Below are 55,879 nucleotides of genomic sequence, written 5' to 3'. Positions count from 1 at the left end.
TGGTCGTCGACGGCGCCAGCCTGCGGCGCAAGCTCGACCCCAACTCGCCGCTGCCGCCGAGCACCGCGCTGGGCGTGTACGGCATGCCCGGCTTCACCGCCTACGCCGGCCTGCACGAGATCGGCAAGCCGCAGCCGGGCGAGACCGTGGCGGTCGCCGCAGCCACCGGCCCGGTCGGCGCCACCGTGGCGCAGATCGCCAAACTGCGCGGGGCCAAGGTCATCGCCATCGCCGGCGGCGCGGAAAAATGCCGCTACCTGCGCGAGGAACTGGGCGTGGACGTGGCCCTGGACCACCGCGCCAAGGACTTTGCGGAGCAGTTGCGCGCTGCCGCGACCGACGGCATCGACGTGTACTTCGAGAACGTCGGCGGCCACGTGTTCGATGCGGTGCTGCCGCTGCTCAACGATTTCGCGCGGGTGCCGGTCTGCGGCACCATCGCCACCTACAACGCCAACGGCGCCTTGCCGCCGGGGCCGGACCGGATGCCGGCACTGATGGGCCAGGTGCTGCGCCAGCGCCTGACCCTGCGCGGCTTCATCGTCGGCGACTTCGTCAAGCTGTACCCGGAGTTCCTGCGCGAGATGGGCGCCTGGCTGGCCGACGGCCGCGTACGCTACCGCGAGCACGTGGTGGACGGCCTGGAGAGCGCGCCGCAGGCCTTCATCGACATGCTGAGCGGCGGCAACTTCGGCAAGCTGGTGGTGCGGCTGGGCGACTGAGGCGAAAAGGTCCGAGGCTGGCGGGACTGATCCCACAAAAATGCACGAGAGTCCTTCCCACATCGTGCCCGGACACTGATCACCGCGAGTCGCTGTAGCAGTCGCGATCGCTTGGCTTTGGATGTTGCTGTTGCTCTTGTTTTTGACTTACTGGGTTCCCTTCCGAAGCGGCGGCCATCGCGGGGAAACACCCGAAGGGCGGCGTACATGGATGTACGCCGTCCGCGGCAGGGGCAGGATGCCCCTTCCGCGGATCCCCGGGATGGACGCGGACCCGGAGCGCGCAGCGCGGAGGGCGCGAGGCAGGGCGCGCTTTCTTTTGGTTACTTTTCTTTGCGCGAGCAAAGAAAAGTAACTCGCCCGTAAGGGCGAAAGCCTTTGCTTTCGCTTGAGATTTGCGTGTCGGACGAAGAAGAACCGTAGGAGCGGCTGCCGCAGCGCCCATCTGCTTCATGACGCGGGACGATTGCCTGGCGCCTGGCGCCCTCGACCACACCCCAGCATCGACGCCCGCGAGTACAGCCACTACCATCGGACGCATCGCCGCCGCCGCCGCTTCCATGTCCGAGTCCCCGCGCCCCCCTCGCGCACGCCGCACCGCGCGCGCCGCCACCGCCCCCACCCCGCCCGAGCGCGGCCTGGCCGCGGAACTGATGCGGCGCATCGGCGAATGCGAAGGCGACCCGAACTTCATGACCTCGCTGGCACGCGGCCTGGCCGTGCTCAGCGCCTTCGGCCAGCACAGCCGCGACGTCAGCATGGCCCAGCTCAGCGCCGACACCGGCATTCCGCGCGCGGCGGTGCGGCGCGTGCTGTACACGCTGGAGAAGCTCGGCTACGCCGGCACCCACGGCCGCGGCTACGTGCTGCTGCCGCGCGCGCTGGGCATCGGCAGCGGCTACCTGTCCACCGCCGCGCTGTCGGTGGCGGCGCAGCCGGTGCTGGACGCGCTGCGCGACACCCTGCACGAGTCCTGCTCGCTGGGCGTGCTCGACGGCGACGACCTGCTGTACGTGGCGCGTGCGGAAACCGTGCGGATCATGTCGATCGGCCTGCGCGCCGGCAGCCGCCTGCCGGCGTACTGCACCTCGATGGGCCGGGTGTTGCTGGCAGCGCAGCCAGGCGACACCTTGAACAGCTATCTGGAGCGCAATCCGCTGCGCCCGCGCACCGAACGCACCGTCACCGACCGCGCGCAGTTCCAGGCCCTGCTCGAGCGCGTGCAGCGCGACGGCTACGCGGTGGTGGACCAGGAACTGGAGATCGGCCTGCGCTCGGTGGCGGTGCCGGTGCGCAACCGCCAGGACCGCGTGGTCGCCGCGCTCAACGTCGGCAGCTCGGTGGCGCGGATGACCCTGGGCAGCCTGCAGAGCACGGTGCTGCCGGCGCTGCGGCATGCGGCGCAGCAGTTGAGTCGGGTGCTGGACTGACCCGCATCCGCCCCTGCGGGGCACTTTCCTCCGGTGGAAGAAGGAAGAGCCAAAGCCCCTCTCCCCCCGGGAGAGGGATTGGGGTGAGGGTACGGCGCGCGAAGCGCCGCGCGGATCCGGCTTGCGTGAGGCACCGTCGCAGGAACTACAGCAGGCACACTTCGTCCCGTGCACGACGCGGTCGGCGCTCAACCGTGGGCCGCCACCATCGTCTGCCGCAACAGCAGCGCCGCGCTCAGTCCGCAGCGTTCGCGCCGCCCTCGGCCGCCTGCTCGGCCAGGATCGGCGCAGCCAGGGCGAAGGCGTGGTTGGCCGCGGGCACGCCGCAATAGATCGCCGCCTGCAGCAGCACTTCCTTGATTTCGTCGGCGCTGACGCCGTTGTTGCGCGCGGCGCGCACATGCAGCTTGAACTCTTCGTCGTGGCCGCGCGCCACCATCATCGCCAGGGTCAGCAGCGAGCGCGTGTGCCGCGGCAGGCCATCGCGGGTCCACACCGTGCCCCAGGCGGTGCGGGTGATGAACTCCTGGAATTCCTCGGTGAACGGCGTGCGTGCGGCCAGCGAGCGGTCGACGTGGGCATTGCCGAGCACCGCGCGGCGCACCTGCAGGCCGGCGGCGTAGCGTTCGTTCTCGTGCATCGGGGCGACTCCTGAAACGTGGGGAAAAGCGGGCGCTGACTACTGCAGCAGGAAGCGCAGCAACGCATCGTTGAAGGCGTGCGGCGACTCGACATTGCACAGGTGGCGGCCGTGCACCTCGGCATCCTTGCCCTGCGCCACCTGCGCGGCGATGGCCTGCAGATCGGCCGGCGGACACACCGGATCGTCGTGCCCGGCCACGGCCAGCACCGGCACGCCGATCTCGCCCAGGCGCGCGCGGAAGTCGGCCTCGGCCAGCGCCTGGCAGCAGCCGATGTAGGCCTGCGCATCGGTGGCGCGGAAGCTGTCCAGGATCGCCTCGACGGTCGCCGGCTGCGCTTCGGCGAAGGCCGCGGTGAACCAGCGCGTGCGGGTGCCTTCGCACAGCGGCGCCAGGCCCTCGGCGCACACTTGCTCGATGCGCGCCTGCCAGCTCTCGGCGCTGCCGATTTTGGCCGCGGTGGCGCACAGGGCGAGGCTGAGCAGGCGCTCGCCCGCGTGCAGGCCCAGCCACTGCCCGGTCAACCCGCCGATCGACAGGCCGCAGAAATGGCTGCGCTCGATCGACAGCGCATCCCAGAGCGCCACCACGTCGCCGCCGAGGTCGGCGATGGCATAGGGCGCCGGCGGGGTGGTGGACGCGCCATGGCCGCGGCGGTCGTAGCGCAGCACGCGGAAGTGCGGCGACAGCGCGGCGATCTGCGCGTCCCACATGTGCAGGTCGGTGCCGAGCGAGTTGCACAGGGTCAGCCACGGACGGCCTTCGCTGCCGTCGATGCGGTAATGCAGACGATGCGTGGGCAGGTCGAGGATGGGCATGGGCGGCGCTCGCAGGGAAAGTGGAAGGGGCCACGGCGGCACGGAACCGCGCGGCACCGACAAGTCTAGAACGTGTCGCCGACACTGCGGCAGACGGGCACGGCGCGGCGCCTCACCCGCGCGCCTGCGCGGCGAGCACGCGCTCGATCCACACCGCGGCCATGCCGCGCCAGCTGTCGCTGGCGAACAGCGCATCCAGATCCGCCGGCGCCAGCACCGCGGTCACCTGCGGCTGCTCGGCCAGCACCGCGCGCAGGTGTTGCTGCGTGGCCAGCGCGCGGCGCACCGCGGTTTCCACCAGCGCGTGCGCGGCGGCCTTGCCCAGATGCGCGGCCAGGGTCACCGCCACCGCCTCGGCGTAGAGCAGGCCGCCATGGCTGTCCAGATGCGCGGCCATGCGCGCGCGGTCCAGCTCCAGGCCCTCGATCAGCACGCGCACCTGGGCCAGGCTGCCGGCGCTCAGGCGCACCAGTTCCGGCAAGGTCTCCCATTCGGCATGCCAGCCGCCGACGGCGCGCTCGTGTTCCTGCGGCAGCGCCGCGAACAAGGTCGCCAGCAAGCCCGGCGCGCGCGTGGCCGCGGCGATCGCGACCACGCAGCCGACCGGATTGCGCTTGTGCGGCATCGCCGAGGAGCCGCCCTTGCCCGCCGCGGCCGGCTCGAACGCCTCGGCCACTTCCGACTGCATCAGCAACGCGACGTCGCGGCCGATCTTGCCGAGGCTGCCGGCGAGCAGCGCGAACGCCGCGCCGATCTCGCCGATGCGGTCGCGCGCCGCATGCCAGGGCAGCGCCGGCAACGGCAGGCGCAACTCCGCCGCCAGCACCTCGGCCACGGCCAGGCCCTGCGACTGCAGCGCGGCCAGGGTGCCGGCGGCGCCGCCGAACTGCAGCACCAGCGCATCTTCGCGCAGCGCCTGCAGGCGTCGGCGGCTGCGCTGCAGCGCGTCCAGCCAGCCTGCGGCCTTCAGCCCGAAGGTCACCGGCACCGCCTGCTGCAACAGGGTGCGCCCGGGCAGCCCGGTGTCGCGCTCGCGCTGCGCCAACGCCGCCAGCGCCGCGCACAGCGCGTCGAGTTGCGCTTCCACATGGTCGAGCGCGGCGCGCAGCTGCAGCACCGCGCCGCTGTCGATGATGTCCTGACTGGTCGCGCCCCAGTGCACCCAGCGCGCGGCGTCTTCATCGGTGGCGGCGACCTGCGCGGTGAGCGCCTTGACCAAGGGAATGGCTGGATTGCCGGCCAACGCGGTGGCGGCGGCCAGCGCCGGCAGGTCGTAGCGCGCGGCATCGCAGGCGGCGGCGATCGGCGCCACCGCGTCGGCCGGGATCACGCCGCAGCGTGCCTGCGCGCGCGCCAGCGCCGCTTCCACGTCGAGCATGGCCTGCAGGCGCGCGCGGTCGTCGAACAGCGCATCGACGGCCGGATCGCCGAACAGCGGACGCAACAGGGACTCGGAGACGCTCATCGGTTCGTAGGCGGTGGAGAGATCATGCAGCGTAACCGCTGCGGCCTGTGCGGGATGTCGCTGCGCTCAGTAGCGGAAGAACACGGTCTCGTGCTCGCCCTGCATGCGCACGTCCCACTGGTAGCGGTTGGGCGCCTGTGGTTGCGCGATCAGGGTGGCGCGGCGCTCGGCCGGCACCTGCGCCAGGATCGCGTCGCCGTCTAGGTCGTCGTCGCCGAAGTACAGCCGGGTCGGCGCGGCGCGCAGCAGGCCGCGCATGAACACCAGCACCACCAGGTGCGGCGCCTGCAGGCCCTTGGGCCCGGCGACGCGGCCGGGTTTGATCGTGCGGAAGGCGAAGCGGCCCTGCGCGTCGGTCGGTACCCGGCCCCAGCCGTGGAAGGCCGGATCGTGGTCGCCGCGGCGCGGATCGGCGGCATGGTCGTAGATGCCGGCGGCATCGGCCTGCCAGATCTCCAGCAGCGCATCGCCGACCGGCACGCCGTGGCCGTCGAACACGCTGCCGACGATCTCCACGTGGGTGCCCTGCGCCTGCGCCGGCGCGATCTCGGTGCGGTACAGCGGCTCCAGCCCGATCCGGTAGTAGGGGCCGACCGTCTGCGAAGGGGTTGCCTGGAAACTCATCGCCTCACTCCCAAGGGGTCTGCTTGCGTCCGCGCAGGACGATGTCGAAACGGTAGCCCAGCGCGAACTCGTTGGCGGTGGTCTCCCAGTCGAACGCGGAGACCATGCGCTCGCGCGCCTTCGGGTCCTCCACGCAGTTGAAGATCGGGTCGAACGCCAGCAACGGATCGCCGGGGAAGTACATCTGCGTGACCAGGCGCTGGCCGATGCCGTCGCCGTGCAGCGAGAAGTGGATGTGCGCCGGGCGCCATGCGTTGTAGTGGTTGCGCCACGGATAGGCGCCGGGCTTGATGGTGGTGAAGCGGTAGCGGCCGTGGTCGTCGGTCAGCACCTGGCCGGTGCCGGTGAAGTTGGGATCCAGCGGCGCGTCGTGCTGGTCGCCGGCGTGCAGGTAGCGGCCGGCGGCGTTGCACTGCCAGACCTCGACCACGCTGTTGCGCACCGGCTTGCCGTTCTCGTCGAGCAGGCGTCCGCTGACGATGATGCGCTCGCCCAGCGGCGCACCGGGGAAGCCGGCGGTGAGATCGGCGGCGTGTTCGCCCAGGGTGGTGCGGTCCAGGGTCGGGCCGGTCGCTTCGGACAGGGTCAGCGGGATCGCGATCGGATCGCGGGTCGGGCCGCGCGCGCCGGTGGAGGCGTAGGGCGGGTGCAGGTAGGCCGGCTGCGTCCCGGGGTACGGGCGCCGATAGCCGAGCAGGGGATCGATGGGGGTATCGTCGCGCATCGTGCGGTCTCGCTGGCTCCACGCGGAGCCGGTTGGCTGGAAGAATGATGCAGGCGTATGCGGCGCAGCGTCGATGGCGCGAGCGGCTACAGCCGCTCGATCGCCAGCGCCACGCCCTGGCCGACGCCGATGCACATGGTCGCCAGGCCGCGGCGACCACCGCTGGCCTCGAGCTGGCGCAGCAGGGTCAGGGCGAGGCGCGCACCGCTCATGCCCAGCGGATGACCGAGTGCGATCGCGCCGCCGTTGGCGTTGACGTGCGCGGCATCGTCGGCGACGCCGAGTTCGCGCAGGCAGGCCAGGCCCTGCGCGGCAAACGCCTCGTTGAGTTCGATCGCATCGAAATCGCCGATGGACAGCCCCAGCCGCGCCAGCAGCTTGCGCGTGGCCGGCACCGGGCCAATGCCCATGTAGGCCGGCTCCACGCCGGCGCTGGCGAAGCCCAGCACGCGCGCGCGCGGGGTCAGGCCCAGCGCCTGCACCTGCGCGGCGCTGGCCAGCAGCAGCGCGGCGGCACCATCGTTGATGCCCGAGGCATTGCCGGCGGTGACGGTGCCGGGCTGGCGGAAGATCGGCTTGAGCCTGGCCAGCGCCTCAAGGGTGGTGTCGGCGCGCGGATGCTCGTCGGCACTGACTTCGACGGTCTCGCCACGCTTCCTGCCCGGCGCGGTCACCGGCACGATCTCGCCGTCGAAGAAGCCGGCGGCCTGCGCGGCGGCGGTGCGCTGCTGGCTGCGCAGGGCGAAGGCATCCTGGTCCTCGCGCGAGATGCCGTAGCGTGCGGCCACGTTCTCGGCGGTCTCGCCCATCAGCTCCACGCCATACAGTTGCTGCAGCTTCGGATTGACGAAGCGCCAGCCCATGGTGGTGTCTTCGAGCTGCTGGTTGCGGGCGAAGGCGCTGTCGGCCTTGCCCATCACCCACGGCGCGCGCGACATCGACTCGACGCCGCCGGCGATGGCCAGGCCCAGCTCGCCGGCGCGGATGCCGCGCGCGACGGTGCCGATGGCATCCAGGCCGGAACCGCACAGGCGGTTGACCGTGCTGCCCGGCACGCCGAACGGCAGGCCCGCCAGCAGCAGGCTCATGCGCGCGACATTGCGGTTGTCCTCGCCGGCCTGGTTGGCGCAGCCCAGGTAGACGTCGTCGAGTTGCGCCGGATCCAGTTGCGGCTGCCGCGCCAGCAGCGCCTGCAGCGGCACTGCGCCGAGGTCGTCCGCACGCACCCCGGCCAGGGCGCCGCCGTAGCGGCCGATCGGCGTGCGAATACCGTCGATGATGTAGGCCTCGTTCATGCCGCCTCCGTGGAATCGGCCAGGGTCAGCGCCAGCCCGGTGGCCTGGCGCAGATCGTCCAGGCTCACGCCCTCGACCAGTTCGAGCACGCGCGCGCCGTCCGGCCCGAGCGCGAACACGCCCAGGTCGGTGTACACCCGCGACACGCAGCGCAGCCCGGTCAACGGATAGCTGCAGGCGCTGACCAGCTTGGGTTCGCCACGCTTGGTCAGCAGTTCCATCATCACGTAGACCTGCTTGGCGCCGATCGCCAGATCCATCGCGCCGCCGACCGCGGGGATCGCATCGGCCGCGCCGGTGCTCCAGTTGGCCAGGTCGCCGTGCACCGACACCTGGAACGCGCCGAGCACGCACACGTCCAGGCGCCCGCTGCGCATCATCGCGAACGAGTCGGCGTGGTGGAAATAGCAGCCCCCGGTCAGCAGCGTCACCGGCTGCTTGCCGGCGTTGATCAGGTCCAGGTCCTCCTGCCCCGGCGGCGGCGCCGGCCCCATGCCGAGCAGGCCGTTCTCGCTGTGCAGGAAGATCTCCTTGTCCGCCGGCAGGAAGTTGGCCACCGCGGTCGGCAGGCCGATGCCCAGGTTGACGTAGGCGCCCTCGGGGATGTCGCGCGCCACCCGTGCGGCCAGCGCGTTGCGGTCGATGCCGCGCCCGTTCAGTGCGTGCATGCGCCCTCCTGTGCGGTGGCCACCGCCACCACCCGTTGCACGAAGATGCCCGGGGTCACCACCGCTTCCGGATCCAACGCGCCCAGCTCCACCACCTGTTCCACCTGCACGATCGCGCAGGTCGCGGCCATCGCCATCAGCGGGCCGAAGTTGCGCGCGGTCTTGCGGTACACCAGGTTGCCCCAGCGGTCGCCGTGGTGCGCCTTGATCAGCGCGAAATCGGCGCGGATCGGATACTCCAGCACGTAGTGGCGGCCGTCGATCTCGCGGGTCTCCTTGCCGGCGGCCAGCTCGGTGCCGTAGCCGGTCGGGGTGAAGATCGCACCCAGGCCGTTGCCGGCCGCGTGGATGCGCGCGGCCAGGTTGCCCTGCGGCACCAGCTCCAGTTCCAGCTCGCCGGCGCGGTAGGCCGCGTCGAAGTGCTGCGAGTCGCTCTGCCGCGGGAACGAGCACACGATCTTGCGCACGCGCTTGTGCTTGATCAGCGCGGCCAGCCCGGTCTCGCCGTTGCCGGCGTTGTTGTTGACGATGGTGAGTTCACGCGCACCTTGCGCGATCAACGCATCGATCAGCGCATCGGGCATGCCCGCAGTACCGAAGCCGCCGATCATCACCGTGGCGCCATCGTGGATGTCGGCCACTGCGTCGGCGCACGAAGCCAGGGTCTTGTCGATCATCGGCGCCGCTCCACCGTCGCCGGCTGGGGGCGCAGCGCACAGGGGCGCAGGCGCATTACGGGGTCTGCCACGACATCCTCCTCCAGATCGCTTCGGGAGGCCACGTTAGGCCCGCTCCGGCGGGCGGTCAATCCGATTATCGGATGCATAGTTCGATAAACGAACAATTTAACGCCATGACAACGTCGTGCCGGTCCCGCCCTGTTGTATACATTCCATCGTCGCCCCGCGTCGGACGACGGCGCGATGGCAGCGCTCATTCGCCATCGGCCCGCAACACGCAAGGATCTTTCCCCAGCCTGTTGTATACACAATCGAGGTCGCCGCCATGCAGTCGTCCACTCCGGCATTTCCGCTCAATGCCTGGTACGCCATCGCCTGGGATCACGAGGTCAAGCACGCGCTGCTCCCGCGCAAGGTGTGCAACTTGGACATCGTGCTGTACCGCACCAGCAGCGGCCGCGTCGCCGCGCTCGAGGACGCCTGCTGGCATCGGCTGGTGCCGCTGTCGATGGGCCGGCTGCGCGGCGACGACGTGGTCTGCGGCTACCACGGCCTGGTCTACGACGCGAACGGGCGCTGCGTGCACATGCCCTCGCAGGACACGATCAATCCGTCCGCCTGCGTGCGCCGCTTCCCCACCGTGGAGCGGCACCGCTACGTCTGGGTGTGGCCGGGCGACGCGGCGCTGGCCGATCCCGCACTGGTGCCGGACCTGCACTGGAACGACGACCCGGCCTGGGCCGGCGACGGCCGCACCATCCACGTCAAGTGCGACTACCGGCTGGTGCTGGACAACCTGATGGACCTGACCCACGAGACCTTCGTGCATGGCTCCAGCATCGGCCAGGACGAGGTCGCCGAGGCGCCGTTCGACGTGGTCCACGGCGAACGCAGCACGGTGGTCTCGCGCTGGATGCTGGACATCGACCCGCCGCCGTTCTGGGCCTGGCAGATCGAACATGCGCACGGCTACCGCGGCAAGGTCGACCGCTGGCAGATCATCCGCTTCGAGGCGCCCTGCACCATCGCCATCGATGTGGGCGTGGCGGTAGCCGGCAGCGGCGCGCCGCAGGGCGACCGCTCGCGCGGGGTCAACGGCTACGTGCTCAACACCATCACCCCGGAAACCGATCGCACCTGCCACTACTTCTGGGCATTCGCGCGCAACCATTCGCTGCACGAGCAATCGATCACCACGCGCCTGCGCGATGGCGTCAGCGGCGTGTTCGGCGAGGACGAGCTGATCCTGGAAGCGCAGCAGCGCGCCATCGACGCGCATCCGGACCACGTGTTCTACAACCTCAACGTCGATGCCGGCGGCATGTGGGCGCGGCGGCTGATCGAGCGCATGGTCGCCGCCGAGCAGCGCAACCAGGACCTGCAGCTGCGCATGGTCGGATGAACCGCCGCCAGGATCCCGGAGCCACCGCCATGTCCGCCGCGCATCCGTTCCGCTCCAGTGCCGCGCAGACCACCCGCGCCCTGCTGGAAGTGCGCGAGCTGATCCTGGCCGGCGAACTGGGCGCCGGCGAACGCCTGTCCGAGGTCGCTCTGGTGGAGCGCCTGGGCGTCTCGCGCACGCCGGTGCGCGCCGCCCTGCAGCGGCTGGCCGAGGAAGGCCTGGTGCAGCCGCTGCGTGGCGGCGGCTATGCGGTGCAGGCGTTCGACGAGGCCGACGTGGACGACGCCATCGAACTGCGCGGCACGCTGGAAGGGCTGGCCGCGCGTCGCGCGGCCGAGCGCGGTGCCGAGCCAGCCTTGCTGGCGCGGGCGCAGACGTTGCTGGCGCAGATCGACGCCGTCCTGGCGGCGCGGCCGCTGAGCGAGGAGGCTTTCGCCCGCTATGTGGACTGCAACGCGCAATGGCACGCCTTGCTGTTCGAGATGGCCGGCAGTGCGCTGCTCTCGCGCGAGTTCGCGCGCGTCGCGCAGTTGCCGTTCGCCTCGCCGAGCAGCCTCGTACTCGAACGCGGCCAGGCCGCCACTGTGCTGTCGATCGCGCAGGACCAGCACCGTCAGGTGCTGGACGCGATCGTGCGCCGCGAAGGCGCGCGCGCCGAAGCGCTGATGCGCGAACACGCGCGGCTGGCGCAGCGCAACGCCCACCACGCCCTGCACGACCAGAACGCGCTGGGCCAGATCCCCGGCAGCCGTCTGCTGCGGCGCCGCCCACCCGCCTGATCGCGGCGCACAGACGCCCGTCTCCCCTTCCCGCCTGCCGGACCCCGCCATGCGCAAAGACACCCAGTGGACCACCGCCCGCGTCGTCGCCGTCGCCACGCCGTGCCAGGACGTACGCGAGATCGTCCTCGATCCCGGTCGCGCCAGCCGCTCCTTTAGCGTGGGCAGCCACCTCGACGTGCGCGTGCGCATCGGCGAGGCCTGGCACGAGCGCTCCTACTCGCTGGTCGGCGAGCCCGCCGCAGACGGCCACTACCGCATCGCGGTGCGCGCGGTGCCCGGCAGCCGCGGCGGGTCGCGCGCGATGTGGACGCTGGCGCCAGGCGACCAACTGGAGATTTCCTCGCCCAACAACCACTTCGCGCTGGACGAGACCGCCGAGCACATCGTGCTGGTCGCCGGCGGCATCGGCATCACCCCGATCCTGGGTATGGCGCAACGGCTGGCGCGCGGGCGCATCCCGTTCCAGGTGCTCTACGCCGGCCGCAGCCGCGCCAGCATGGCCTACCTGGAGCATCTGCAGGAGCTGCTGGGCGAGCGCTTGCAGTTGTTCTGCCCGGAGCATCTGGGTCAGCTCGAGCTGGCCGCGCAGATCGCGCAGTGGCCGCGCAATGCCGACGTCTACGCCTGCGGCCCGCTGCCGCTGCTGGACGAACTGCGGCAGCGCTGGCGCGACGACGGCCGCGCGCGTGCGCGCCTGCATTTCGAGACCTTCGGCAACAGCGGCAACGCACCGGCGCAGCCGTTCGTGGTGCAGGTGCCGGCGCTGGGCAAGACCGTGCAGGTCGCCGAGAACGAGTCGCTGCTGGATGCGCTGAGCGCGGCCGGCGTGGAAGTCATGGCCGACTGCCGCCGCGGCGAATGCGGCCTGTGCGTGGTCGAGGTGCTGGACGCGGCCGCCCCGCTGGACCACCGCGACGTGTTCCTCAGCGACGAACAGCGCCACAGCAACCGCAAGCTGTGCGCCTGCGTCTCGCGCGCGCTCGGCGGCAGCGTCAGCATCGACACCGGCTACCGCGCCGACGCGTTCTGACGCCTGCGCGCTTTCCCCTCGCAGCGCGCAGGCGCCGTCCACGCGGGTGGACGGCGCCTGCCAGCGATCAACGCGCGCGACGCGACCTCACTTGGTCGCCGCGTCCCAGTGCTCCTGGATCTTGCCGTTCTGGATGCGGAACATGTCGAACCAGGTGGTCGTGTAGGTCTTGCTGGCGTCCTTGGGATCGGGCAGCGTGCGCACCGACACCAGGGTCACGTAGTCGCCCTCGGCCAGGATCGCCACCAGCGGCAACTGCACCCGCGGCTGGATCGGCGTCGGCTTGACGAAGGAGGTCAGGAACGCCAGGAACGCATCGCGGCCATTGGCCACGTTCGGGTTGTGCTGAATGTAGTCCTTGGCCATGTACATCGGCGCATATTCGGTGTGCCCGGCTTCGAACACGATGCGCCAGAAGTCGTAGACCAGGCGCTTGTTGGCGGTGGTGCGCCAGTTCTCGCCGTGCAGCAGCTGCGCGTGGTTGGGATTGGCGGTGACCGCGGTCTGCGCGAACGCGGACGCGGCCGGGAGCGCAAGCAGCAGCGCAAGCAGACAGGCCTGAAAACGGATCTTCATGGAAGACGCTCCGATGGGGGAACAGGGGGAATGCGCAGTGCCGCTGCGCTACCGCGATGCGCGGCAACGTCGGCACCGACGCGGCTGCAGCGTAGCAACGCGACGTGCCTGCGCGAGGCAGGAAATCGCGAAAAGCACGCGGATTTACCGGCTTTTTTCCTGGTCTGGGAGAATCGCCACAGTTACCTCGACCTCAGAAATGGCGCGACCGCCACGCACCTAAATGTTCGTATGTAGGGCATGGCGCAGCGACGCGCTGACGGTCAACACCGTCATCGATAGGCTCATTTGATCGCCGTCATCGATCGCAACGATCGACGGCTCTTCTGTCGAGAATGGGGCGAGTAATTCTGGATTGGAAGAACGCGGAGACGCGCACGATCGACTAGCGCAGAGAGATTGGGACGCGCCTTAGCGAATCCCCAGTCCCGATTCCCAGGCTTTCCAGCAGCCGAATGGCTGACCATCCCAGCCCTAAACCGCCAACGGCAATCCCGCGTAGTTCTCGGCAATGGTCGCGCGTCCGGCGGCACTGCCGAGCAGGTAGTCCAGTTCCGCATCGTGCAGGCGCCTGCTGAACGCGTCCTCGTCCGGGAAGCGATGCAGCATCGTGGTCATCCACCAGGAAAAGCGCTCGGCCTTCCACACGCGCTGCAGGGCCAGTTCCGAATAGCGCTGCAGCGGCGCGTCGCTGCGCTCCTGCTGCGCCTGCGCGAACAGGTGCGCGAGCAGGCCGACATCGCCGGCCGCCAGGTTCAACCCCTTGGCGCCGGTCGGCGGCACGATGTGCGCGGCATCCCCTGCCAGGAACAGGCGGCCGTACTGCATCGGTTCGGCGACGTAACTGCGCAGCGGCGCGATGCTTTTCTCCAGCGACGGACCGGTGACCAGCGCCTGCGCCACGTCGTCCGGCAGACGCCGACGCAGCTCGTCCCAGAAGCGATCGTCCGACCAGTCCTCCACCCGCTCATCCGCCGGCACCTGCACGTAGTAACGGGTGCGGGTAGGCGAGCGCATGCTGCACAGGGCGAAGCCGCGTGCGTTGCGCGCATAGATCAGTTCGTCGGCCACCGGTGGGGTGTCGGCCAGCACGCCCAGCCAGCCGAACGGATAGACCCGTTCGTACACACGCAGCACCTCGGCCGGAATCGCGCGGCGGCTGACCCCATGGAAGCCGTCGCAGCCGACCACGTAGTCGCAATCCAGGCGCTGCGTGACGCCATCCTGCACGAAGCTCAGCCACGGCTGCAGCCCGGCGATATCGTGCAACTGCACATCCTCGACGGAATAGAGGGTGGCGGCGCCGGCGGCGCGGCGTGCGTCCATCAGGTCGCGGGTCACTTCGGTCTGGCCGTAGACGGTGACCGCACGGCCACCGGTCGCCGCACTCAGTTCGATGCGTTCGCGGCGCTGCTCCAGCGCCAGTTCGAAGCCGTGGTGGACGATGCCTTCGCGCTGCATGCGCGCGCCGGCACCGGCGGCGCACAGCAGGTCGGCGGTGCCCTGCTCCAGCACGCCGGCGCGGATGCGCGACAGCACGTGTTCCGGCGTCTGCCGCTCGACGATGACGGTGTCGATGCCGTGGCCGTGCAGCAACTGCCCGAGCAGCAGCCCGGCCGGGCCGGCGCCGACGATGGCGACCTGGGTACGCATACGTCCTCCGAAGGATGGGACAGACCCACAGTGTTCCGGTTGCGGCGTGCCGAGGACATGGATCATCGCGACCGATTCCGGTACTTTTCGCCGATGCACCGCACTGCCTCCGCCGCTGTCGCATCGCCCGCCATGGTCCCGGCGTTTCGCCTGTACGGCGAGACCGGCGACAGAGGGACATCGGACCTGTTGCACTGGGAATCCATTGCCGCGCGCAGCCGCCTGCACGACTGGCATATCCGCCCGCACCGCCACGGCGATCTGCTGCAGCTGCTGTATCTGCAACGCGGCAGCGCCGGCCTGCACTTGGACGGAACGCAGCAGCGCCTGCGCGGGCCATGCCTGCTGCTGTTGCCGCCGCTGTGCGTGCACGGCTTCCGTTTCCAGCGCAACGTGCGCGGCCATGTCGTGACGGTGTCGGCGCCGCTGCGGCAGCGCCTGGCGGCGCAATGGCCGAATCTGGACGAAGCGCTGACGCGGCCGCTGTGCCTGCCCGCCGGCGATCAGCAAGCGATGCTGGACGCCTGCTTCGCCGCCATCGCCGCCGAACACACACAGCACCGCCCCGGCCGCGAGCCGATGCTGCAGGCGCTGGTCACGCAGGCCTTGCTGTGGGCGGCGCGCGGCGCGCTGGCGGATGCCCATCGCGATCCGCACGATGCCGACCGCGGCGCGCGCCACGTGCGCGCCTATACCGCGCTGATCGACGCGCATTACCGGGAACATTGGCCGCTGGCCCGCTATGCCGACCGGCTCGGGCTGAGCCGCAGCCATCTCAACGCGCTGTGCCGGCGCCTGGCCGGCGCCTCGGCGCTGGAACTGTTGCAACGCCGGATCATGCTCGAGGCGCGGCGCAGCCTGGTCTACACCACCTTGACCGTGCAGCAGCTGGCCGAAGTCCTGGGTTATGCCGATGCGGCGTACTTCAGTCGCTGCTTCCGCCGGCATGCGGGGTGTTCGCCGATCCAGTTCCGGCAGCGCGCGCAGGGGTGACACGACCCGCAGCCAGTACGGAGATCGCGGTGCGGTCGCTTTACTGTGGGAGGGACTTCAGTCCCGACGCGTGATAGATGATCGACCAGTCCCGCTTCGTTCGTCGCGGCTGAAATGGCGAGTCACCGCAGAAGCGTCGGGACTGAAGTCCCTCCCACAATGCAGTGTCGGCGCCGGTGCCGGTGCCAGGGCCCTATTGGCCGCGCGTAGCTCAACACGCACGCAACGGAACAATCATCTCTCCCGCAATCAATGCATCCACGAGCACAACCGGGCGCCACATCGACGCCCGGCGACTTGTCCTCAGAACGGATACTGTGGCGCGCTGTCCTGGATCGTCACCCACTGCCAGTGCGTGTACTGGCCCCAGTCGGCCGGGCCGCCCATGCTGGTGCCGTTGCCGGAGGCACCGGTGCCGCCGAACGGGTTGGTGACTTCGTCGGCCACGGTCTGGTCGTTGATGTGCAGCAGGCCGGTGTGCAGGCGCTCGCCCAACGCCATCGCGCGACCGACCGACGCCGACAGGATGCCGGCGGACAGGCCGTACTCGGTCTGGTTGGCCAGCGCCACCGCCTCGTCGTCGCTGTCGAACGCAATCACGTTGGCGACCGGGCCGAACACTTCCTCCTCGAACGCCGGCATGCCCGGCTGCACGTTCGACAGCACCGTGGCCGCATAGAACAGGCCCTCGTGGGTGCCGCCGGCCTCGACCACGGCGCCGGCCGCCACCGAGGCATCGACCACGTCCTTGACGTGCTGCAACTGGCGCTGGTCGATGATGGGGCCAAGCGCGACGTGTGCGGTCGCCGGGTCGCCGACCGGCAGATGCCGCGCCTTCTCGGCCAGGCGCCGGGTCAGTTCGGCGGCGATGCTGCGCTGGACCAGCACGCGGCCGGTGGCCATGCAGATCTGGCCCTGGTGGAAGTACGCCCCGAAGGCGATCGCCGATACCGCCTTGTCCAGGTCGGCATCGTCGAGCACGATCAACGAGTTCTTGCCGCCCAGTTCCAGCGCGGTCTTCTTCAGGTGCTTGCCGGCCAGTTCGCCGATGCGGCGGCCGGCGGCGGTGGAACCGGTGAACGCGATCATCGGCACGCCCGGCGCTTCGACCAGCGCCTGGCCGGCGTCCGCACCGCCCGGCAACACGTGCAGCAGGCCCTTCGGCAGGCCGGCCTGCTGCAGCACCTCGGCGATGACGAAGCCGCCGGCGTACGGCGTACGCGGATCCGGCTTGAGCACCACCGCGTTGCCGACCGCCAGCGCCGGCGCCACCGAACGCAACGACAGCACCAGCGGGAAATTGAACGGCGAGATCACCCCGACCACGCCCAGCGGCAGGCGCCTTGCCAGGCTGAGCCGGCCCGGCGCGGTCGGCAGCACCTGGCCCTGCGCCTGCAGCGGCATCGCCGCGGCCTGCTGCAGCAGCACGATCGCCTCGCGCACCTCGTGCTCGCCCTTGGGCAGGATGCCGCCGGTCTCGCGGGCGATCAGCGCCGCAGCCGCGGCCGCATGCTGCTGCAATACCTGCGCGGCGCGATGGAACACGGCCGCACGCTCGCGCGGCGGCGTGGCCGCCCAGGCGCGTTGCGCGTCGCGGGCCTGCGCCACCGCCGCGGCCACGTCGGCGGCATTGGCCTGGCCGACGCGGTGCAGCGGCGTGCCGCTGCCCGGTTCGATCACCTCGAGGACGCCGCCCTGGGCGGCGACCCACTCGCCGTTGAAGATGCGCTCGCTCCAGGTGGATGCGGCGGCCAGGGGTTCGGTGCTGTGCATGCTGTGTGCTCTCGTGGAAAGAGGAAGAAAGAGTGGTTCAGAGGGCGGTGGCGGCCAGGCCGCCATCCACCGGCAGGTTGACGCCGTTGATCCAGCGCGCCGCATCGGAGGCGAGGAACACCACCGCTTCGGCGACCTCGTCGGCATAGGCCGGGCGCTTCATCTTGCCGGCATCGGCCTGGACCCGCTCGGGCCCGAGCATGGTGACGAAATCGCCCAGGATCGGCGTGAACACCGGACCGGGCGCGACGCTGTTGACCCGCACCGAATGCGCGGCGAACCAGTCGCGCGAGCGCAGCAGCGTCCACACGATCAGCGCTTCCTTGAAGTACTGGTAGCAGGTCGCCTGCGGCACCGGATGCGCCGCCAGCCAGTCGCTGCCGGCGGCGTAGCTGTCGGCGGCGGCCAGCTGCTTGTGCAGGTCCAGCCGCTGCGGCCACTCGGCGCCGAGGATGGAGGCGATGTTGATGATGCTGCCGCCGGGCGCGATGCGCGGCAGCAACGCCTGGCTGAGGTGACGCAGGCCCAGGTAGTTGACCTTCGCCACCACGTCCACCGGCGCGGTGCCGGGCACGCCGGCGATGTTGGCCAGCGCATCGATGCGCTCGGGCAGCTGCGCCACCAGCGCGTCGATCGAGGCCGGGTCGCCCAGATCGGCCTGGTGGAAGCCGTGCAGGGTCATGTTGACCGGCTGGCGGTCGATGCCGATCACGGTGGCGCCGTGGAAGCGCGCCAGGCGCGCGACCTCGGCGCCGATGCCGGAGGCCACGCCGGTGACGAGGATTGTCTTGTTGTGCAGGTTCATGGCAGCGCGTGTCCGTTGCGAAGTTGGTCAGAAGACGTGGATGTACTGGACGTTGACGTTGTGGCCGGAGGGCGCGTTCTTGACCTCCACCGGCATGTAGAAGTTGGCGTTGAAGATGTTCTTCTGGTCGATCCGCCAGGACAGGCCGGGGCCCAGGTAGAACTGGGTCTGCTTGCTGTCGGCGACGCGTTCGCCATTGGTGCGGTTGTCGCGCAACTGCTTGAGGTAGTAGCCGTTGATGCCCAGGTGCAGGTCCTTGACCACTTCCAGCGAACTGGCGAAGTTGAGCCAGGCGGCGTCGCCGGCCTGGCCGTTGCGGAACACGAAGCCGTCGCCCTGCGGCACGTTGGAGGCCTTGTCGGCGCGGAAGTTGTAAATGTAGTTAAGCCGTCCGCTGATTTCCCAGCGCGGCGTCGGCAGGATGCTGAAGGCCCAGCTCGGCAGCACCGACCAGTAGCCCGCGCCCTGGTTGACGTCGCGGTTGCGGTCGAACTTGCCGATCGGCGCCAGCACATCCAGTTCGAAGCGTTGCGAGAACACCGGGCGGCCATTGCGGATCACCGGTGCCATCTGCAGGTAGGGGCCGATGGTCAGGTCGCCCAGGCCGGCGCCGTTGTCGCGCAGCGCCACCGGGCTGTCGTACGCGAACGACGTATCCAGATCGACCAGCGCCGCCAGTGCGGTGATGCCGAGGGAGCCGCCGAACAGCTTGTAGTCGCTGAGGTAGGCCACCTGGGTCACCCACACCGAGGAGCCGATGTGCGGATCGCGGAACACCGGCACGTCGTCGCCGTGCGCGTCCTTGATCGCGTCGAAGTCGTAGCGGCGCAGGTACTGGATCGCGGTCCAGCCCGGGTTGGGCTTGCTGAAACCGTCGAAGAAGCTGGTGCCGCCGGTATTGATGCCGGTCGGCAGGGTGGCGCTCTGCGGCACCGATTGCGCGGCCGCCGGGGCGACCCAGGCGATGGCCAGCACGGCGAGCAGAGACAGGCGCGCACGGGCACGCGGCGACGAGGGGACACGGTAGCGGACACGCTTCACGGGCAGGCACTCCAAGCGAAAGGGGAACGGCGGGGTGCGGGGGGACAGGAACGCGAACACGCAGCGCGCGCAGGGCGCGACCACGCGGCGACGCACGCCGTCAGCGGGACGCTGGCGGCGGGTCGGGAATCAGCGAGAAAGAAGGGCGGGCGGCAGGAACCAGCCGCGCCGCAGGGGGCCGCTACAGGCGGTCGAGCGCGTCCAGCCGGTCCAGCGCCTGCAGCAGCGCGCGTGCCGAGGTCGCGCCGAGCGCGGTGCCGAGCTGCTGCTCCATGCGCACCACTTCGGCTTCGGCCTGCGCCAGCAGCGCCGTGCCGGCGGTGGTCAGATGCAGATGCTGCATGCGCCGGTCCTGGCGCCCGCGCACCTGCCGCAGCAGTTTGCGCTTGACCAGGCGCGCGACCACGATCGCCAGGTTCGGCGGCGACACGCTCAACACTTCGCCCAACTGGCGCTGGTTGATGCCCGGATTGGCGTCCACCAGCACCAGCAGCGAATACTCCACCGGCTTCAGCTCGAAGGCGCGCACGCAGTCCTGGAACAGCCGCCGCACCTGCAGTTCGGTGCGGGTGATGCGGTAGCCGATCAGGCTGGTCAGGCGTCGCTGGTCCACGCTGTCCGCCGTGTGCGGATCGGCGGGCAACGCGCTGTTGGACATCTCGGGACTCGGTTTCGAACTCACTGCGCTTCCTGCATGGGGCGTCCTGCGGCCAGGTCACGGCGGCTGCGCACGCATCCGTCGGCGCCGGCTGGCGGTGCCGTCGCCATTGCATTGTAGGGGCATGGCCGCGCATGGTCACAACGCCGCGTCCACGCGCCGCAGCAGCGCCCGGTACGGCGCGGCGGCGGTCCATAGGCACAGCGCGCCGAGCAGCGCCGCACCCATGCACACCACGCCCAGCGACAGCCCGACCTGGCGCTCGTCGGCGAGTACGTGGTCTGTGCCCAGCGCCACCAAGTATGGCCCCAGGCCCAGCCCGATCAGGTTGACCAGCAGCAGGTAGATCGAGGTGACCTGGCCGCGCAGCCGGTTCGGCGTGACCGCCTGCAGGATCGCCGGCGCCAGCGCCACCGGCATGCCCAGCACGAACGTGGTCAGCGCGATCGCCGCCAGCGCCGGCCACGGCCCTGGTGCCACCGCGAACAGCGCACTGCTGATCACCAGCAGCACGGCGCCGACCAGCGAGATCTTCAGTGCCGCGTCGCGACTGCCGCGCGCAGCCAGGCGGTCGGCCAGAAAGCCGCTGAACAGCATGCCGGCGATGCCGAAGGTGAGGATGATGATGCCGTAGGCCGGGCCGATCTCGCCCGGGGTCCACTGCCAGCGGCGGATGAAGGTGGCCGGCAGCCACGCGGTGATGCCGAAGGTGATCATCGCGATCACGCCGTTGGCCAGGAACAGCGCCACGTACACCCGCGCGTTGTCGCGCAGGTGGCTCAGGTCCGGGCGCACGCTGGGCACCGCGGCGGCCTGCTCGCGCCGCGCCGGCTCGCGCACCGTGGCCATCAGCGCGATCACCGCCAGCCCGGGCAGCGCGACCAGGATGAAGGCCGCCTGCCACGGCCGGAAGCTGCCCAGCAGCGGCAGCAGCACCGTGCTCTCCTTGCTGGTGGCCGCGATCACCAGGCCACCGACGATGAACGCCGCCGCCGAGCCGATGTAGACGCCGGAGGTGTACACGCTCATCGCCCGCGCGCGCTTTTCCGGCGGGAAGTAGTCGGCCAGCATCGAGTACGCCGCCGGCGACAGCGAGGCCTCGCCGACGCCGACGAACACCCGCGCCAGGAACAGGGTGAAGAAGCTGGTGACGTAGGCGCCGGCCGCGGTCGCCGCGATCCATACCACCACGCCGAGCACGATCAGGTTGCGACGGTTGCGGCGGTCGGCGACGCGGCCGAGCATCACCCCGATCAGCGTGTAGAACACCGCGAAGGCGAAGCCGTGGACCAGGCTGAAGGCCGAGTCGGACAGCTGCAGGTCGCGCTTGATCGGCTGCACCAGCAATCCGAGGATCTGCCGGTCGACGAAGGACAGCGTGTAGGCCAGCAACAGCACGATGGTGACGTACCACGCATACAGCGGGCGGTACGGCGCAGACGATGGCAGCGGATCGCGCATGGAAAGGCTCCGGCTCAGAAGCGCAGGGTCAGGAAGGGGGCGATGTAGAAGTAGTCGCGGCCGCGCACCGGTCCCTCGCGCAGGAACGGCCCGGCCTGGGTGTAGTGGGCGTACACGTCCAGGCTGGCGAAGGCGTTGAAGCGGTACTTCACCCACAGCACCGAGCGCGTGCCGATGTCGCGCGCATCGTTGGCGTCGCCCAGCTGCAGCACCCGCCAGCCGGCCGCGTACACGCCGTCGTGCAGGCTCTGCCGCTGCAGCTTGAGCACGTACATGTCGATCCACAGCCGCTCGCTGGGACGCAGCACCAGTTCCGGGCCGATGGCGCGCACGTTGCTGCTGATCATGCTGCCGTCGAACACCGAGGCGCGCGCGTACAGGCCGTTGAAGGTGTTCAGTTCGCCATCGCGCGGATCGCGGTCGCCGGAAGACACCTCCATGCGCCAGCCCAGGCGCGGCGACCACGTCGTCGTGGCGAAGGTGTAGCCGCCGAACAGCGTGCCCTGCCAGGCGCGCACGCGCTGGCCGGCGAAATGGCCGCGCTGGCCGATCAGTTCCAGGTCGTAGTCCCAGCCCTGCACCGCGCCGCTCAGGCGCGTGGACAGCGTGTGCCGATGCTCCTCGCCGACCACGCCGCCATAGCGGCGCCCGTCCTGCACGGTGTCCAGGTACAGCGTCTCCAGCAGCGCCGCCTTCGGCTGGCTGGGCGACAGCGGCACTTCGGCGTGCGCGCCCCACAGGCGCTGGTCGCGGTTGCTGCGGTCGTCGAAGCTGCCGGTGCGGGTCAGCACCGGGCGTCCCCACAGCAGGCCGCCGCTCCAGCGCGGCTGCCGGGTCAGCAGCCGCACCGCATCGAACGGCATGCGCGAGTTGGCCGGATCGCGCGGGTCGAGCAGGCGCTGCCAGGCGTAGGCGATCTGCTGGCGGCCGGCGCGCAGGCGCCAGGCCGGCGCCTTCTGCCCGTCGGACAGTTCGACGAACCCCTGCGCCAGGTCCAGCGGATTGCGGTCGGTGGCCTGCACCGGCCGCGTCTGCAGGCCAGCGACGCGGCTGTCGGCGAGTTCGCCGAACAGGCGCACATACGCCGACGGCCGGTAGTCGGCCCACAAGCGCAGGCGCTGCTGCGCATAGCCGTGCGGATCGGTGGCGAAACGGCCGAAGCCGGCGTGCTCGCGGTAGTCGTACAGCGTGCGGCTCTCGCCGCCGAGGCTGAGCCAGCCATCGCCGACGGGGATGTATTTCCATTTCTCCCAGCCCTGGCGCGGACGCGCCGCCAGCGCCGAATAGTCTTCCTGATCGGCCAGCAGCTTGCCCTGCGGGCCGTTGTTTTCGGCATCGGCCTGGGCGCAGCCGACGCTGCACAACATTGCCAGGCACACGGTACGGGGCGCACAGCGTGCGCGCGCAAGAGGCACAGTCATCGATTCCCTCCCAAGTCTCGAAGCCAGTGGTGCGGAGAAACGCGATCCGGCTATCCGGTGGCGCGGTCGGGCGGTCCGGTCATGACGGCGGCGCAGCGACCGCGCCCGGCGCGATACCGGCATACAACTGCTCGACCAACGCCGCGCGCGCGCGCAGCACGTTGCGCTGGTTGATCGACCCCTTGTCGGTGATTTCGCCCGCCTCCAGGTTCGGCGGCTGCTCCAGCCACGCCGCGCGCGCGACATGGCTGGCGCTGCCGGTGGCGCTGCGGTTGAGCGTGTCGAGCAAGCGCTGCAGCCAGGCGCGCACCGGCGGCGCCTGCAGCACCTGCGCCGTCTCGGCCTGCGCCGGCAGCCCGGACAGCGCCTGCAGCGCGTCCAGCCGCGGGAACAGCAGCAGGCCGATGGCGTCGCGGTCGGCACCGGTGACCACCACGTCCTGCAAGTAGGCGGCGCCTTCCATCAGCACCCGCGTGCGCAGCGGGCCGACGCTGACGAACACGCCGGAAGACAGCTTGAAGTCCTCGGCCAGGCGGCCGTCGAACAGCAGGCCGCGCTCGGGATGCTGCGGATCGATCGGCTTGAGCGCGTCGCCGGAGCGGTAGAAGCCTTCCTCGTCGAAGGCCTCGGCGGTCTGCTGCGGCGCGTTCCAGTAACCCGGCATCACGTGCGGCCCGCGGAAGCGCGCTTCCAGCTTGTCGCCGACCGGCACCAGCTTGACCTCGCAGCCCGGCGCCGGCACGCCGACATCGCCTGGGGTATTGCTGGTGCCGTGGGTGAAGGTGCACGACGGCGCGCATTCGGTCATGCCCAGGCCGGCGAGCATGCGGATGCGCTCGCCGCAATGCGCCTCGGCGATGCGCTCCAGGCGGTCCCACACTTCCTGCGACAGCGCCGCGGCGGCGAAGAAGAACATGCGCATGCGCGACAGGAACGTCTCGCGTAGCGCCGCATCCTGTTCCAGCGCCTGCGCCAGTTGTTCCCAGCCGCGCGGCACGCTCAGGTACACGGTGGGCGCGATCTCGCGCAGGTTGCGCAAGGTCTGCTCGAACAGCGCCGGGGTCGGCTTGCCGTCGTCGAGGTAGAAGCTGCCGCCGTTGTACAGGGCGATGCCGATGTTGTGGCTGCCGCCGAAGGTGTGGTTCCACGGCAGCCAGTCGACCAGCACCGGCGTCTGCCCCAGCACCGGGAAGGTCTGCAGCAGCATCTGCTGGTTCGCGCACAGCATGCGCTGGGTGGTAATCACTGCCTTGGGCAGCAGGGTGGAGCCGGAGGTGAACAGGAACTTGGCGATGCTGTCCGGGCCGCAGGCGGCGAAGGCGGCATCGGCCGCGTCCAGCGCACGCGGCGCCAGCAGATCCTCGAAACGCAGGCAGGCACGATCGCCCACGGTACCGCGCACGCACACCGCCGGGACATCGGTGGGGAACACCGCCGCGATCGCCGGGGCGAACGCGGCGCCGTCGCTGGCGAACAGCAGGCCTGGGCGCAGCACCTCCGCCACATGCCGCAGCTTGGCGAAATCGCGCGACAGCAACGCATAGCCCGGCGACACCGGGCAGTACGGGATGCCGGCGTACATCGCCGCGAACGCCAGTTGCAGGTGTTCCAGGTCGTTGCCGGACAGGATCGCCAGCGGCCGTTGCGCCGACAGGCCCATGTCCAGCAGATGCGCGGCGATGCGGCGGGTGCGCTCGAGCATCTGCGCGTAGCTCAGGCGCCGCCACTGCCCGGCGTCGTCGCGCTGCGCCACGAAGGTGGCATCGGGGGTGTGCAGCGCCCAGTGCTGCAAGCGCTGCAGCAGGTGCCTGGGCAGCGGCGCCAGCGGTTCGCGCGCGCGCAGGCGCAGCACGCCGTCGGCATCGCGGTGGACCTCGGTATCCGCGTGGCTCAGTCCGACAGGACGGTAGCGCGCGGCGGTGGCAACGGACTCAGCGGCATTCATCGGAACCATCCGGGGGAGAGAGACGGCACGGCGTGCGGCAACGCCGCCGCGGCCCCGCGGGGCCGCAGGCGACGCGACGGGTCAGCGCTTGTAGGTCTGCAGACCGGGCTTGATGGTTTTGTCGTCCAGGAATTGCTTCAGGCCCTGTTGCCGGCCCTTCTCGGGATCGCGGTGATTGGACTGGTCGACCTTGGCGTACAGGTAGTCCTCGTTCTGCTCCCAGGTCAGCTCGCGGCAGCGCTTGAAGCCGTGCTTGGCGAAGCGCAGCACCACCGGGTTCTTCTGCTGCAGTTCCTGCGCCAGCTTGGTCACTTCCTCACGCAGCTGCGCGCGCGGCACGCTGGCGTTGACCAGGCCCATCTGCGCCGCCTCGGTGCCGGTGAAGGTGCGCCCGGTCATGATGTAGAGCATGGCGTTGCGGTGGCCCATGGTGTCGGCGACGGCCTTGCTGACCAGGTTGCCCGGGGGGATGCCCCAGTTGATCTCCGACAGCCCGAACACCGCCTCGTCCGCGGCGATGGCCAGGTCGCAGGCGACCAGCGGCGAGAACGCGCCACCGAAACACCAGCCGTTGACCGCGGCGATGGTCGGCTTGCTGTAGAAGCGCAGCAGGCGCCACTGCCACTGCGAGCAGTCGCGGCGCATGCGCTCCTGCACGATCTCTTCCTTGCCGTCGGTCTCGCGGAAGTATTCCTTCAGGTCCATGCCGGCCGACCAGGATTCGCCGGCGCCGGTCAGCACCAGCACCTCGGCGCTGCTGTCCAGCTCCAGCGACTCCAGCACGTCGATCATTTCGCGATTGAGGGTGGGACTCATCGCGTTGCGCTTGTCCGGCCGGTTCAGGGTGACCCAGGCGATGCCTGCGTCGATCTCGACCTGGACGGTCTGCCAGCGGTCTTGGTAGCTGCTCATGGATAGGCCTGCATGGAGAGGGGGGGAGAAAGCGGATCACTTAGGACTGATAATAGTTATAGATCATCATTATTTCGGCGCAAGCTGCAGTGCAGCATGGCGGACGGCGCTGTGGCGGGAGCATGGCGGCCCGCCCACGGGCGGGGTGACGCAACCGCGATACGGATTGCTTGGACTCGCGAAGGGAGCAAGCCATCCCAGGACCTTGGATCCGCCGCCACGTCGCCGCGAGTCTTCACGCCCAGCGAACGCAATGCTCACAGGGGACGTTCAGTCCCGGGTTAGCATCCAGCCCACAGGGGTTCCGTCGACACCGGGGTGATGTGATGCACACCGTCTCCGCGCTTGACCAACCGACCTACGCTCGCGTCAGCATCGATCTGGACGCCGAGATGGCGTACTGGCAGCAGGCCCATGCCGAGGGCCGTCTCGGCCGCCAGGGCTTCGCCGACTACGCGCAGCTGCTGAAGCTCGGCTATGACGTGTACCTGGCCTACCCGCGCGCCAACGAGGCGCAGCTGTACCGCGTGCTGCAGGACGCTTATCACCAGTGCGCACCGATGCTGTCGGTGCCGTGGGACGAGGCGCGCTGGCTGGTGCGGCATGCCTGGCAGCACCTGGCGCATTCGGGGCGTTGTCACTGAGGAGCGCCTCGCGCAGCGGGGCATCTCGTCGTTGTCCGCGTAGGAGCGGCTTCAGCCGCGACGGGCGTTACCGAGAATGCCTGTCGCGGCGCACGCCGCTGCTACGCTGCGTCTTCGGTCGCGATGGAAGGCGCCCCCGAGGCGCCGTCTCCCGGCGCAGCGGCGACAACCGGATAGCAGACCATCGCGCGCACGGCACACCGCGGCGTGCGCCGCGTATTGCTGTTGCACGCATCCGGCACCGCATGCGGCTCAACGCGACGAAGCGGGTGGCGAGGCGCTGTGCTCCTTCGCTTCCAGGCGCCCATGGAACGCGTTCGATCCCTTGCCGGGCGCCGTCGCCGCCTCGCCCTCGCTGCGCTTGAGGCGCTGCTTGCGCTGTTCGACCACGCGGCTGGCCAGGGCCACACGGCGCCCGATCACCATGTCGGTCAGCCAGTCGATCAGGTGGCGCGTATAGGCGGCCTGGTGTGCCTTCTCGGTCAGCGCGTGATCGGCGCCGGCGATCATGCGGGTGGTCAGCGAGCGCGCGTTGGAGAACGCTGCCGCGTAGTTGTGCAGTACCTGGCTCGGCACGATGGTGTCGCGTTCGGCCTCCACCAGCAGCACATCGCCGCGATAGCGCTGGCAGGCCGCCAGGGCGCGGTTGTCCGCCGGCGTCACCACGCGGTTGCGGTAGGGCATCAGATCGGGATCGCGGTTCAGCGCGACCTTCGGCCCGTCCCAGTGCGCGTCCTTGTACAGCGCCGGCGAGCGCAGGGCCAGCCACTCCACCGGCCGCTCCAGCGTCAGCAACGCGGCCAGGTAACCGCCGTAGCTCAGCCCAACGACCGCGATCGCGTCCGGATCCACGTGCGGCGACGCCGCCAGGCGATCGTAGGCGGCCTTGATGTCGTCCAGGTTCTGCGCGCGCGTCACCGTCTCGCGCATCGTGGCCAGGCCTTCGTGGCCACGCAGGTCGAAGGTCAGGCACACGCAACCCAGGCCGGCCGCTTCGCGCGCACGCACCAGGTTGTGATGCTGATTGCCACCCCAGCCGTGCACGAACAGCACGCCGGGCAGGCGGCTGGTCGGGGTCAGCAAGGTGCCGCTGAGCGCCGCGCCGTCGACCGGGATGTCGATGCTGGACAGTTCGGCTTCCATGGTCAGGTCACGCTGCGCATGTAGCGGTACTTGGTCAGCAGGCCGGTGCGCGGCTCTTCGCCCACGTAGTACACCTGCGCCCCGGCCGGCGGCGGCGGATGCGCGCCATAGCGCTCGACGGTGGCGGCGACCACGCGTTGCAGCGCCGGCGACTGCTGGAACGCAGCGACCGCGGCCAGTTCCGCCGGCGTGGCGCCGCCGACGCGCCAGGACTGCTCGAGGACGCCGCAGGCGATGCTGCCATCGGCAAGCAGCCCCTCGATCACGTCGTAGTTGCGGCGCGACGCATAGAAGCCCGGATAGGCCGCAGCCACCAGCCGGTCGTAGTCGCGTGCCTTCAGCACCGCGGTGCGCTGGCGCGGCGGCAACGGCTGTTCCAGCAGTGTGTCGAGGGTGCCGCGGATCACATGAAGTTCCGAGCCGCCGTACGCCTCGCGGCCGCTGCCATCGCGAGTGACCGACTGCGTGCCGCAGTAGGCGATGGTCACGCCGGCGCAATGTGTTTCGCCGACGCTGAAGGTGGTCGGCTGCTGCAGGTGCCGTTCCAGCACCACCCCATGCTCGCGCAACGCGTGCGCGGACAGTGTCGCAAGCGCCGTATCCAGCGCCTGCGCGTCGCCGAGCAGCACCTGCCCAAGCCCACCGACGCCGTGCGGCAGTTTCAGCCGCACCGGGCCGCCGTCGCACAAACGCGCGTACGCGCGCCGGGCATCGGCAGCGCTGAAGGCGGCGTAGCCCGGCAGCGTGGCGGACGCCAGCGCCGCGCCCAGGTCGGGCTGCCACCCGTCAGGTGACTGCGCATCGATCTCGATCAGCGGATGGCTGATCGCCTTGGTGGCGACGAAGGCGTACGGCACCACACCGCCCAGCAGATCGGCCGCCGCGTGCACGCCGATCTGCTCGGCCTGCGCGGTGGTCAGGGTGTCGTCGGGCACGCAGAACGCGCCCGCACCAGCGGCACAGCGCTCGTCGTGCACGGGCAGGTGCATCAGCCGCCCCACTTCGGCGACCACCCAGGCATGCGTGGCTGCCTCGTGGCCCCCGGACACGGTCTCCCGCACCTGGCAGGCGCGGACATTGGCATGCACGGTGGATCGGGCCATGCGGAACGCTCCGTGCGGATCGGAAAGACGCGCTGCCTCAGCCATGGTCGTACCACTGCAGCAGCAACACGGCGGCCGCGGCCAGCGCCAGCAGCGCGGCAACCACGCGCAGCCAGCGGCTGGCGCGCAGTTGCCGCCACCAGGCAGCGGCTTCGGGAGTGCCGCTGGCATCGCGCGCGCGTCGATGCTGGGGCGCGGACGCGGAAGGAGGGGCCGCAGAGTGGCGGTCGTCGTGACGCATGGCGCAAGGCTGTCGCGCGGGCTGTCGCATGGGGGTGAACGCGATGTGGTGCGCGTGTCATCGCGCGAAAACAATGGCCGCCCGCGTCCGGTCAACCGCATCATCGCGTAGGCGATGCGCGTCGCGCTTGCGGTAAAGACGACTCAGTGCGAGCACACAGCCAGTGCGAGCAATAGCGTCATCACGGTCGATCGTCAGCGCAGCAACGCACGAACGCTGTGGTCGACACCGTGCTCAGGCCGCAGCCGTCGCCGTGGCATGGTGGGCGGGCAAGCGGGCATCGATCCGATGCTTGCCGGCCAGCGCCTGCATGCCCTGCAAGGTGGCCTGCACCGCGCTGGCATAGCCGCTGCGCCACAAGTCGGCGCGCGACTGACGCGATGCCGCCGCATTCAGTGCCAGTGCGAAGGCCTGCACGCGCGAATCGGCCAGCGCGGCGCGCTCCAGGAAGGGCTGCTCCGGGGCGATGACGTCGACCGGGGCCAGCCAGGCGTCGGCGACCAGTTCGGCCACGCCGGCGCGGTGCGAGAGCTGGTGCATGGCAGTGAGCGTCTCGTGCAGCATTTCCAGGCACGCCCATTGCCACAGCGCGGCCTTGTACTGCGGGTCGGCCTGGTCCAGGGCGGACAAGGCGCCATCGACATGATTGATGCGAAGATCCTGCATGGCCGACTCCACGATACGGCGTTGCGATCCGCACATTCTGCGCGGCGAAAGTGAGCGCAACGTGAGTCGTGCGGTGGCGGTGGCGGTGGCGGTGGCGGTGGTGGTGGTGGTGGTGGCGTACAGGCGGTCACAGCGGGCGCGGCGGCAGCCATCGCGTATACTGGCCGCGCGCCTGCTCGCGCCGCTCTCTCACTACGCGCTTCCCATGACGCCACCCTGACACCCGCAGCTTGCATCGGCCCGCCTCGACGGCAGGCCGCAGGTTGTTGGTTTTCCATTGCATACAGCGAGCGCTGCCCTGCGACAGGGCGGTTTCGGGAGCGTTTACCTTGAAATTTTCCTCTTCCCTGCGCCAGTCCTGGTGCGGCAATCTCCGTGGCGACGTGCTCGCCGGCCTGGTCGTGGCATTGGCGCTGATTCCCGAGGCGATCGCGTTCTCGATCATCGCCGGCGTCGATCCCAAGATCGGCCTCTATGCCGCCTTCTGCATCTGCGTGACCATCGCCTTCGCCGGCGGGCGCCCCGGCATGATTTCCGCCGCCACCGGCGCGATGGCGCTGCTGATGATCGGCCTGGTCAAGGAGCACGGCGTGCCCTATCTACTCGCAGCCACGCTGCTGACCGGCGTGCTGCAGATCCTGGCCGGGCTGTTCAAGCTCGGCGCGCTGATGCGCTTCGTCTCGCGCTCGGTGATCACCGGCTTCGTCAATGCGCTGGCGATCCTGATCTTCATGGCGCAACTGCCCGAGCTGATCGGCGTACCGGTGCCGGTGTATCCGCTGGTGGCGCTGGGCCTGCTGCTGATCTACGGCCTGCCCTGGCTGTCGCGGCGCAGCTTTCCCGGCATCGGCCTGTGGCTGCTGGTGCTGGGCGCGGCCCTAACGGCAGGCAGCATGGCGCCGTGGACGCTGCTGCCGGTCGCCGTGGGTGGCGCCGCGGCGCTGCTGTTGGGGCACCGCTGGACGCGCGGCCTGGCCGTGCCGCCGCCGTTGGTGGCGATCGTGCTGCTGACCGGGCTGGCACTGTACTTCGGCATCCACGTCCCCACCGTCGGCGACAAGGGGCAATTGCCCGATCGCCTGCCCAGCCTGCTGCTGCCGAGCGTGCCGTGGACGCTGGAGACGCTGCGGATCGTGTTTCCGGTATCGGCGACGATGGCGGTGGTCGGCCTGCTCGAGTCGATGATGACCGCGCAGATCGTCGACGACATGACCGACACGCCCAGCGACAAGAACCGCGAATGCGTGGGCCAGGGCGTGGCCAACATCGTCAGCGGCCTGTTCGGCGGCATGGCCGGCTGCGCGATGATCGGGCAATCGGTGATCAACGTGAAGTCCGGCGGGCGCGGCCGGCTGTCCGCGCTGGTCGCCGGCAGCGTGCTGTTGCTGCTGGTAGTGTTCGCCGGCGCCTGGGTGCGGCAGATCCCGATGGCCGCGCTGGTGGCGGTGATGATCATGGTCTCGGTGGGCACGTTCAGCTGGCGCTCGCTGGCGCAATTGCGCACCCATCCGACCAGTTCCAGCGTGGTGATGCTCGGCACCGTCGCGGTGACCGTGGCCACCCACGACTTGGCGCGCGGCGTGCTCACCGGCGTGCTGCTGTCGGCGCTGTTCTTCGCGCGCAAGGTCGGGCGCATGCTGCACATCGCGCGCAGCGAGGACGCCGATGGCGGCCACACCTACCGCATCCGCGGCCAACTGTTCTTCGCCTCGGCCGGCGGCTTCGCCGGTGCCTTCGACTTCGCCCACGCGCCGGCGCGGGTCACCCTGGATCTGAGCGACGCGCACATCTGGGACATCAGCGCCATCGGCGCGCTGGATCAGGTGGTGATGAAATTCCGTCGCCACGGCGCGCAGGTCCAGGTGCTGGGACTGAACCCGGACAGTGCGGCGATGGTCGGGCGGCTGGGCAGGCACCAGCGCGACGATGTGGAAAGCGTTCCGCTGCATTGAGGCCCGGCCGGGACGATCGTGTCGGCACGGCGCAGCGCGCGGTCACGCCGCGCGCCGTCCCGCGTGCCGACATGGCGACGACATCGGCCGATTAGCATCGAACTGCTAACGGCCATGCAGGAGATCCGCCGATGTCACTGGACCACTGGCAACTGCCGCCACACGACTGGGTGCCCAACCACCCGTTCCTGCCAGTGCTGCACTACCGGCAGTGCGTCGGCACCCTCGACGCCGACGGCTTCGAACGCCGCTTCGCCGCGCACGGCTGGCCGCCGCAATGGCGCGACGGCATCTACGACTATCACCACTACCATTCCACCGCGCACGAAATGCTCGGCGTCGCCCGCGGCAGCGCCCGCGTGCTGCTCGGCGGCCCGGTCGGCATCGAGGTCGCGCTCGCTGCCGGCGATGCGCTGCTACTGCCGGCCGGGACAGGCCATTGCCGGCTGTCGGCCAGCGCCGACTTCATGGTCGTCGGCGCCTATCCGGACGGCCAGGACTGGGACATCTGCCGTCAGGCGCCCGACGCCACGATGCTGCAACGGATCGCGCAGGTGCCGGTTCCGTGCATCGATCCGCTGTTTGGGGCGGAGGGGCCGTTGCTGGAGCAGTGGGAGAGGTCAGCGCTATGAGACATCCGCCTGCCAGACATCACCGCCCGGATCAAACTCGGCAGTGGCAAGCATCTGCGCACGCCAACCAAAGCCACACACTGCCAAAGGGCTTTCATGCAGGCCATCCAGCCCAAATGCTTGCTCGATGTCCACCTCGTTGATTGCCGACGTGACAAAGGCACCCCATTTGGCCTGAGTGGCGCATAGATACAACAACTGCGATAGATGCCCGATGTCAAGCAACAGAGCACGGTATGCCTTCGGGTGATGGCGGTATTTCCAGAATATCCGAGCATAGCGCGGCACCATCACCACTAGTACCGGCGCGTCTGCAAACCAGTACTGGCCGGCAACCGCGGTACGTGCCAATTCACCAAGCGCCATTTCTGGTGGAGGCAGCGGCTCAAGTGCATGCTCAACCGGGTTGTAGTGATACACGCCAGGCGCGAGCCCATCCACCCGTTGGATCAGCAAATAGCACTCGGTAGCATGTAGACCGCCAGCAGAGGGCGCATTCTTCTTCAGGAAGGCCGCCATGTCGTTCGCCTCGATCCTGGCACGCGCGCCGAAGACTCGCTGCAGCAACTGCGAAAACTCCGCTAGTGGCAGTGGCCGCGCCGTGTCGAAATTTCGGCAAGTCGCACGGCGGGCAAGTAAGGCGTCGAACGCGTCTTCCGCCTGGCGAGGCAAGGGCAAGCGCACTTCGGGCGCACAGCGCGAATCCACTTCGGAAGGCGGCGGGCCGAGCTTTTCACACAGACCGGCCGCCGTCGTCAGCCCGTTGGCTTCCATCGACGCCACACTGTCGCTTCCCTGCCAGCGACCGAATCTGTGGGACAAGGCTGCGGGGCCCCACCAGTACGTGGCGCGCATGGCGGCATCGCGACCGGCAAAGCCATCCTGAGCGATGTCATCCTCGCGAACCAGGAGACCGATCTCGATCAGTCGGATCGCCTCCTCGGGCAAGGTGCTTGCCTCGGTCCATTCGACTGCACACAGCGAGCCCAGCAACTCCCGCTCGCTGGCCTCGACCTCCAACTCGACTTCAAGATGGGGAGCCAAGGCGATCCAGCGCCTCTCTCGCCGTAGACCGTTGCCCCCTGCGAGCAAGGAGGCCAGATCGAACCGGCCAACGTCGCGCGGCTCCAGAAACAGATGAAAGCAGCGGCGTACACGCATATCCGGAAATCCGTTCAATTAGGCGGCGATGATGCCGATAGAGAGTTGCCGCAGTCCCTTTTGTGGCCCCCATCCCACCGCTCTTTGGAGACCAATCCTGCCATGAATGCCGCCAACCATGATCCGTTGCCCGCCGATATCGCCGACCGCCTGCTCGAACTGCTGAGCACGGACGACGCCTTCCGTACCACATTCCAGGAGAATCCGGCTGCGGCGCTTGCCAGCCTGGGCTACGCCCCGGCGGCCCAAGCACTGGCCAATGATGCGAGCCCGCCCAAGCAAGGCGCTCCGTTCTACTGCATGACCTCGCAGCAACTGGCCTCGAAGGAAGAAATCGCACAGGCGCGAGCGGAGCTGGTCAGCCATCTGACCGTGGATGGCAATCACCACGTCATCTTCTGCTTCGAAGCAGGCAAGGTCGCTTCGAGCGTTTCTCTCAAGTAAGGCGGCATGGCGACGCTCGGCCACGCGGCCCGCAGCGCCTGCATCCTCCGCGTTGCATCCGGAACCCTGTCCAGACGCGACAGGGTTTCGGCAGCCCACCGCTCAGCCATTCGCGTATCGGCGACATTCAAGCTTTGCAATGACTGCGCGGCCGATGCCTCTCCGTAGGCGAGTCCACGATGGCTGCCGATCCACTCAGCCTGTTCAAGTGCCTGACGGTAATCGCCCGATGCCTGCAAGGTGAGGTACAAGGCCACTCGCCCCTGCAACAGGTCATCGTCGCGCGGAGCCAATAGCTCCAGCGCCCTCGCGTAGTCGCCGCCGAGGCGATAACGACCTGCTTGCACGATCCTCGTCAACTTGACGAGTACAGGGTCCGCGGTCGCTTCAGTCCATGGCGCAGTTGCCTTCAATGCACGCGATGACAGGCTGTCATCTCCCAAACGCTGCGCCAGGTGGGCGACAGCAAGGATCAGGGCAGCACGATCAGCGGCATAAGGTTGACCAGGAGCGGCCCGACCCAATCGTTGCAACTGACCGTCTTGCCATTGTCTCAAACGCGGCAACACGTCGGCTGCCTGCTGCGTCATGGCTTGGATCGATAGGTCAACGAACCCGAACTGTGCTTGGGTGAAGTCGTTGGCGGAACCGCTGGCTTCAATCGCCTCGCGCACCTGCGTGGTGACCGCAGCCCAGTCTCCCCGATCCACCTTGATCGTGATCAGGTCCAAGTGAGGCACAAGATCGTCATCCGGATAGCCGCTAGGGGGAATCGAACGAAGCTGCGCTTCCGCTTCAGGATAGTTGCCCTGGAGCGCAAGCACATTCGCCAGCCTGCGCGCAGGACCGCTCTTGCCCTTCAATGCGAACTCCGTGAACTGGGCCTTGGCCCGTCGCAACTGCCCTTTTACGAGATAGACGCGACCAATATCGTCGATCGCTATCGATTGATACGGATCCTGTTGCGTGTCTGCAGCAACTGCATGCGACAACGCCTCATCGAAGCGATTGGCCTGGAACAAATGCCAGAACGCATTCCCGTGCCCAGAAAAATTGTCGGGATACAGGCGTGATAGCTGTTGCCATCCGCTGAGCGCCGCAGGGCTGTCCTTCAATTCGTCTGTCCATGCGCTGAGGTACAGGCGATCCCGCGCAGGCAGCCGGTCTGAAAACTGAGTCGCGCGCGCTAGATAAGGCAACGCTGCCGCCCTATCAGATGTCGCCGCAAGCACTCGGGCAATCCCCAGATACGCCAGGGAGAACTGTGGATCCAGGTCGGTCGCGACCCGGAAACTCTGCTCGGCCTGTTTCCATTTTCCAGCAGCAGTGGCTTCCACACCGAGTGCATAGGCGCGCAGTGCATCGAGGTTGGACGTGGTGACCTGTGGAAGTGGCTTGGATGCCTGCTCCACCGACTGCATGGCCTCCCCGAGTTCACGCCGTAGCTGCCCACTGACGGCGTCCACCGACGCCAATACCGACTCCAGGCCACGTCCGGTCTTGGATTCGGTATAAACCGTCGCCTGCGTCACCGGATCAATCAGCTCGGCAGTGACCTGGATGCGCCCACCCACTTCAGCGACGGTCGGCAATATCACGGCACGTGCGCCGTCGCGCAATGCGATTTCCGATGCGAGTGCCCGATCCACGCGGCTGTTGGGATGACGCTTCATCCTCGCCAAGGTATCCCGCACCTTGAGATCGCTCAGCAGATTCACGTAACGCGACTGCTCGAGGCTGATCCGGAATGCCTGATCCAGCGATTCGTCGAGTACCTGATTGCCCGTCAGATTGCGCAAATCCCCCACCACCACCCAGTCGCGTTCGGCGAAGGCGATGGCCGGCTGCGGGCGGGTGACGAACCAGGCGCCGACGGCGAACGCGGCGATCAGCGCCGCTTCCGCCGCCAGCGCCGCCGGCCGCCGCCACAGCGGGATGTCGCGCCAGGCCTTGGGCGTGGGCTTGGGCGCGCGCAGCGGGGTGTGGCCGATCTCGCCGACTTCGTAGATCTCCAGCGGGGTCGGCACACCCTTGAAGCGCCAGCGGCCGTGCGATTTCCACAGCAGGCGCTCGCCGCGTTCGCCCAGCTCGCGGGCGGCGCGGTGGGTCAAGGACTCGGCCACCGCCGACAGCAGGATCTGCCCGGGCCGGGCCAGGGTCATCAGCCGCGCCGCGGTCGGCTTGGCCAGGCCTTCCACTTCCAACGGCTTGGCGCCCACCTGCACGGCGGCGTCGCTGTTGCGCCAGGTCAGCACTTCGCCCACGTGCAGGCCGGCGCGCACCTTCAGGTCGAGCTTGCGCTGCGTGCCCAGCTCGCGCAGGCCGCGGCTGTAGTCCAGGGCGAAGCCGAGGCCGTCGATCGGCCGTTCGAACAACAGCAGCAGCCCGTCGGAACGGTCGATCAGACGGCCGCGCCATCGCTGCTGCAACTCCAGCACCAGCGAGTCGTGCCGCTTGAACAGCTCGGCCGCCTTGGCGTCGCCGAGCTTTTCCACCAGCGTCACCGAATCGCATAGGTCGGTCAGCAGCAGGGTACGAAGCTGCGGGACCTCGGGCTGCGGTGCGGTGGCATCGGTCATGGCGGCGGCTCGGCAGGGACGCGGTAGCTCAGCAGAGGGTGGAGGCGAGGTCGTGCCAGTACAGCCGGTTGCCGCCCTGGCGCTTGGCTTCGTACAGCGCCGCGTCGGCGTTGGCGTACCAGTCGTTCCAGTCCGAATGCGGATCGACGCGGCTGATGCCGATGCTGACCGGGCAGATGTGCGGCGCCGGGTGCGGCACGCCCAGCAGGTTCTGCACGGTGGCGAGCACGAACTCGCCGATGCGGCGCAGGTCCTCGACCGTGCCGGCGGCCACCAGCAGGCAGAACTCGTCGCCTCCCAGGCGGCACGCCGTGTCGTCCGGCCCGGCCACCGAGCGCAGGATGTTGGCGACGTTCTGCAGCACGCGATCGCCGACCAGGTGGCCGTGGGCATCGTTGATGTGCTTGAAGCGGTCGCAGTCGATCAGCAGCAGGCCCGGGCCGGGCGAGCGGCCATCGCGGCGACACTCCTGCAGACGCAGGATCAGTCCGCGGCGGTTGTGCAGGCCGGTCAGTTCGTCGGTCCGCACCAGCTCCTCGGTCTGGCTGAGCTGGTGGGTGGTGGCGTAGAGGTTGTCCAGCGCCGCTTCCAGGTCGCGGTTGCGCCGGCGCAGCTGGCGGATCAGGGTCTGCTCGTTCATCACCACGCGCATGATCGTGCGGCGCAGGAAGTAGGCGACCACGCCCGGGTCGCGTTCGACCAGGCGCTGGAAATCGTCGTGGTCCAGTTCCACCAGGGCGCCGTCGCTGGCGGCGAGCGCGTCGGCGCTGCGCATGTGATTGCCGATCAGCAGGCCCAGCTCGCCGAAGAACTCGCCATGGCCCAGGTGCTTGACCACCAGGTCCTCGCCGAAATCCAGATCGATCACGCCGCTGGTGATCACGAACATGGCACTGCCGCCGTCGCCACGGCGGAACAGCACGTCGCCGGCGCGCACCGTACGGGCGCGACCGAACTCGGAAAACAGGCGCAATTCTGCGGCGGTCAGCACCGCCAGCTCGTTCGGCTTCGGAGCGACCGCAGCGTTGGAAATTGTGCCGCGTGCGGTGGATGCGGCGCTGTCGCAGCTCATCCGGCCCCCTAATGTGACGTCGCTGGCCCTGTCCGCGGAGCATAGCACCTACACGCCGCCCTCACGATACGTTTCACAGGCAATCTCGCTCCTGCGAGAGACGTCGCAGCCGCCGCTGCGGCGATCTGTCGCACGCGGTAGACAGCGCCGTTCCGCCGACGGCGGCGCATGAAAAAAAGCCCGGGCGAACCCGGGCTTCCCACCTCCTGCCAGGGAGGGGCGATCGATCGGCGCGCCTGGCTGCAGGTCAGGCCGCTTTCTCGCCATGGAACTGTTCTTCCTCGGTCGAGCCCTTCAGCGCGGTGGTCGAGGACTGGCCCTGCTGGATTGCCTGGGTCACCGCATCGAAGTAGCCGGTGCCGACCTCGCGCTGGTGCTTGACCGCGGTGAAGCCACGGTCGGCGGCGGCGAACTCGGCCTCCTGCAGTTCGACGAAGGCGCTCATCTGCCGGCGCGCGTAGCCGTGCGCCAGGTTGAACATCGAGTAGTTCAGCGCATGGAAGCCGGCCAGGGTGATGAACTGGAACTTGTAGCCGTAGCTGGCGATCTCGCGCTGGAACTTGGCGATGGTGGCGTCGTCCAGGTTCTTCTTCCAGTTGAAGCTGGGCGAACAGTTGTAGGCCAGCAGCTTGCCGGGGAACTTGGCGTGGATGGCCTCGGCGAACTTGCGCGCGAACTCCAGGTCCGGCTTGCCGGTCTCGCACCAGATCAGGTCGGCGTAGGGCGCGTACGCCAGGCCGCGGCTGATCGCCTGGTCCAGGCCCTTGTGGGTGCGGAAGAAGCCCTCGACCGTGCGCTCGCCGGTGGTGAACGGGCGATCGTTGGGGTCGATGTCGCTGGTCACCAGGTCGGCGGCCTCGGCATCGGTGCGCGCCACCAGCAGGGTCGGCACGCCCATCACGTCGGCAGCCAGACGCGCGGCGTTCAACTTCTCGATCGCCTCGCGGGTCGGCACCAGCACCTTGCCGCCCATGTGTCCGCACTTCTTCACCGAGGCCAGCTGGTCCTCGAAGTGCACGCCGGCCGCGCCGGCCTCGATCATCGCCTTCATCAGCTCGAAGGCATTGAGCACGCCGCCGAACCCGGCCTCGGCATCGGCCACGATCGGCTGCAGGAAGTCGATCTCGTCCTTGCCTTCGGCATGGTGCAACTGGTCGGCGCGCAGCAGCGTGTTGTTGATGCGCTTGACCACCGCCGGCACCGAGTCGGCCGGATACAGCGACTGGTCCGGGTACATCTGCCCGGCCAGGTTGGCGTCGGCGGCGACCTGCCAGCCGGACAGGTAAATGGCGTTGAGCCCGGCCTTGACCTGCTGCATCGCCTGGTTGCCGGTCAGCGCGCCCAGCGCGTTGACGAAATCCTTTTCGTGCAGGTACTTCCACAGCTTCTCGGCACCGAGCCGGGCCAGCGAATGCTCCACGTGCACCGTGCCGCGCAGGCGCACCACGTCGGCGGCGGTGTAGTTGCGGGTGATCCCGGCCCAGCGCGGATCGGTGTCCCAGTCGCGCTGGATCTGTTCGGCGGTCTGCAGCGTGGTGCTCATCTGGCGTTCTCCTCGAAATGGATGCAGCGATGAAACGGTGGGGGTGTGGTCGGATAGACAGCGTTGGCAGACACGGAAGGAATCCGATGCAGGGAGACCGCTTTCACGATTCCCCATTCCCGAATCCCCATTCCCGGCTTCCCATCAATCGATCAACTGATAGGCCGGCAAGGTGAGGAAGTCGGCCAACGCCTCGTCGCGCGTCAGCCGATCCAGCAGCGCGATGGCCTCGTCCACGCGCGCCCCGCCTGGCAGCAGCGCGCGCTCGCCCAGCCGTGCCGGCAACTGCCGCAGGCAGGCGTCGAACAGGGCGAAGTCGATGGCGGTGCCGTCGTCCAGGTGCAGGCCGCCCACGTGCAGCCACTGCCACAACTGGCTGCGGCTGATCTCGGCGGTGGCGGCGTCCTCCATCAGGTGGTGGATCGGCACGCAGCCGTTGCCGTCCAGCCACGCCGCCAGGTAGCGCACGCACACTTCGATGTTGCCCTCGAAGCCGGCGCGGGTGATGGTGCCGGTGGACGGGGCGATCAGCGTGTCGCGGTCGGCCTGCACGTCATCGCGGCGCACCGCGTGCTGGTTCGGCGTGCGCATGTGCTCGTCGAACACGGCGCGGGCGATCGGGATCAGCGCCGGGTGCGCCACCCAGGTGCCGTCGTGGCCGGCGGTGACTTCACGCAGCTTGTCCGCGCGCACCCGCGCCATCGCCTGCTCGTTGGCCGCCTCGTCGTGGCCGATCGGAATCTGCGCGGCCATGCCGCCCATCGCATGCGCGCCACGGCGGTGGCAGGTGCGGATCAGCAGTTCCGAGTAGGCCTTCAGGAACGGCTGGGTCATGGTCACCTGGCCGCGTTCGGGCAGCACCCGGTCCGGATGCCGGCGGAAGGTCTTCAGGTAGGAAAAGATGTAGTCCCAGCGGCCGCAGTTCAGGCCGACGATGCGCCCGCGCAGCGCATGCAGGATCTCGTCCATCTCGAACACCGCCGGCAGCGTCTCGATCAGCACGGTGACCTTGATCTGGCCCTGCAGCAGGCCGAGCATATCCTCGATGTGGGCCAGCGCGGTCTCCCACAGCGCCGCTTCCTCCATCGACTGCAGCTTGGGCAGGTACAGATACGGACCGCGGTCCTTGGCCTGCAGCGCGCGGCCGTTGTGGAAGGCGAACAGCGCCGCATCGAACAGGCCGCCGGCCAGCGGCTGGCCATCGACCAGCACGTGCTTCTCGTCCAGGTGCCAGCCGCGCGGGCGCACGATCAGCACCGCCTGCTCCTCGTAGGGCCGCAACGTATAGCGCTTGCCCGGGCTGCCGTCGCGCGCGGCCGGCGCGGTGAAGGTCAGGGTCCCGGCCACCGCCTCGGCCAGCGCGCGCTGGCCGGCGACCAGGTTGCGCCAGGTCGGCGCGGTCGAATCCTCGAAGTCGGCCATGTACACCTTGGCGCCGGAGTTCAGCGCGTTGATGACCATCTTCGGATCGGTCGGGCCGGTGATCTCGACCCGGCGGTCCTGCAGCGCCTCGGGCAGCGGCGCCACCTGCCAGTCGCCGTCGCGGATCGCGCGGGTGTCGTCGCGGAAGTCCGGCAGGCCGCCGGCGTCGAAGAACGCCTGGCGCTCGCGCCGCGCGGCCAGCCGCGCCTGCCGCTCCGGCTCGATCGACCGGTGCAGCGACACCAGCAGGGCCAGCAGCGGCGGCGGCAGCAGTGCGTCCTGGCCGGCCAGCGAAGCAGTGAGCGCGATACCCGGCGTGGAGCGCGTGGACGGGTCGGGAGCGGTGGCGAAAGCGGGGGCGGACATGTGGGGATTCCTCGATGTTTCCGGGGCTCCACCGTGCTGCCGACGCATGTATTTGACAAAGCAGTTTTGTCAATGCTTTATATAAATAAGATTTATATCTATCACGTCATGGCTACGAGCAACGCCGCAACCCCGCGATTTCCCTACAAATCCGACCGGCTCAAGCCGCTGCGCGCGTTCTGCCAGACGGTGCGCCTGGGCGCGGTGTCGCGGGCCGCGGAGGCCTTGTTCGTCAGCCAGCCGGCGGTGACCCTGCAGTTGCAGGCGCTGGAACGCGAACTGGGGGTGGTGTTGTTCGAGCGCAGCGGCCGGCGCCTGGTGCCCAGCCGCGAGGGCCAGTTGCTGTACGAGATGGCGCAGCCGCTGGTGGAGAGCCTGGACCGGCTGGAGGCCGACTTCCGCGAGAAGGCGCGCGGGCTGGACGCCGGCGAACTCAACGTCGCCGCCAACAGTTCCACCATCCTCTACCTGCTGCCGAAGATCGTGGAGGCCTTCCGCGCCCGCCACCCGCAGGTGCGGCTGACCCTGCACAACGCGATCAGCGCCGACGGCACCGACCTGCTGCGCGAGGACGCGGTGGACCTGGCGGTCGGCTCGATGCTCGACGTGCCGGCCGACCTCAGCTACGCCCCGGTGTACCGCTTCGAACAGTTGCTGATCGCCCCGCACGACCATCCGCTGGCCCGCAAGCCGAAGTTGACCCTGGAGGACCTGTCGCCGTACCCGCTGATCCTGCCGCCGCGGCGCCAGGTCACCTACCGCCTGGTCGACCTGGTGTTCCAGCAGGCGCGCGTGCCCTACACCGTGGCGCTGGAGGTCGGCGGCTGGGAAGTGATCAAGCAGTACGTGGCGATGGGCATGGGCGTGTCCATCGTCAGTTCGATCTGCCTCACCGACGCCGACCGCGCGCGCCTGGCCACCCGCGCCCTGGGCGACTACTTCCCGGCGCGCAGCTACGGCGTGGTGGTGCGCAAGGGCAAGTACCTGTCGCCGCAGGCACGCGCCTTCATCGAGCTGATCCAGCCGGACCTGTTCACCCCGCGCGGCTACGACGAGAGCGGGCCCTCGGAGCGGTAGCCGCGCACGGCCGCGCGTCAGCGGCGCCCTTGGGCTCTGCTACCGTGGCGGCACGCCCGCTGCACACCGACCGCCCGTGTCCCTGCCCTCCCGCTACGCCGAAGCCGACGCCCCACCGGCGCTGCGCGACCGCCTGCGCTGCAGTTGGCGATTCCGCCAGGGCGAAGCCGAGACCGCCGCGACGCAGGTGCTGCCGGATGGCTGCGTCGACCTGATCTGGGACGGCCGCGCCCTGTTCGTCGCCGGGCCGGACCGCCGCGCCACCGATGCCAGATTGGCGCCAGGCAGCGTGCTCGCCGGCGTGCGCCTGGCCGCCGGTGCCGGCGCCAGCCTGCTCGGCGTGCCGCTACACGCCATTGCAGACCAGCGTGTGCCGCTGGAGGCGCTGTGGGGCGTCCGCGGCCGCGACTGGCAGGCACGGATGGAAGACACCGCCGATCCGCTGACGGCTTTGCACACGCTGTGCGCGAGCCGGCCGCTGCACCGCGACTCCGCGATGGCCTGGCTGTTCGCACAACTCGCCGGCGACGCAATGCCGCGGCTGGACTCGCTGACCCATGCGCTGGGCGTCAGCGAACGCACCTTGCGGCGACGCAGCCACGACGCGTTCGGCTACGGCGCCAAGACCCTGGAGCGCATCCTGCGCCTGCAACGCTTCCTGGGCCTGGTCCGCCAGCATCCCAGCCTGACCGCGGCCGCCCTCGAAGCCGGCTACGGCGACGCCCCGCACCTGGTGCGCGACAGCCGGCAACTGACCGGCCTGCGCCCGCGCGACCTGGTGCAGCGGCACGCGCGCTTAGCTGGCCGTTTTCGCCAAGTCGGCAGCCGCACCGTGGTCGATACTGGCGCCCCGTCCAAAGGAACCGCCCATGTCCCGCGCCGAACAGCATCACCGCATCGACTATCTGGAATTCGCCGTCGCCTCGATCACCGCGGCCAAGGCCTTCTACGGCCAGGCCTTCGACTGGACCTTCCAGGACTACGGCCCGGACTACTGTGAATTCCGTGACGGCCGCCTGAGCGGCGGCTTCTTCCACGGCACGCCGCAGCCCGGCGGCGCCCTGGTGGTGCTGTACTCCAACGACCTCGCCGCCACCCAGGCGCGCATCGAAGCCGCCAGCGGCCGCATCGTGCGCCCGCTGTTCGACTTCCCAGGCGGGCGCCGCTTCCACTTCGCCGACCGCGACGGCTACGAGCTGGCGGTGTGGTGCGAGGGCTGATGTCCACTGCGCACGCGCGGCGATGCGGCCGCGCTGGTCCGGATCGCGCGTGCTGATCGCCAATGGCCCGGCGGTGGACGGTCGCCGCACCGCGATCGGCGCGGCGACGCAGTGGCTGGGCGCATGGATCACCCAGTCCGCCGCCGCCGGTGCCCTGCCCACGCTCCACGCTGCCACCTCGCCGAACGCTCAGCCCGGCGGGTACTACGGGCCCGACGGCCTGTTCGAGCTGAAAGGCAACCCGGCTCCGGCCAGGATCGCCGGGCAGGCGCGCGACCCGCAGGTGGCCGCGCGGTTGTGGGACGTGGCGTGCACGCTGGCGGGCGTGGCGTTCTGATTGCGAAGCGGTCGTGCCGCCGCCTGCAGGCGTCGTAGGCGTAGGCCAACTAAAGAGATATCTCATCACGACCTGTTCTTCGGAAAGCCATTCTTCAGGTCCAATCTCCTTAGAGTGGTGATTTGGGATACGAAGAATGATGCTACTCAAAACTTCTGGTCATCAAGCCGGAAAATCTGACTTAAGGACTACAGATCACGCGTAGTCTGGCGTTGGCAATGCTCTTGATGTACACGTAGCTCGTGCCGAGTACTGCCAACACTTCATCCAGATTGCTCTGCAGAGAAATGGCGGGCTGCACAATGACAAAGCCGATCCGAACTTCCATGTCTCTAGCTTTCCTGCGCAGCAAGTCGAGGACCTCAGGCGATCCTTTAAGGAGACGATTCCTTCCCTTGCTTACAGACTTTCTGTACCGGTCCATTAGCCGCTGGAACAGTTTTTGACCCCTCGCGTGCCATTTCACAGATCGACTTGCCTGTCCGGTTACCACATAGGCATCCTCGATACGACCACCCGGAGCTTGGCCAGACTTGCAGTACTTGCAGTGATAGAAGTCAACCTCTATCCATTGATCCAGGACCCGCACGGCAACCAGATCTGCCACCTCACCGGCTCCGTCATCATCGAAGACTATGTCGTAGTGAGGTGCAATCTCTCTGAACGTGTGTCCCTGAACACTAGCGAGGTCGTTTCGATCCATCATGGACTCCCTGCTGATGTCTACATCAGTCCACACCCAACTCTCCAGGTGATTCCAAGGAAGTTTTACATTGAGACTGCCAGGCGAATAGATCCTGTAGTTTCCAATAATTACTGAGCCATCAGCAGATAGCAGCCTCAGGCGCGCATTATTAAGATACTCATCAAGTCTCTGTTTTTTTACACCCACCGTGAAAGTGGAATTTGGCGCAGAATATGAGTATCCGTCTTCCCCAAGCGTGATCTTTATTTTCAACAACTCTTGCTCTTGCTCTCCTTCCGGTGAAGCTATGAGGGGCACGGCCAAAATTGCCGGCGCTTCGTAGACCGGGGCCCCAAGCGTCAGATCTGTAATTGAGTATGAAGCCGAGTTGACGGTGATAGTACACCTGCTCTCAGTCTCGATCATGAGTTGATCTGGCCAGTCAGCAAAGAACAGTCCTTCAGGCCAAACATTCTTTATCCTCTCGCTTCGGAGGACATTTTTAAGGATGTCGGACGTATCAATGTTCTGATCATTGATCTTGGCTGAGACTTGGTCACACCATTTGATCCATTCATCAATTGCCGAATCATCCATTCTCCATAGCTTCCCTTTTGTAGAGCATCCAGCAGTCGTTTTCTCTCCATTGGCGTGCCCCACTGCGAACACATTTGTCTTGGCAGACGTTCCGTTCTCCAAGTCTTCCATCACAGAGTTAACGTCCTGACCTACATGCATGGTGAATCGAACTTCCCGGCCACCTCGCATCAGCCCAACGTTCTGAAGCTTGAGAAGGTCAATTCCACTGAGAATACGAAACACCGCGTCATCACGAATTCTTGGAGCTTCTGGAGCAATGAGGCCGACAAAGCGCCCAAGCTGTGCCTCATCGCCAGAGCAAGTTGCAAAGAGCGTCTTGTCTACTTGTCTGTAGTATGCAAGGTAGAGATTCCATGTCGTCGTCATGACGGAGGCGCTATCTGCCCACTCCACCGGAACAGCCTGCTTGGTTACAGCCATGACGATAGAATCGTCACCGCCGACCGAACTTAACTCCAGCGTCTCGCCCCGTCCTCTCAGCTTTGCAACATTACTTGGCATCCATCCTGAAGGATTTACGCGATAGGCAATCGCACTCGTGTTTGGTTTCGGGTTGAGCGAAACAATCTTCTCCGCGTCGTCATTTCCTTCGAACTTCGCCTCAAACTCTTGGCGTTCCAGTTCTCTCCCAATCTTAGTTTCACTTACTTCGCGAATAATCATGCCCCAGTCCGCATCGGAAGCGTAAAGTGCCTGCATCTCTCCGTCGATACGTTGGTTGGCGATGTTAGCTATGAACTTTGCTGGTCCCAACTTAGATGAGACTCGTGTTAGACGCCCGATGAACTGCAGGGTCACAGCGGGACTGCGGTGTTGATCATGGATTGCCGCGAGCTTGAGCTCAGGAAGATCGAATCCTTCCCCTAGCATGTTTACACAAATGATAATTCTGCACTTACGGTTAATAACGTCCTTTCTTCTTTCAGCGAGGCCCTTAACCTTGTTGTGCAACAGCGCAGGATTGAGGTCTGTCCCATCCGACAGTCTCGCATAGATGGCCGCGACGCTATTGGCTTTCTCTATCCCCGAACATCGCGCTAATAAGATGTGATCAAAACCATCCCTAAGGTCCTGCTGAAGAAGAGCGACAGCCTTTTTGGCGATAGCTTCGTCAGCCATATCCTCCCGGTATTCACGTATGGGATGGAACTCAATTTCTTGGAAATAGCCATCGCGCTGGGCTTGCCTTAGCGTGTAGTTAAACACGATTTTTCCGCTTATACGCTGGTCATCCAGTCGAAACGGAGTAGCAGTGAAGTATAGAGCCGGCTTGCCATCGGCAGCAGCTCTAATGCGCTCCCAAGTTTCGGCAACCACATGATGAGCCTCATCAAATACGACATGAGTGAAAAACCCCATGACTTCCCGTAGTTCATCCGTCTGAAGTAGAGCCAGGGTATCCGGAGTTGTGACTGTGACATTTGCTCCTTCTATCGCACCTAGATCGAACGCACCACTTAAGCCTGCTGCCAAATGAACCTTAGGCGAAAGCAACTCGTCTGTTACAACTTCGATCAGCCTTAACGTCGCCAGGGACTCAAGACGCTCGCTCATTTGTGAGCGCAGGGCATCCGATGAAACGACGAGAAGCGTTCGCTTGAACAGCCCTGCCAACATAAGTGCGAAGATGGTGTCGGTCTTTCCGGTTCCTGTTGGCATCACAACAGTTGCCGGTTTTGTAGGCGACATATCGAGATGAGATAGGACAGCGAATGCGGCTGCTCTTTGAGGCAACCTGAAACCTTTTAAGCCCGTCTTACCATTCGCAACCTTAAAGATTAGCCGATGGTCGGCCCAGCTTTTATAGACCTCATTCTTCGCATAAAAGTCATAGTCGATGTCCATTTTTCAAACTCCTTTCCTTGATGCGTTCCTGTATTGAGACATGTCTAACGTAACGGTCTCTCAATCAAGCCAGATACTTCACTAGGCCTACCTTTTCTTCAAACCCAAAACCTACACGTCCGCATTTACTGTTTCCGTAAAACGAACACTGGCCCAAAACCCTCGCCACAAGCATATTCAGCCCTGCAGCCCCATTAGCAAGCCTGAGCAATAACATATCAGATGGCCAACACGGCTGATTGACTGGATTCGAGGGTCGGTTGGCTCACGCCTTACATATCATCTATTGACACACTCACCGACCAGTCGCACTCTTGACCCAAGGAGCGTCGAAACTCCTCACGTAGCGGTACCCACCTCCGACAAACCGGTGGGTTTTTTGTGCCTGCATGCTTGCAAGCGCAAGCCGACGCGATGCCTGCGTCGGGAGGGCGGCTAATACAACACCCTTCGGGGAAATATGCCCGCCGGCTACGTGCGGTTTCGAACCTCCCGACTTCCCGTCCGCCGTTCTTGGCGGGCGCACCCCTTGATGGAACGAGGAGGCAACGATGTCGCACGATCGCTTGGACGACGAAGACATGCCCGGCTATTTCCTGCCGGAGGACAGCCAGTTCCGGCTGGCGAAGCTGCGCGATCACGTGCGGTTCCTGCTCCGGCTGGCGCAGCCGCGAACGCAGGCCGAGGAGCGGGCTGCGGAGCCCAAGGTGCGCATGGGCGAGCTGGCGTTGTGCCTGGAAATGTTGGGCCGATCAGGTGGATCTGGTACTGCATGCGCTGTCTTATCCAGCACAGCGGATCGACACGACGTACAGCGCCGGGCGTTCTGCAACCGCCGAGGCGACGCCAGATACACATGACAGCGGGTTTTGGATCACCCAAGAGCAGATCGACGGACTCACCCTGCTGGCCGACTCCGTCTCGGCCCACACTGGGATGGTGGCGGCCTGCGATGTGCCCGAGCGTGCCGACCAGCAGGTGCCAGCGACGGATGACACGCTCTGCGATGCTGCCAACGCGATACGCACACTACTGCTGCAGATCGCGCGCCAGCCGCTGCGCGCCCCAACGTCCAATGGCGTGCGCGAAGAGCGTGTGGTCTATGCGTTGCCGTGGATGGTGCCGCCCGCGAAAGGCAGGCAGTTGCATTGAACCCGACATTGGCGTGCGGGCACGAGCGCCTCTTCGGAAATGAATAGTCTTACGCCGTGAAAATCCAATTCGCTGCGATGCTTGGCTTCGCCAAGCCAGTCTTCGAAGGTCTACACTTATGCCGGGATGACACCACCTCACAAGCCACGTGGCCTGCAACGCTACTGATCACCTTCCAGGTTGACGCTGTAGAACTCAATATTGTTCGCGGCGTCGGCTGCCAAATCTCTCGCAGATTGGGCTAAGAGCTTTGCGTCTTCTACCGGCTGGTTGGGGTTACCCAGATCGTCCGTACCTTTCGTGTACCCATCGTTGAAGTGCGAGATCTCGTGCAGGATCGTCCCCGCCTTGGAGTATGTGTTCTGCGCGTTACCGATGGCTGGAAGGGAGAAAAACAGCGGACAGATATTGATGGCGTAGGGCTCGGACGGGTTCACCCACGCGACCGTATTCGCCGGATCAACCTTTCCCTGCTTTTCGCAATTGCATTGCGTGGACAATGTGGGTGGATTCGGCAATTGATTCTCTTCCTTCCCGAGGCGGATTGCATTGACGTGGATCCTCCACGCGATCTTTCCGTTGACCGTGCCATTCGGGCTGGACATGTCGTTCGGGTCGCCGTACTGGCCATACCACTTCGTGTAACGCGGAGTCTGGTTGAACGTAAGGTTTCCGTTTCCGTCGGATTGAAGGAGCGACTGTGTGTAGTTCGAGGTTGCGAGGGCGAGGTCGCCGGCGTTGAGCACCGCCTCCTGAATCGCGCTTTGCTGTTCGGCGCTACAGGCAACAGCCTCTGCGGCCTCAATGCTTCGAGCATCGGATTGAGGCTCGGCCGATGCCTGCGGTGTGACCTCAATACGGTTGGATGTGGCAGCCTTGAGTTGGTTCGGGTGATCGGAAGCGTTCGCGGCGGCGGCCGTCGGAAGTTCGCGGTACCGCAGAAGAGGCTGCACAGTCACAGAGTAGTGGCGGCCAGGCATGATCTGGTAGCTCAGGGACAGATCCACCGTCGCGGATCTCGACTCACCCGGACGCAGGATGACGTCAGGCGTCGAACCCGGCAGTTTGCTTACGTAAATGCCACGGTAGTCTACCGGGCTCCCGTCTTCCTGCAACACGCGGAACAGATTGGCTTGCATTACCCCATCGCGGCTCACCGCTGGAACATAAGCATCAGGCACCGCGATAGGCTGATTCCCCGCATTAGTCAAAGTCATCGTAATGACCGCTCCGCCAGAGCTGGCTCTGGCAACCTGCGCATGCTCCAGTCGAATGTCTAGCTGTCCTGCGGCAGACGCCGCAAAGCAAGCGCACAGCATCGCGATACCCACAATCCAGTTTCCTTTCATCGTCCTCTCCTCGTGGTGGATTTGGTTGAATCTTCGAACCACGCCCTGATGGTACATAGGCGATCCGTCGCTGCAACTGTTACGCAGGCCTTTGAACCCATCAATGCGGATCCTGCTGCACCAAGAGAGATTTGACGCCTAGGATCTGACGGAGTTTGGATCGATAAAAATTCATTTCGAACCGTCCATGCTCGTAGACAAAAATTTCCATCCTTCTCTACTGGCGCGGCTGAGCAGTCCGCCCGCATTGAGGATCGCGCCCTCCACGGCGGGACGCGGACATGTACGGAAAGAGGACGACGTATATCCGTTACTGCCACCTCAGCGGAATGGATTGTCGAGTTTTTGCTAGCCAGCGCATCTGGCATCCGCATCCCTCGCCGCCTTGAAGTGAGTCAGTACCAGCGCCGCAAGGCATATCCAGATCACCCCAACGAAAAACGGGATGGCCGCAAGGCCATCCCGTTCTCCACACACTCGATCGGCGCAGCGCCGATCAGTTCTTCAGACCGCGGTTTTCCAGCAGCGGCTCGACGCTGGGGTCCTTGCCGCGGAAGTCGCGGTACAGGGTGGCCAGGTCGACGGTGTTGCCGCGCGAGAGGATCTTGGCGCGGAAGATGTCGCCGTTGGCGCGGGTCAGGCCGCCATGCTCCTTGAACCACTGGAACGCGTCGTCGTCGAGCACTTCCGACCAGAAGTAGGCGTAGTAGCCGGCCGAGTAGCCGCCGCCCCAGATGTGGTCGAAATAGGTGGTGCGGTAGCGCGGCGGCACTTCCGGCAGGTCCACCTTGTACTTCTTCAGCGAGTCGGCCTCGTACTTGTCCACGTCCTGCAGCGGCGCGTCGGCCGGCAGGGTGTGCCAGGACAGGTCGAGCAGCGCCGCCGACAGGTACTCGGTGGTGGCGTAGCCCTGGTTGAAGGTGCGCGACTTCTTGATCTTCTCCACCAGGTCGGCCGGCATCGCTTCGCCGGTCTGGTAGTGCTTGGCGTAGTGCGCGAACACCTTCGGATCAGACGCCCAGTGCTCGTTGAACTGCGAGGGGAACTCGACGAAGTCGCGCGAGGTGGCGGTGCCGGCCAGGGTCGGGTACTTCACGTTGGAGAACATGCCGTGCAGCGCATGGCCGAACTCGTGGAACATGGTGGTGACGTCGTCGAAGCTCAGCAGCGCCGGCTGGCCGGGAGCGGGCTTGGTGAAGTTGCACACGTTGTAGACCACCGGCTTGGTGCCGGTCAGGCCGTTCTGGCCGACGAACTCGTCCATCCAGGCGCCGCCGGACTTGCTGTCGCGCTTGAAGTAGTCGGTGTAGAACAGCGCCAGCGACTTGCCGTCCTTGTCGAACACTTCATAGACCTTCATCCCGTCGTGGTAGGTGGGGATGTCGGTGCGCTCCTTGAAGGTGAGGCCGTACAGCTGGTTGGCGGCGTAGAAGACGCCGTTCTGCAGCACGTTGTCCAGTTCGAAGTACGGCTTGATCTGCGCTTCGTCGAGGTCGTACTTGGCCTTGCGCACCTGCTCGGCGTAGAAGTCCCAATCGGCGGCGGTGAGCTTGAAGCCGCCCTTCTGCGCGTCGATCACCTTCTGCATCTCGGCCGCTTCGCTGCGCGCCTTGGCGGTGGCGGCGGGCACGGTGTCGGTGAGCAGCTTCAGCGCCGCGTCCGGGGTCTTGGCCATCTGGTCGCTGAGGCTGTAGGCGGCGTAGCTGTCGAAGCCGAGCAGCTTGGCCTTCTGCGCGCGCAGCTGCGCCAGGCGCTGCACGGTCTGGCGGGTGTCGTTGGCATCGCCCTTCTCGGCGCGCGACTGCGAGGCGGCCATCACCTGCTGGCGCAGGTCGCGGTCCTTCAGCGAGGCCAGCACCGGCTGCTGGGTGGTGTTCTGCAGAGCCAGCAGGTACTTGCCGTCGAGCTTGCGCGCGGTGGCGTCCTGCGCGGCCGAGGCGATGTCGCCGTCGGACAGGCCGTCGAGCTTGGCCTTGTCGTCCACCACCACCGCACCGGCGGCGGTGGCCGCGACCAGCTTGGTGTGGAACTGCGTGGCCAGGGTGGTCTCTTCGACGTTGAGCTTGCGCAGGGTGGCCTTGTCGGCGTCGGACAGCTGCGCGCCGGCGCGCACGAACTCCTGGTATTCGTACTCGACCAGGCGCTTCTGCTCCGGGTCGAGGGTCAGCGTGTCGCGCTGGTCGTACAGGCTCTTGATGCGCGCGAACAGCTTGGGATCCAGGCTGATCTCGTCCTGGTGCGCGGCCAGCTTGGGCGCGATCTCTTCCTGGATCTTCTGGCGGGCATCGTTGGTGTCGGCCTGAACCAGGCCGAAGAAGATGCGCGACACGCGGGTCAGGGTCTCGCCGCTGCGCTCCATCGCTTCCAGGGTGTTGGCGAAGGTGGCCGGTTCCGGGTTGTCGGCGATCTTGCGGATCTCGGCCAGGTGCTGCTTCATGCCCTCTTCGAAGGCCGGCAGGTAGTCGCTGTCCTTGATCTTGTCGAACGGCGGCGCCTGGAACGGCAGCGTGCTGGGGGTCAGCAGCGGGTTGGCGGCGGCGGCGGGCTGCGCGGCGGCCGGAGCAGCGGGGGCGGCGGGCACGGGGGTGGACTCCTTACCGGAACAGGCAGCCAGCGCCAGGCTGATGGCGGCGGCCAGAACGACGTTACGCGACATGAGGTGGAACTCCTGGGAGGACCTTGGGGCCAAGACAGCCGCCCACGTTACCGGGTTTGCATGGCAGCGGCATGTGCCATTGGCTCGGCCCGGCGCGGCAGCCAGCCGGCGTACAGATGGCCGGGCGCAGGCATGGCGCCAGCGCCCCGCAGGGGGCGCCGGCGCGCAGGGCTCACTGCCCGCCGGGCAGCGGCAACGCCTCGTCCTTGAAGATGGCCACGTGCGGCACGCCGTCGGCGCCGATCCAGCCGCGGTACATGCCCTCGGTGTTGAACGGGAAGGCCACGCTGCCGTCGGCGCCCAGCGCGATCGCACCGCCGTCGCCGCCGGCCTTGGGGATCTGCTGGTCGATCACCGCGTCGGCGGCCTGGGCCAGGCTCTGTCCGGCGTACTTCACCCGCGCGCAGATGTCGTAGGCGGCCACCGCGCGGATGTAGAACTCGCCCCAGCCGGTACCGGACACCGCGCAGCGGCTGTCGGCGAAGGTGCCGGCGCCGATGATCGGCGAGTCGCCGACGCGGCCGTACCGCTTGTTGGTCATGCCGCCGGTGGAGGTGCCGGCGGCCAGGTTGCCCTGCAGGTCCAGCGCCAGCGCACCGACCGTGCCGAAGTGCTTGGCGGTTTCCAGATCGGCGTGCGCCTGCTTGTTGGCTTCTTCCTTCAGCGCCTGCTGCAGTTGCTGCCAGCGCTTCTCGGTGCGGAAGTAGGACGGCGCGACCAGCGTGATCCCGTGCTGCTTTGCGAAGACCTCGGCGCCATCGCCGACCAGCATCACGTGCTCGGACTGGTCCATCACCGCACGCGCCAGTTCGATCGGGTTCTTGACCCGGTGCACGCCGGCCACCGCGCCGGCCTTGCCGGTGCGCCCGTCCATGATCGCCGCGTCCAGTTCGTTGCGGCCGTCGTGGGTGAACACCGCGCCCTTGCCGGCGTTGAACTGCGGCGAGTCCTCCAGCACGGTGATCGCCGCGGCGACCGCATCCACCGCCGGCTTGCCCTGCGCCAGCAGCGCCTGCCCGGTACGCAGCGCCTTCTCCATGGCCGCGCGCGCCTCGGCCAGGTCGGCCGGGCTGCTGCTGGCGCGCTCGACGCCGGCGCCGCCATGGATCACCAGGGTGGTGGCGGGAATCTCGCGCATGCGCCCGTCCTGCACCGCGTAGTAGCGGTGGAAGACCGGTGCCTCGACGCGGCCGTCGGGCAGGTGCAGGGTGGAGCCGGGGCCGACCCCGACGGTCTCGATGCGCGCGGCCTGCAGCGGCTGCCCGGCCGGGGTGGGCGGTTGCAGCGGCCCGGCGACCACGGTGGCCACGGCCTGCGGATCGGTGGCATAGACGCGCGCGGTACCGTCGCCCTCCACCGCCAGCGCGGCGCTCTCGTCCACGCCCAGGCCGATCAGCGGTTCCCCCTTGGGCGCCAGCGTGGCGGCCTTGGCGCGGAACGCGAACAGGCGGCCGAGGCGGTCGCGCTCGCGGAAGTGGGTGTCGGTGATGACCCGCTTGAGCAGGTCCAGGTGCAGGAAGTCGGTCTCGATGGTGACCGCCGGCCCCAGCGGATCGGCCAGCGCCGCCGGGCTGGTGATGCTGCCGCCGTCCATCGAGCCGTACAGGTACTCGCCCAGCATCGCCAGGCCGGCGCTGGTGCCGCCCAGCGGCTTGCCGGCGCGCACGTGCGCATCCAGCGCGTCGGCCACCGGGGTGTTCTTCCAGTAGCGCACGTAGCGCGACTGGTCGCCGCCGGCGATGAAGATGCCGTCGGCGCGGGCCAGCGCGCGCAGCAGCGCCGGATCGCTGGAGGCGCCGCGGCCGCTGAACACGAACGTCTCGACCGAGGCCACGCCGCCGACCTTGCGGTAGAACTCCTCGCCCACCTCGTTGGCCTGCGAGGCGCGCAGCACCACCACGTGGCCGTGCCCGGCCTTGGCCATGAACCAGCGCAGCGCATCGTAGTTGCGGTCGCCGCCCCCCATCAGCAGCAGGCCGGGCGACACCGGGCCGGGTGTGGGCGCGGCCGGATCGCCGACCAGGTACTGGCGGTAATCGCGCGCGACGGCGGGCGTGGCCAGGCACAGGCCCAGCAGCAGCGACATCCAGGGCCGGAACATGCCGACGGAACGGGTCATGCGGATCTCCTCGGGAACGGGGCGGGCAGGCGAGCGTGCGGCTCGTTGCTGAGAGGGGACGAACGGCGGCACGGTTTCCCCCCGCCGCCTTCACCCTCCCACGTCGGCGCGCGCGGCACTTGCCCGCACGCACCGGCGATCGGCTAATGTGGGATCCATGTCCGCTTCCCTCGACGATTGGTTCGTCCAAGAAATCCTCGTCCACGAGCAGGCGCTCAGCGGCTACCTGCGGCGCTGCTGGCCGCATCGCGAGGAGTGGCACGACCTGCGCCAGGAGATCTACGTGCGCGTCTACGAGGCCGCCGGCAAGGCCCGGCCGAGCCTGCCCAAGTCGTTCCTGTTCGCCACCGCGCGGCACCTGATGACCGACCGGCTGCGCCGCAACCGGGTGGTGTCGATCGAGGCAGTGGGGGATCTGGAGTCGATGCACGTCCTGATAGACGAGCTGTCGCCGGAACGCTGGTGCGGCGGACGGCAGGTGCTGGGCCGGCTGGCTGCGGCCTTCGACCGGTTGCCGGACCGCTGCCGCAGCGTGGTCTGGCTGCGGCGGGTCGAGGAACTGCCGCAGAAGGAGGTGGCCGTGCGCCTGGGAATCAGCGAGAAGAGCGTGGAGAAGCACGTGGCCCGGGGCATGCGCCTGCTGGCCGATCATTTCCATGGCGACGAGGGCGCGGCGGCGCCGGCGAAGCCGATGCAGGCGCGGGCACGCGATGGACAGCAGGTGGATTGAGGCGCGTGCGGCGGCCTGGCTGGCGCGGCGCGACCGCGACGACTGGTCCGACGCACGGCAGGCGCGCCTGGATGCCTGGCTGGCCGCGGCCACCGCGCACCGGGTGGCGTTCCTGCGCCTGCAGGCCGCCTGGCAGGAGAGTGGGCGCCTGCAGGCGCTGGGCGCCGGCCAGCGCGATGGGCAGGTGCCCGAACGCGGCCGCTGGCAGGGCCTGGGCGGCCGCAGCACGCTGGCGCCGGCCGCCACGGCCGCCACCGCCTCGCCGGACCTGCGCGGCCTGCGCTTCGCCGCGCGGCCGCGTGCGCCGCGGCGACGGCGCTGGCCGGCGGCGCTGGCAGCGGCGCTGCTCGGTGCCGCGGTGCTGTCCCTGGTCTGGCGGCATGCCGTCGAACCAGTGCCGACCGCCTATGCCAGCGTCACCGGCCAGCTGCGCCCGGTGGCCCTGGCCGACGGCTCGCAGGCCACACTGAGCAGCGACAGCCGCATCGCGGTGGCGCTGTCGCGCGCGCAGCGGCGCATCGACCTGCAGCGCGGCGAGGCGTTCTTCGCGGTGAGCAAGGACCCGGGCCGGCCCTTCGTGGTCGACAGCGGCGCGCGCCGGGTGGTGGCGGTGGGCACGCGCTTCGCGGTGCGCCGCGAGGCCGATGCGCTGCGCGTGGTGGTCACCGAAGGCACGGTGCGGCTGGAATCGGCGGGCGCGCCGCAGGCGCCGCCGCTGCTGCTGCATGCCGGCAGCATCGCCCAGGCCGGGCCGCACGGGGTGCTGGTACGCCGGGTCGCGCTGGCCGAAGCCGAGCGCGCGCTGGACTGGCGCAGCGGCTACCTGAGTTTCGACGACACCCCGCTGCAGGCGGCGGTGGCCGAGTTCAACCGCTACAACACGGTCAAGCTGCAGGTCGCCGATGCCGGTGCCGCGGCGCTGCGGGTCGGCGGCAACGTGCGCTGGTCCAACGTCGATGCCTTCGTGCGCCTGCTCGAACAGGGGTTCCCGATCCGCGCCGAGCGCCACGGCGACACGGTGTTGTTGCACAGCCGGTAAGCCGTCCCGCGCCGGGCGGGCGCGGCGGCGGGGGGATTTGTCGGTCTCGTTCGTCCTGGAGCTACTGAGGCGCGCTCCGCGCCCGTTTGGGGAGAAAACTCGATGCGGTATCCGATGCGTGCCCTGCTGCTGAGCATGGCCTGTGCGAGCGCCTGTGCGGCGCAGGCGCAACCCGCTGCCGTTGCCGCCACCGGCACGGTGGACGTCCCCGCCGGCCCGCTGCGCGCGGCGCTGGACACCCTGGCGCGGCAATCCGGCGCGCAACTGATTTACCGTGCCGACCAACTGGGCCAGGCCCGCAGCGGCGGCGCGCACGGCCAACTGGACACCGCACAGGCGCTGCAGCAGGTGCTGCGCGGCAGCGGCTTCGTCGCCCAGCGCGACCCCTCCGGCGCGTGGCTGGTGCGGCGCCAGGAGCCGGCCCCGGCCCGCGCGCAGCCGGTCCGTGCCGCCGCGCCGGCGCCGGCCGCGGCGGCCGAGGCGCCGGTGGCGCAACTGGACACCCTGCGCGTGACCGGCTCGCGCATCCCGCGCACGCAGGTGGAAGGCCCCGCGCCGATCAGCGTGATCAGCGCCGAGCAGA

At 68.0% G+C, this 55,879-nt stretch carries 50 protein-coding genes and 2 pseudogenes (2 of these 52 running past the window's edge); 20 read left to right on the top strand and 32 right to left on the bottom strand.

Annotation, left to right across the window (positions count from 1 at the left end; all coding sequences use genetic code 11):
• Positions 1-722 carry the 3' portion of an NADP-dependent oxidoreductase gene (locus RAB70_RS04830; protein WP_148830034.1) on the top strand. It extends 316 nt beyond the left edge of the window, so only the last 722 of its 1,038 coding nucleotides appear in the window; its start codon lies beyond the left edge, outside the window; it ends in the stop codon at positions 720-722.
• 560 nt (positions 723-1,282) lie between these two features.
• Complete coding sequence (locus tag RAB70_RS04825; RefSeq protein WP_017908152.1) at positions 1,283-2,152, top strand: IclR family transcriptional regulator C-terminal domain-containing protein; 870 nt, start codon at positions 1,283-1,285, stop codon at positions 2,150-2,152.
• 235 nt (positions 2,153-2,387) lie between these two features.
• Here RAB70_RS04825 and pcaC read toward each other — a convergent pair whose 3' ends face one another.
• The 8 genes from pcaC to RAB70_RS04785 form a co-directional block, all read right to left on the bottom strand.
• Positions 2,388-2,792: a 4-carboxymuconolactone decarboxylase gene (gene pcaC, locus RAB70_RS04820; protein ID WP_148828145.1), complete on the bottom strand. Its 405-nt coding sequence runs from the start codon at positions 2,790-2,792 to the stop codon at positions 2,388-2,390.
• Positions 2,793-2,831: 39 nt separating this feature from the next.
• Entirely contained in the window at positions 2,832-3,611 is a 780-nt protein-coding gene (gene pcaD, locus RAB70_RS04815; RefSeq protein ID WP_148828146.1) for a 3-oxoadipate enol-lactonase, read from the bottom strand.
• A 112-nt stretch (positions 3,612-3,723) separates the two neighbouring features.
• A complete protein-coding gene (locus RAB70_RS04810) occupies positions 3,724-5,076 on the bottom strand; it encodes a 3-carboxy-cis,cis-muconate cycloisomerase (RefSeq protein ID WP_148828147.1) in 1,353 nt (450 codons plus the stop codon).
• Positions 5,077-5,142: 66 nt separating this feature from the next.
• The gene (pcaG, locus tag RAB70_RS04805; RefSeq protein ID WP_148828148.1) at positions 5,143-5,700 is read right to left on the bottom strand and encodes a protocatechuate 3,4-dioxygenase subunit alpha; all 558 of its coding nucleotides are present in this window, start codon (positions 5,698-5,700) and stop codon (positions 5,143-5,145) included.
• A 4-nt stretch (positions 5,701-5,704) separates the two neighbouring features.
• Complete coding sequence (gene pcaH, locus RAB70_RS04800) at positions 5,705-6,424, bottom strand: protocatechuate 3,4-dioxygenase subunit beta (RefSeq protein WP_017908147.1); 720 nt, start codon at positions 6,422-6,424, stop codon at positions 5,705-5,707.
• 86 nt (positions 6,425-6,510) lie between these two features.
• Positions 6,511-7,719: a 3-oxoadipyl-CoA thiolase gene (gene pcaF, locus RAB70_RS04795; RefSeq protein ID WP_148828149.1), complete on the bottom strand. Its 1,209-nt coding sequence runs from the start codon at positions 7,717-7,719 to the stop codon at positions 6,511-6,513.
• Positions 7,716-8,387 (bottom strand): 3-oxoacid CoA-transferase subunit B, encoded by a 672-nt coding sequence (locus RAB70_RS04790; protein WP_192578917.1) that lies wholly within the window; start codon positions 8,385-8,387, stop codon positions 7,716-7,718. The genes pcaF and RAB70_RS04790 overlap by 4 nt, the downstream gene beginning before the upstream one ends.
• Positions 8,375-9,064, bottom strand: a complete 690-nt coding sequence (locus RAB70_RS04785) for a 3-oxoacid CoA-transferase subunit A (RefSeq protein WP_017908144.1) — start codon at positions 9,062-9,064, stop codon at positions 8,375-8,377. The genes RAB70_RS04790 and RAB70_RS04785 overlap by 13 nt, the downstream gene beginning before the upstream one ends.
• A gap of 328 nt (positions 9,065-9,392) precedes the next feature.
• Here RAB70_RS04785 and RAB70_RS04780 point away from each other — a divergent pair, with 328 nt between their 5' ends.
• Genes RAB70_RS04780 through RAB70_RS04770 form a run of 3 tightly spaced genes read left to right on the top strand, consistent with a single transcriptional unit; the run spans position 9,393 to position 12,281 of the window.
• Complete coding sequence (locus RAB70_RS04780) at positions 9,393-10,469, top strand: aromatic ring-hydroxylating dioxygenase subunit alpha (protein ID WP_017916012.1); 1,077 nt, start codon at positions 9,393-9,395, stop codon at positions 10,467-10,469.
• Between the two features lie 29 nt (positions 10,470-10,498).
• On the top strand, positions 10,499-11,248 hold the full coding sequence (locus RAB70_RS04775) for a GntR family transcriptional regulator (RefSeq protein WP_148828150.1): 750 nt from the start codon (positions 10,499-10,501) through the stop codon (positions 11,246-11,248).
• A gap of 49 nt (positions 11,249-11,297) precedes the next feature.
• Positions 11,298-12,281, top strand: coding sequence for a PDR/VanB family oxidoreductase (locus RAB70_RS04770; RefSeq protein ID WP_148828151.1), 984 nt, complete (start codon positions 11,298-11,300; stop codon positions 12,279-12,281).
• A gap of 87 nt (positions 12,282-12,368) precedes the next feature.
• Here the strand turns inward: RAB70_RS04770 and RAB70_RS04765 are convergent, their stop codons facing one another.
• Both RAB70_RS04765 and pobA read right to left on the bottom strand, forming a co-directional pair.
• On the bottom strand, positions 12,369-12,857 hold the full coding sequence (locus RAB70_RS04765) for a nuclear transport factor 2 family protein (protein ID WP_148828152.1): 489 nt from the start codon (positions 12,855-12,857) through the stop codon (positions 12,369-12,371).
• A 474-nt stretch (positions 12,858-13,331) separates the two neighbouring features.
• Positions 13,332-14,510, bottom strand: coding sequence for a 4-hydroxybenzoate 3-monooxygenase (pobA, locus tag RAB70_RS04760; protein WP_148828153.1), 1,179 nt, complete (start codon positions 14,508-14,510; stop codon positions 13,332-13,334).
• A 93-nt stretch (positions 14,511-14,603) separates the two neighbouring features.
• On the opposite strand from pobA, the gene RAB70_RS04755 reads away from it, so the two are divergent.
• On the top strand, positions 14,604-15,503 hold the full coding sequence (locus tag RAB70_RS04755; RefSeq protein WP_148828154.1) for a helix-turn-helix domain-containing protein: 900 nt from the start codon (positions 14,604-14,606) through the stop codon (positions 15,501-15,503).
• Positions 15,504-15,806: 303 nt separating this feature from the next.
• Here the strand turns inward: RAB70_RS04755 and RAB70_RS04750 are convergent, their stop codons facing one another.
• The 8 genes from RAB70_RS04750 to RAB70_RS04715 all read right to left on the bottom strand — a co-directional run bounded on the left by RAB70_RS04750 (position 15,807) and on the right by RAB70_RS04715 (position 25,519).
• The gene (locus RAB70_RS04750; RefSeq protein ID WP_148828155.1) at positions 15,807-17,276 is read right to left on the bottom strand and encodes a benzaldehyde dehydrogenase; all 1,470 of its coding nucleotides are present in this window, start codon (positions 17,274-17,276) and stop codon (positions 15,807-15,809) included.
• Positions 17,277-17,313: 37 nt separating this feature from the next.
• On the bottom strand, positions 17,314-18,081 hold the full coding sequence (locus RAB70_RS04745; protein WP_148828156.1) for a coniferyl-alcohol dehydrogenase: 768 nt from the start codon (positions 18,079-18,081) through the stop codon (positions 17,314-17,316).
• A 27-nt stretch (positions 18,082-18,108) separates the two neighbouring features.
• A complete protein-coding gene (locus tag RAB70_RS04740) occupies positions 18,109-19,122 on the bottom strand; it encodes a transporter (protein WP_043084377.1) in 1,014 nt (337 codons plus the stop codon).
• Positions 19,123-19,303: 181 nt separating this feature from the next.
• A complete protein-coding gene (locus RAB70_RS04735; RefSeq protein ID WP_148828161.1) occupies positions 19,304-19,780 on the bottom strand; it encodes a MarR family winged helix-turn-helix transcriptional regulator in 477 nt (158 codons plus the stop codon).
• Positions 19,781-19,918: 138 nt separating this feature from the next.
• Positions 19,919-21,241, bottom strand: a complete 1,323-nt coding sequence (locus RAB70_RS04730) for an MFS transporter (RefSeq protein WP_148828157.1) — start codon at positions 21,239-21,241, stop codon at positions 19,919-19,921.
• 14 nt (positions 21,242-21,255) lie between these two features.
• Complete coding sequence (locus RAB70_RS04725; protein WP_148828158.1) at positions 21,256-22,608, bottom strand: alginate export family protein; 1,353 nt, start codon at positions 22,606-22,608, stop codon at positions 21,256-21,258.
• 133 nt (positions 22,609-22,741) lie between these two features.
• Complete coding sequence (locus RAB70_RS04720) at positions 22,742-24,607, bottom strand: feruloyl-CoA synthase (RefSeq protein WP_148828159.1); 1,866 nt, start codon at positions 24,605-24,607, stop codon at positions 22,742-22,744.
• A gap of 81 nt (positions 24,608-24,688) precedes the next feature.
• Positions 24,689-25,519 carry a p-hydroxycinnamoyl CoA hydratase/lyase gene (locus RAB70_RS04715; protein ID WP_265531299.1) on the bottom strand — a complete coding sequence of 277 codons (831 nt, stop codon included), beginning with the start codon at positions 25,517-25,519 and terminating at the stop codon, positions 24,689-24,691.
• A gap of 326 nt (positions 25,520-25,845) precedes the next feature.
• On the opposite strand from RAB70_RS04715, the gene RAB70_RS04710 reads away from it, so the two are divergent.
• Entirely contained in the window at positions 25,846-26,163 is a 318-nt protein-coding gene (locus RAB70_RS04710; protein WP_148830086.1) for a hypothetical protein, read from the top strand.
• 252 nt (positions 26,164-26,415) lie between these two features.
• Here the strand turns inward: RAB70_RS04710 and RAB70_RS04705 are convergent, their stop codons facing one another.
• From RAB70_RS04705 to RAB70_RS04690, 4 genes are all read right to left on the bottom strand, one after another.
• Entirely contained in the window at positions 26,416-27,306 is an 891-nt protein-coding gene (locus RAB70_RS04705; RefSeq protein ID WP_265531298.1) for a S9 family peptidase, read from the bottom strand.
• A gap of 2 nt (positions 27,307-27,308) precedes the next feature.
• Positions 27,309-28,409, bottom strand: a complete 1,101-nt coding sequence (locus RAB70_RS04700; RefSeq protein ID WP_265531296.1) for a DUF3182 family protein — start codon at positions 28,407-28,409, stop codon at positions 27,309-27,311.
• A 37-nt stretch (positions 28,410-28,446) separates the two neighbouring features.
• On the bottom strand, positions 28,447-28,650 hold the full coding sequence (locus tag RAB70_RS04695) for a hypothetical protein (protein WP_265531294.1): 204 nt from the start codon (positions 28,648-28,650) through the stop codon (positions 28,447-28,449).
• A gap of 234 nt (positions 28,651-28,884) precedes the next feature.
• On the bottom strand, positions 28,885-29,316 hold the full coding sequence (locus RAB70_RS04690; protein ID WP_265531292.1) for a hypothetical protein: 432 nt from the start codon (positions 29,314-29,316) through the stop codon (positions 28,885-28,887).
• On the opposite strand from RAB70_RS04690, the gene RAB70_RS04685 reads away from it, so the two are divergent.
• From RAB70_RS04685 to RAB70_RS04675, 3 genes are all read left to right on the top strand, one after another.
• Positions 29,315-29,536 (top strand): hypothetical protein, encoded by a 222-nt coding sequence (locus tag RAB70_RS04685; RefSeq protein WP_309252716.1) that lies wholly within the window; start codon positions 29,315-29,317, stop codon positions 29,534-29,536. The two genes, RAB70_RS04690 and RAB70_RS04685, sit on opposite strands and share 2 nt — an antisense overlap.
• 109 nt (positions 29,537-29,645) lie before the next feature.
• Positions 29,646-31,268: a SulP family inorganic anion transporter gene (locus RAB70_RS04680; protein ID WP_265531291.1), complete on the top strand. Its 1,623-nt coding sequence runs from the start codon at positions 29,646-29,648 to the stop codon at positions 31,266-31,268.
• Between the two features lie 131 nt (positions 31,269-31,399).
• Entirely contained in the window at positions 31,400-31,900 is a 501-nt protein-coding gene (locus tag RAB70_RS04675) for a cupin (RefSeq protein ID WP_148830016.1), read from the top strand.
• Here RAB70_RS04675 and RAB70_RS04670 read toward each other — a convergent pair.
• Positions 31,895-33,061: a putative peptide maturation dehydrogenase gene (locus RAB70_RS04670; RefSeq protein ID WP_148830018.1), complete on the bottom strand. Its 1,167-nt coding sequence runs from the start codon at positions 33,059-33,061 to the stop codon at positions 31,895-31,897. The two genes, RAB70_RS04675 and RAB70_RS04670, sit on opposite strands and share 6 nt — an antisense overlap.
• 102 nt (positions 33,062-33,163) lie before the next feature.
• Here RAB70_RS04670 and RAB70_RS04665 point away from each other — a divergent pair, with 102 nt between their 5' ends.
• Positions 33,164-33,505, top strand: a complete 342-nt coding sequence (locus RAB70_RS04665) for an NHLP-related RiPP peptide (RefSeq protein WP_148830015.1) — start codon at positions 33,164-33,166, stop codon at positions 33,503-33,505.
• Here the strand turns inward: RAB70_RS04665 and RAB70_RS04660 are convergent.
• The 4 genes from RAB70_RS04660 to aceB all read right to left on the bottom strand — a co-directional run bounded on the left by RAB70_RS04660 (position 33,445) and on the right by aceB (position 40,487).
• Positions 33,445-36,084 carry a putative peptide modification system cyclase gene (locus tag RAB70_RS04660; RefSeq protein WP_148830014.1) on the bottom strand — a complete coding sequence of 880 codons (2,640 nt, stop codon included), beginning with the start codon at positions 36,082-36,084 and terminating at the stop codon, positions 33,445-33,447. The two genes, RAB70_RS04665 and RAB70_RS04660, sit on opposite strands and share 61 nt — an antisense overlap.
• Positions 36,085-36,112: 28 nt before the next feature.
• On the bottom strand, positions 36,113-37,156 hold the full coding sequence (locus tag RAB70_RS04655) for a diguanylate cyclase (RefSeq protein ID WP_148830013.1): 1,044 nt from the start codon (positions 37,154-37,156) through the stop codon (positions 36,113-36,115).
• Between the two features lie 247 nt (positions 37,157-37,403).
• Entirely contained in the window at positions 37,404-38,699 is a 1,296-nt protein-coding gene (gene aceA / locus RAB70_RS04650) for an isocitrate lyase (RefSeq protein ID WP_017908067.1), read from the bottom strand.
• A gap of 144 nt (positions 38,700-38,843) precedes the next feature.
• Complete coding sequence (aceB, locus tag RAB70_RS04645) at positions 38,844-40,487, bottom strand: malate synthase A (RefSeq protein WP_148830012.1); 1,644 nt, start codon at positions 40,485-40,487, stop codon at positions 38,844-38,846.
• A 108-nt stretch (positions 40,488-40,595) separates the two neighbouring features.
• On the opposite strand from aceB, the gene RAB70_RS04640 reads away from it, so the two are divergent.
• The 4 genes and pseudogenes from RAB70_RS04640 to RAB70_RS04625 all read left to right on the top strand — a co-directional run bounded on the left by RAB70_RS04640 (position 40,596) and on the right by RAB70_RS04625 (position 43,121).
• Positions 40,596-41,564, top strand: a complete 969-nt coding sequence (locus RAB70_RS04640) for a LysR family transcriptional regulator (RefSeq protein ID WP_017911632.1) — start codon at positions 40,596-40,598, stop codon at positions 41,562-41,564.
• Between the two features lie 76 nt (positions 41,565-41,640).
• Positions 41,641-42,360 (top strand): annotated as a pseudogene (locus RAB70_RS04635) (DUF6597 domain-containing transcriptional factor); the annotation flags it as partial.
• Positions 42,361-42,433: 73 nt separating this feature from the next.
• Positions 42,434-42,784, top strand: a complete 351-nt coding sequence (locus RAB70_RS04630; protein ID WP_148830011.1) for a VOC family protein — start codon at positions 42,434-42,436, stop codon at positions 42,782-42,784.
• Between the two features lie 49 nt (positions 42,785-42,833).
• Complete coding sequence (locus RAB70_RS04625) at positions 42,834-43,121, top strand: hypothetical protein (RefSeq protein WP_225851728.1); 288 nt, start codon at positions 42,834-42,836, stop codon at positions 43,119-43,121.
• A 181-nt stretch (positions 43,122-43,302) separates the two neighbouring features.
• Here RAB70_RS04625 and RAB70_RS04620 read toward each other — a convergent pair whose 3' ends face one another.
• Positions 43,303-46,251, bottom strand: a complete 2,949-nt coding sequence (locus RAB70_RS04620) for a DEAD/DEAH box helicase (RefSeq protein WP_148830010.1) — start codon at positions 46,249-46,251, stop codon at positions 43,303-43,305.
• Between the two features lie 551 nt (positions 46,252-46,802).
• Here RAB70_RS04620 and RAB70_RS21325 point away from each other — a divergent pair.
• Together RAB70_RS21325 and RAB70_RS04615 are read left to right on the top strand one after the other, a co-directional pair.
• Positions 46,803-47,111, top strand: a complete 309-nt coding sequence (locus tag RAB70_RS21325; RefSeq protein ID WP_408068858.1) for an XAC0095 family protein — start codon at positions 46,803-46,805, stop codon at positions 47,109-47,111.
• On the top strand, positions 47,008-47,403 hold the full coding sequence (locus RAB70_RS04615) for a hypothetical protein (protein ID WP_309252715.1): 396 nt from the start codon (positions 47,008-47,010) through the stop codon (positions 47,401-47,403). Before RAB70_RS21325 ends, RAB70_RS04615 begins: the two co-directional genes overlap by 104 nt.
• A gap of 161 nt (positions 47,404-47,564) precedes the next feature.
• On the opposite strand, the gene RAB70_RS04610 is transcribed toward RAB70_RS04615, so the two are convergent.
• The 4 genes and pseudogenes from RAB70_RS04610 to RAB70_RS04595 form a co-directional block, all read right to left on the bottom strand.
• Positions 47,565-48,752 carry a M35 family metallo-endopeptidase gene (locus RAB70_RS04610; protein WP_148830009.1) on the bottom strand — a complete coding sequence of 396 codons (1,188 nt, stop codon included), beginning with the start codon at positions 48,750-48,752 and terminating at the stop codon, positions 47,565-47,567.
• 496 nt (positions 48,753-49,248) lie between these two features.
• Complete coding sequence (gene dcp / locus RAB70_RS04605; protein WP_265531285.1) at positions 49,249-51,408, bottom strand: peptidyl-dipeptidase Dcp; 2,160 nt, start codon at positions 51,406-51,408, stop codon at positions 49,249-49,251.
• A 172-nt stretch (positions 51,409-51,580) separates the two neighbouring features.
• The gene (locus RAB70_RS04600) at positions 51,581-52,546 is read right to left on the bottom strand and encodes an isoaspartyl peptidase/L-asparaginase family protein (protein WP_265531601.1); all 966 of its coding nucleotides are present in this window, start codon (positions 52,544-52,546) and stop codon (positions 51,581-51,583) included.
• A gap of 264 nt (positions 52,547-52,810) precedes the next feature.
• Positions 52,811-53,332 (bottom strand): annotated as a pseudogene (locus tag RAB70_RS04595) (cyanophycinase); the annotation flags it as partial.
• A gap of 352 nt (positions 53,333-53,684) precedes the next feature.
• Between RAB70_RS04595 and RAB70_RS04590 the strand changes: the two are divergent.
• The 3 genes from RAB70_RS04590 to RAB70_RS04580 form a co-directional block, all read left to right on the top strand.
• On the top strand, positions 53,685-54,257 hold the full coding sequence (locus RAB70_RS04590) for an RNA polymerase sigma factor (protein ID WP_017911627.1): 573 nt from the start codon (positions 53,685-53,687) through the stop codon (positions 54,255-54,257).
• On the top strand, positions 54,238-55,296 hold the full coding sequence (locus RAB70_RS04585; protein ID WP_148830438.1) for a FecR family protein: 1,059 nt from the start codon (positions 54,238-54,240) through the stop codon (positions 55,294-55,296). The genes RAB70_RS04590 and RAB70_RS04585 overlap by 20 nt, the downstream gene beginning before the upstream one ends.
• Positions 55,297-55,410: 114 nt before the next feature.
• Positions 55,411-55,879, top strand: partial view of a TonB-dependent receptor gene (locus RAB70_RS04580; protein WP_353949536.1) — the 5' end (the start) only. The gene runs 2,567 nt beyond the window's last position; the window shows 469 of its 3,036 coding nt (coding positions 1-469); it begins with the start codon at positions 55,411-55,413; its stop codon lies beyond the right edge, outside the window.

The organism is Xanthomonas sontii (genome assembly GCF_040529055.1).
Classification (GTDB): domain Bacteria; phylum Pseudomonadota; class Gammaproteobacteria; order Xanthomonadales; family Xanthomonadaceae; genus Xanthomonas_A; species Xanthomonas_A sontii.
The sequence above is the reverse complement of the archived record's forward strand: the minus strand, read 5'-3'. Positions and strand labels throughout refer to the sequence as shown.

Coding starts and splice junctions, on each gene's coding strand:
- RAB70_RS04695 (WP_265531294.1), bottom strand. CDS start 28,650: ATGCGTCACGACGACCGCCACTCTGCGGCCCCTCCTTCCGCGTCCGCG.
- dcp (WP_265531285.1), bottom strand. CDS start 51,408: ATGTCGCGTAACGTCGTTCTGGCCGCCGCCATCAGCCTGGCGCTGGCT.
- RAB70_RS04710 (WP_148830086.1), top strand. CDS start 25,846: ATGCACACCGTCTCCGCGCTTGACCAACCGACCTACGCTCGCGTCAGC.
- RAB70_RS04750 (WP_148828155.1), bottom strand. CDS start 17,276: ATGCACAGCACCGAACCCCTGGCCGCCGCATCCACCTGGAGCGAGCGC.
- pcaD (WP_148828146.1), bottom strand. CDS start 3,611: ATGCCCATCCTCGACCTGCCCACGCATCGTCTGCATTACCGCATCGAC.
- RAB70_RS04685 (WP_309252716.1), top strand. CDS start 29,315: ATGGCCGACTCCACGATACGGCGTTGCGATCCGCACATTCTGCGCGGC.
- RAB70_RS04690 (WP_265531292.1), bottom strand. CDS start 29,316: ATGCAGGATCTTCGCATCAATCATGTCGATGGCGCCTTGTCCGCCCTG.
- pcaF (WP_148828149.1), bottom strand. CDS start 7,719: ATGAACGAGGCCTACATCATCGACGGTATTCGCACGCCGATCGGCCGC.
- RAB70_RS04675 (WP_148830016.1), top strand. CDS start 31,400: ATGTCACTGGACCACTGGCAACTGCCGCCACACGACTGGGTGCCCAAC.
- RAB70_RS04585 (WP_148830438.1), top strand. CDS start 54,238: ATGGACAGCAGGTGGATTGAGGCGCGTGCGGCGGCCTGGCTGGCGCGG.
- RAB70_RS04630 (WP_148830011.1), top strand. CDS start 42,434: ATGTCCCGCGCCGAACAGCATCACCGCATCGACTATCTGGAATTCGCC.
- RAB70_RS04730 (WP_148828157.1), bottom strand. CDS start 21,241: ATGCGCGATCCGCTGCCATCGTCTGCGCCGTACCGCCCGCTGTATGCG.
- pcaC (WP_148828145.1), bottom strand. CDS start 2,792: ATGCACGAGAACGAACGCTACGCCGCCGGCCTGCAGGTGCGCCGCGCG.
- RAB70_RS04620 (WP_148830010.1), bottom strand. CDS start 46,251: ATGGACATCGACTATGACTTTTATGCGAAGAATGAGGTCTATAAAAGC.
- RAB70_RS04655 (WP_148830013.1), bottom strand. CDS start 37,156: ATGAGCTGCGACAGCGCCGCATCCACCGCACGCGGCACAATTTCCAAC.
- RAB70_RS04715 (WP_265531299.1), bottom strand. CDS start 25,519: ATGAGCAGCTACCAAGACCGCTGGCAGACCGTCCAGGTCGAGATCGAC.
- RAB70_RS04825 (WP_017908152.1), top strand. CDS start 1,283: ATGTCCGAGTCCCCGCGCCCCCCTCGCGCACGCCGCACCGCGCGCGCC.
- RAB70_RS04665 (WP_148830015.1), top strand. CDS start 33,164: ATGAATGCCGCCAACCATGATCCGTTGCCCGCCGATATCGCCGACCGC.
- RAB70_RS04610 (WP_148830009.1), bottom strand. CDS start 48,752: ATGAAAGGAAACTGGATTGTGGGTATCGCGATGCTGTGCGCTTGCTTT.
- RAB70_RS04785 (WP_017908144.1), bottom strand. CDS start 9,064: ATGATCGACAAGACCCTGGCTTCGTGCGCCGACGCAGTGGCCGACATC.
- pcaH (WP_017908147.1), bottom strand. CDS start 6,424: ATGCGCGACGATACCCCCATCGATCCCCTGCTCGGCTATCGGCGCCCG.
- RAB70_RS04600 (WP_265531601.1), bottom strand. CDS start 52,546: ATGCGCGAGATTCCCGCCACCACCCTGGTGATCCATGGCGGCGCCGGC.
- RAB70_RS04755 (WP_148828154.1), top strand. CDS start 14,604: ATGCACCGCACTGCCTCCGCCGCTGTCGCATCGCCCGCCATGGTCCCG.
- RAB70_RS04725 (WP_148828158.1), bottom strand. CDS start 22,608: ATGTTGTGCAGCGTCGGCTGCGCCCAGGCCGATGCCGAAAACAACGGC.
- RAB70_RS04780 (WP_017916012.1), top strand. CDS start 9,393: ATGCAGTCGTCCACTCCGGCATTTCCGCTCAATGCCTGGTACGCCATC.
- RAB70_RS04720 (WP_148828159.1), bottom strand. CDS start 24,607: ATGAATGCCGCTGAGTCCGTTGCCACCGCCGCGCGCTACCGTCCTGTC.
- RAB70_RS04775 (WP_148828150.1), top strand. CDS start 10,499: ATGTCCGCCGCGCATCCGTTCCGCTCCAGTGCCGCGCAGACCACCCGC.
- RAB70_RS21325 (WP_408068858.1), top strand. CDS start 46,803: ATGTCGCACGATCGCTTGGACGACGAAGACATGCCCGGCTATTTCCTG.
- RAB70_RS04770 (WP_148828151.1), top strand. CDS start 11,298: ATGCGCAAAGACACCCAGTGGACCACCGCCCGCGTCGTCGCCGTCGCC.
- RAB70_RS04735 (WP_148828161.1), bottom strand. CDS start 19,780: ATGTCCAACAGCGCGTTGCCCGCCGATCCGCACACGGCGGACAGCGTG.
- pcaG (WP_148828148.1), bottom strand. CDS start 5,700: ATGAGTTTCCAGGCAACCCCTTCGCAGACGGTCGGCCCCTACTACCGG.
- RAB70_RS04765 (WP_148828152.1), bottom strand. CDS start 12,857: ATGAAGATCCGTTTTCAGGCCTGTCTGCTTGCGCTGCTGCTTGCGCTC.
- RAB70_RS04790 (WP_192578917.1), bottom strand. CDS start 8,387: ATGCACGCACTGAACGGGCGCGGCATCGACCGCAACGCGCTGGCCGCA.
- RAB70_RS04700 (WP_265531296.1), bottom strand. CDS start 28,409: ATGGCCCGATCCACCGTGCATGCCAATGTCCGCGCCTGCCAGGTGCGG.
- RAB70_RS04660 (WP_148830014.1), bottom strand. CDS start 36,084: ATGACCGATGCCACCGCACCGCAGCCCGAGGTCCCGCAGCTTCGTACC.
- RAB70_RS04590 (WP_017911627.1), top strand. CDS start 53,685: ATGTCCGCTTCCCTCGACGATTGGTTCGTCCAAGAAATCCTCGTCCAC.
- RAB70_RS04640 (WP_017911632.1), top strand. CDS start 40,596: ATGGCTACGAGCAACGCCGCAACCCCGCGATTTCCCTACAAATCCGAC.
- aceB (WP_148830012.1), bottom strand. CDS start 40,487: ATGTCCGCCCCCGCTTTCGCCACCGCTCCCGACCCGTCCACGCGCTCC.
- RAB70_RS04670 (WP_148830018.1), bottom strand. CDS start 33,061: ATGCGTGTACGCCGCTGCTTTCATCTGTTTCTGGAGCCGCGCGACGTT.
- pobA (WP_148828153.1), bottom strand. CDS start 14,510: ATGCGTACCCAGGTCGCCATCGTCGGCGCCGGCCCGGCCGGGCTGCTG.
- RAB70_RS04705 (WP_265531298.1), bottom strand. CDS start 27,306: ATGGAAGCCGAACTGTCCAGCATCGACATCCCGGTCGACGGCGCGGCG.
- RAB70_RS04810 (WP_148828147.1), bottom strand. CDS start 5,076: ATGAGCGTCTCCGAGTCCCTGTTGCGTCCGCTGTTCGGCGATCCGGCC.
- RAB70_RS04745 (WP_148828156.1), bottom strand. CDS start 18,081: ATGAACCTGCACAACAAGACAATCCTCGTCACCGGCGTGGCCTCCGGC.
- aceA (WP_017908067.1), bottom strand. CDS start 38,699: ATGAGCACCACGCTGCAGACCGCCGAACAGATCCAGCGCGACTGGGAC.